This is a genomic window from Sphingomonas sp. AC435 (assembly GCF_979253005.1).
Window position 1 is genome coordinate 1 of the sequence record NZ_CEEDCJ010000005.1, and the last position, 55631, is coordinate 55631.

The 55631-nt window shown below is 65.4% G+C and carries 53 protein-coding genes and 1 tRNA gene (1 of these 54 running past the window's edge); 24 read left to right on the plus strand and 30 right to left on the minus strand.

Annotated features, from left to right (window positions below; all coding sequences use genetic code 11):
- Positions 1-518: 518 nt before the first annotated feature.
- From AC0CH8_RS11415 to AC0CH8_RS11425, 3 genes are all read left to right on the plus strand, one after another.
- A complete protein-coding gene (locus AC0CH8_RS11415; RefSeq protein WP_465239987.1) occupies positions 519-749 on the plus strand; it encodes a hypothetical protein in 231 nt (76 codons plus the stop codon).
- Positions 750-920: 171 nt separating this feature from the next.
- Positions 921-2435, plus strand: coding sequence for an ATPase domain-containing protein (locus AC0CH8_RS11420; protein WP_055844916.1), 1515 nt, complete (start codon positions 921-923; stop codon positions 2433-2435).
- A gap of 1 nt (position 2436) precedes the next feature.
- The gene (locus tag AC0CH8_RS11425; RefSeq protein ID WP_465239988.1) at positions 2437-4416 is read left to right on the plus strand and encodes an ATP-binding protein; all 1980 of its coding nucleotides are present in this window, start codon (positions 2437-2439) and stop codon (positions 4414-4416) included.
- Between the two features lie 243 nt (positions 4417-4659).
- Here AC0CH8_RS11425 and AC0CH8_RS11430 read toward each other — a convergent pair whose 3' ends face one another.
- The 3 genes from AC0CH8_RS11430 to AC0CH8_RS11440 form a co-directional block, all read right to left on the minus strand.
- Positions 4660-6153, minus strand: a complete 1494-nt coding sequence (locus AC0CH8_RS11430) for a serine hydrolase domain-containing protein (RefSeq protein ID WP_465239989.1) — start codon at positions 6151-6153, stop codon at positions 4660-4662.
- A 98-nt stretch (positions 6154-6251) separates the two neighbouring features.
- Positions 6252-6899 carry a hypothetical protein gene (locus tag AC0CH8_RS11435; protein WP_465239990.1) on the minus strand — a complete coding sequence of 216 codons (648 nt, stop codon included), beginning with the start codon at positions 6897-6899 and terminating at the stop codon, positions 6252-6254.
- Entirely contained in the window at positions 6896-7168 is a 273-nt protein-coding gene (locus tag AC0CH8_RS11440; protein WP_465239991.1) for a PadR family transcriptional regulator, read from the minus strand. Before AC0CH8_RS11440 ends, AC0CH8_RS11435 begins: the two co-directional genes overlap by 4 nt.
- 263 nt (positions 7169-7431) lie before the next feature.
- Here AC0CH8_RS11440 and AC0CH8_RS11445 point away from each other — a divergent pair, with 263 nt between their 5' ends.
- Positions 7432-7692, plus strand: coding sequence for a DksA/TraR family C4-type zinc finger protein (locus tag AC0CH8_RS11445; RefSeq protein ID WP_082474538.1), 261 nt, complete (start codon positions 7432-7434; stop codon positions 7690-7692).
- Positions 7693-8003: 311 nt separating this feature from the next.
- Here the strand turns inward: AC0CH8_RS11445 and AC0CH8_RS11450 are convergent, their stop codons facing one another.
- The gene (locus AC0CH8_RS11450; protein WP_465239992.1) at positions 8004-8933 is read right to left on the minus strand and encodes a LysR family transcriptional regulator; all 930 of its coding nucleotides are present in this window, start codon (positions 8931-8933) and stop codon (positions 8004-8006) included.
- Positions 8934-9101: 168 nt separating this feature from the next.
- On the opposite strand from AC0CH8_RS11450, the gene AC0CH8_RS11455 reads away from it, so the two are divergent.
- Positions 9102-10223, plus strand: coding sequence for an MFS transporter (locus AC0CH8_RS11455; protein ID WP_465240162.1), 1122 nt, complete (start codon positions 9102-9104; stop codon positions 10221-10223).
- 3 nt (positions 10224-10226) lie between these two features.
- Positions 10227-11327: an FAD binding domain-containing protein gene (locus AC0CH8_RS11460; RefSeq protein ID WP_465239993.1), complete on the plus strand. Its 1101-nt coding sequence runs from the start codon at positions 10227-10229 to the stop codon at positions 11325-11327.
- A gap of 16 nt (positions 11328-11343) precedes the next feature.
- On the opposite strand, the gene AC0CH8_RS11465 is transcribed toward AC0CH8_RS11460, so the two are convergent.
- On the minus strand, positions 11344-12051 hold the full coding sequence (locus tag AC0CH8_RS11465) for an FABP family protein (RefSeq protein WP_465239994.1): 708 nt from the start codon (positions 12049-12051) through the stop codon (positions 11344-11346).
- Positions 12052-12243: 192 nt separating this feature from the next.
- On the opposite strand from AC0CH8_RS11465, the gene AC0CH8_RS11470 reads away from it, so the two are divergent.
- Both AC0CH8_RS11470 and AC0CH8_RS11475 read left to right on the plus strand, forming a co-directional pair.
- Positions 12244-12606: a hypothetical protein gene (locus AC0CH8_RS11470; protein WP_465239995.1), complete on the plus strand. Its 363-nt coding sequence runs from the start codon at positions 12244-12246 to the stop codon at positions 12604-12606.
- On the plus strand, positions 12603-13139 hold the full coding sequence (locus AC0CH8_RS11475; protein ID WP_465239996.1) for a DUF6438 domain-containing protein: 537 nt from the start codon (positions 12603-12605) through the stop codon (positions 13137-13139). Before AC0CH8_RS11470 ends, AC0CH8_RS11475 begins: the two co-directional genes overlap by 4 nt.
- 19 nt (positions 13140-13158) lie before the next feature.
- On the opposite strand, the gene AC0CH8_RS11480 is transcribed toward AC0CH8_RS11475, so the two are convergent.
- The 4 genes from AC0CH8_RS11480 to AC0CH8_RS11495 all read right to left on the minus strand — a co-directional run bounded on the left by AC0CH8_RS11480 (position 13159) and on the right by AC0CH8_RS11495 (position 16516).
- The gene (locus AC0CH8_RS11480; RefSeq protein WP_465239997.1) at positions 13159-13506 is read right to left on the minus strand and encodes a response regulator transcription factor; all 348 of its coding nucleotides are present in this window, start codon (positions 13504-13506) and stop codon (positions 13159-13161) included.
- A gap of 94 nt (positions 13507-13600) precedes the next feature.
- Complete coding sequence (locus tag AC0CH8_RS11485; protein WP_465239998.1) at positions 13601-14215, minus strand: response regulator transcription factor; 615 nt, start codon at positions 14213-14215, stop codon at positions 13601-13603.
- A 41-nt stretch (positions 14216-14256) separates the two neighbouring features.
- Complete coding sequence (locus tag AC0CH8_RS11490; protein WP_465239999.1) at positions 14257-15729, minus strand: sensor histidine kinase; 1473 nt, start codon at positions 15727-15729, stop codon at positions 14257-14259.
- Positions 15730-15874: 145 nt separating this feature from the next.
- The gene (locus AC0CH8_RS11495) at positions 15875-16516 is read right to left on the minus strand and encodes a sensor histidine kinase (RefSeq protein ID WP_465240000.1); all 642 of its coding nucleotides are present in this window, start codon (positions 16514-16516) and stop codon (positions 15875-15877) included.
- Positions 16517-16710: 194 nt separating this feature from the next.
- Here AC0CH8_RS11495 and AC0CH8_RS11500 point away from each other — a divergent pair, with 194 nt between their 5' ends.
- Both AC0CH8_RS11500 and AC0CH8_RS11505 read left to right on the plus strand, forming a co-directional pair.
- Entirely contained in the window at positions 16711-18354 is a 1644-nt protein-coding gene (locus AC0CH8_RS11500) for an FAD-dependent oxidoreductase (RefSeq protein ID WP_465240001.1), read from the plus strand.
- 14 nt (positions 18355-18368) lie between these two features.
- Positions 18369-18653, plus strand: coding sequence for a UBP-type zinc finger domain-containing protein (locus tag AC0CH8_RS11505; RefSeq protein ID WP_465240163.1), 285 nt, complete (start codon positions 18369-18371; stop codon positions 18651-18653).
- Between the two features lie 86 nt (positions 18654-18739).
- Here AC0CH8_RS11505 and AC0CH8_RS11510 read toward each other — a convergent pair whose 3' ends face one another.
- Together AC0CH8_RS11510 and AC0CH8_RS11515 are read right to left on the minus strand one after the other, a co-directional pair.
- Positions 18740-19576, minus strand: coding sequence for an alpha/beta fold hydrolase (locus AC0CH8_RS11510; protein ID WP_465240002.1), 837 nt, complete (start codon positions 19574-19576; stop codon positions 18740-18742).
- Between the two features lie 503 nt (positions 19577-20079).
- Positions 20080-21261, minus strand: coding sequence for a sensor histidine kinase (locus AC0CH8_RS11515; RefSeq protein ID WP_465240003.1), 1182 nt, complete (start codon positions 21259-21261; stop codon positions 20080-20082).
- 183 nt (positions 21262-21444) lie between these two features.
- Between AC0CH8_RS11515 and AC0CH8_RS11520 the strand changes: the two genes are divergently transcribed.
- Positions 21445-21825 carry a response regulator gene (locus AC0CH8_RS11520; RefSeq protein ID WP_465240004.1) on the plus strand — a complete coding sequence of 127 codons (381 nt, stop codon included), beginning with the start codon at positions 21445-21447 and terminating at the stop codon, positions 21823-21825.
- Positions 21826-21951: 126 nt separating this feature from the next.
- Here AC0CH8_RS11520 and AC0CH8_RS11525 read toward each other — a convergent pair whose 3' ends face one another.
- Complete coding sequence (locus AC0CH8_RS11525; protein ID WP_465240005.1) at positions 21952-22158, minus strand: cold-shock protein; 207 nt, start codon at positions 22156-22158, stop codon at positions 21952-21954.
- 342 nt (positions 22159-22500) lie between these two features.
- On the opposite strand from AC0CH8_RS11525, the gene AC0CH8_RS11530 reads away from it, so the two are divergent.
- The 5 genes from AC0CH8_RS11530 to arsC all read left to right on the plus strand — a co-directional run bounded on the left by AC0CH8_RS11530 (position 22501) and on the right by arsC (position 26310).
- Positions 22501-22899, plus strand: a complete 399-nt coding sequence (locus AC0CH8_RS11530) for a DoxX family protein (RefSeq protein WP_465240006.1) — start codon at positions 22501-22503, stop codon at positions 22897-22899.
- Between the two features lie 271 nt (positions 22900-23170).
- Entirely contained in the window at positions 23171-23998 is an 828-nt protein-coding gene (xth, locus tag AC0CH8_RS11535) for an exodeoxyribonuclease III (protein ID WP_465240007.1), read from the plus strand.
- Complete coding sequence (locus tag AC0CH8_RS11540) at positions 23995-25281, plus strand: glycoside hydrolase family 130 protein (RefSeq protein ID WP_465240008.1); 1287 nt, start codon at positions 23995-23997, stop codon at positions 25279-25281. The genes xth and AC0CH8_RS11540 overlap by 4 nt, the downstream gene beginning before the upstream one ends.
- 254 nt (positions 25282-25535) lie before the next feature.
- A complete protein-coding gene (locus tag AC0CH8_RS11545) occupies positions 25536-25868 on the plus strand; it encodes an ArsR/SmtB family transcription factor (protein WP_465240009.1) in 333 nt (110 codons plus the stop codon).
- Between the two features lie 13 nt (positions 25869-25881).
- Positions 25882-26310 (plus strand): arsenate reductase (glutaredoxin), encoded by a 429-nt coding sequence (gene arsC, locus AC0CH8_RS11550; protein ID WP_465240010.1) that lies wholly within the window; start codon positions 25882-25884, stop codon positions 26308-26310.
- A gap of 103 nt (positions 26311-26413) precedes the next feature.
- Here arsC and AC0CH8_RS11555 read toward each other — a convergent pair whose 3' ends face one another.
- Positions 26414-26917, minus strand: a complete 504-nt coding sequence (locus AC0CH8_RS11555; RefSeq protein WP_465240011.1) for a hypothetical protein — start codon at positions 26915-26917, stop codon at positions 26414-26416.
- 357 nt (positions 26918-27274) lie between these two features.
- Between AC0CH8_RS11555 and AC0CH8_RS11560 the strand changes: the two genes are divergently transcribed.
- Complete coding sequence (locus AC0CH8_RS11560) at positions 27275-27988, plus strand: hypothetical protein (RefSeq protein ID WP_465240012.1); 714 nt, start codon at positions 27275-27277, stop codon at positions 27986-27988.
- A gap of 393 nt (positions 27989-28381) precedes the next feature.
- Here AC0CH8_RS11560 and AC0CH8_RS11565 read toward each other — a convergent pair whose 3' ends face one another.
- Positions 28382-29098 (minus strand): hypothetical protein, encoded by a 717-nt coding sequence (locus tag AC0CH8_RS11565; RefSeq protein WP_465240013.1) that lies wholly within the window; start codon positions 29096-29098, stop codon positions 28382-28384.
- A 26-nt stretch (positions 29099-29124) separates the two neighbouring features.
- Positions 29125-29568: a hypothetical protein gene (locus AC0CH8_RS11570; RefSeq protein ID WP_465240014.1), complete on the minus strand. Its 444-nt coding sequence runs from the start codon at positions 29566-29568 to the stop codon at positions 29125-29127.
- Between AC0CH8_RS11570 and AC0CH8_RS11575 the strand changes: the two genes are divergently transcribed.
- Positions 29567-32698 carry a CHAT domain-containing protein gene (locus tag AC0CH8_RS11575; RefSeq protein WP_465240164.1) on the plus strand — a complete coding sequence of 1044 codons (3132 nt, stop codon included), beginning with the start codon at positions 29567-29569 and terminating at the stop codon, positions 32696-32698. The two genes, AC0CH8_RS11570 and AC0CH8_RS11575, sit on opposite strands and share 2 nt — an antisense overlap.
- A 457-nt stretch (positions 32699-33155) precedes the next feature.
- Positions 33156-34457, plus strand: coding sequence for an FUSC family protein (locus tag AC0CH8_RS11580; RefSeq protein WP_465240015.1), 1302 nt, complete (start codon positions 33156-33158; stop codon positions 34455-34457).
- Between the two features lie 109 nt (positions 34458-34566).
- Here the strand turns inward: AC0CH8_RS11580 and AC0CH8_RS11585 are convergent, their stop codons facing one another.
- From AC0CH8_RS11585 to AC0CH8_RS11610, 6 genes are all read right to left on the minus strand, one after another.
- On the minus strand, positions 34567-34740 hold the full coding sequence (locus AC0CH8_RS11585; RefSeq protein ID WP_204199816.1) for a DUF6771 family protein: 174 nt from the start codon (positions 34738-34740) through the stop codon (positions 34567-34569).
- Between the two features lie 79 nt (positions 34741-34819).
- Positions 34820-35011 (minus strand): hypothetical protein, encoded by a 192-nt coding sequence (locus tag AC0CH8_RS11590; RefSeq protein WP_465240016.1) that lies wholly within the window; start codon positions 35009-35011, stop codon positions 34820-34822.
- Between the two features lie 80 nt (positions 35012-35091).
- The gene (gene terL, locus AC0CH8_RS11595; RefSeq protein ID WP_465240017.1) at positions 35092-36324 is read right to left on the minus strand and encodes a phage terminase large subunit; all 1233 of its coding nucleotides are present in this window, start codon (positions 36322-36324) and stop codon (positions 35092-35094) included.
- 206 nt (positions 36325-36530) lie between these two features.
- A complete protein-coding gene (locus tag AC0CH8_RS11600) occupies positions 36531-37004 on the minus strand; it encodes a DUF5681 domain-containing protein (RefSeq protein ID WP_465240018.1) in 474 nt (157 codons plus the stop codon).
- Between the two features lie 100 nt (positions 37005-37104).
- Positions 37105-38478, minus strand: a complete 1374-nt coding sequence (locus AC0CH8_RS11605; protein WP_465240019.1) for a site-specific DNA-methyltransferase — start codon at positions 38476-38478, stop codon at positions 37105-37107.
- A gap of 691 nt (positions 38479-39169) precedes the next feature.
- Positions 39170-39260 (minus strand) — tRNA-Ser (locus tag AC0CH8_RS11610).
- A gap of 86 nt (positions 39261-39346) precedes the next feature.
- Here AC0CH8_RS11610 and AC0CH8_RS11615 point away from each other — a divergent pair.
- A complete protein-coding gene (locus tag AC0CH8_RS11615; RefSeq protein WP_465240020.1) occupies positions 39347-40264 on the plus strand; it encodes a peptidylprolyl isomerase in 918 nt (305 codons plus the stop codon).
- Here AC0CH8_RS11615 and AC0CH8_RS11620 read toward each other — a convergent pair.
- The 5 genes from AC0CH8_RS11620 to AC0CH8_RS11640 form a co-directional block, all read right to left on the minus strand.
- Positions 40242-40430 (minus strand): hypothetical protein, encoded by a 189-nt coding sequence (locus tag AC0CH8_RS11620; RefSeq protein ID WP_465240021.1) that lies wholly within the window; start codon positions 40428-40430, stop codon positions 40242-40244. The two genes, AC0CH8_RS11615 and AC0CH8_RS11620, sit on opposite strands and share 23 nt — an antisense overlap.
- A gap of 78 nt (positions 40431-40508) precedes the next feature.
- Positions 40509-41792 (minus strand): OmpW/AlkL family protein, encoded by a 1284-nt coding sequence (locus tag AC0CH8_RS11625; protein ID WP_465240022.1) that lies wholly within the window; start codon positions 41790-41792, stop codon positions 40509-40511.
- A gap of 62 nt (positions 41793-41854) precedes the next feature.
- Positions 41855-43279, minus strand: a complete 1425-nt coding sequence (locus tag AC0CH8_RS11630; protein ID WP_465240023.1) for an aminotransferase class I/II-fold pyridoxal phosphate-dependent enzyme — start codon at positions 43277-43279, stop codon at positions 41855-41857.
- A 113-nt stretch (positions 43280-43392) separates the two neighbouring features.
- On the minus strand, positions 43393-43770 hold the full coding sequence (locus tag AC0CH8_RS11635; RefSeq protein ID WP_465240024.1) for a response regulator: 378 nt from the start codon (positions 43768-43770) through the stop codon (positions 43393-43395).
- 15 nt (positions 43771-43785) lie between these two features.
- Complete coding sequence (locus AC0CH8_RS11640) at positions 43786-45201, minus strand: sensor histidine kinase (protein ID WP_204199984.1); 1416 nt, start codon at positions 45199-45201, stop codon at positions 43786-43788.
- A gap of 131 nt (positions 45202-45332) precedes the next feature.
- Between AC0CH8_RS11640 and AC0CH8_RS11645 the strand changes: the two genes are divergently transcribed.
- The 4 genes from AC0CH8_RS11645 to AC0CH8_RS11660 all read left to right on the plus strand — a co-directional run bounded on the left by AC0CH8_RS11645 (position 45333) and on the right by AC0CH8_RS11660 (position 50822).
- Positions 45333-46739, plus strand: coding sequence for a sensor histidine kinase (locus tag AC0CH8_RS11645; protein ID WP_465240025.1), 1407 nt, complete (start codon positions 45333-45335; stop codon positions 46737-46739).
- The gene (locus AC0CH8_RS11650) at positions 46736-48754 is read left to right on the plus strand and encodes a response regulator (RefSeq protein ID WP_465240026.1); all 2019 of its coding nucleotides are present in this window, start codon (positions 46736-46738) and stop codon (positions 48752-48754) included. The genes AC0CH8_RS11645 and AC0CH8_RS11650 overlap by 4 nt, the downstream gene beginning before the upstream one ends.
- Positions 48751-49275: a response regulator transcription factor gene (locus AC0CH8_RS11655; protein WP_204199987.1), complete on the plus strand. Its 525-nt coding sequence runs from the start codon at positions 48751-48753 to the stop codon at positions 49273-49275. Before AC0CH8_RS11650 ends, AC0CH8_RS11655 begins: the two co-directional genes overlap by 4 nt.
- 62 nt (positions 49276-49337) lie before the next feature.
- Positions 49338-50822 carry a putative bifunctional diguanylate cyclase/phosphodiesterase gene (locus tag AC0CH8_RS11660; protein WP_465240027.1) on the plus strand — a complete coding sequence of 495 codons (1485 nt, stop codon included), beginning with the start codon at positions 49338-49340 and terminating at the stop codon, positions 50820-50822.
- Positions 50823-50882: 60 nt separating this feature from the next.
- Here AC0CH8_RS11660 and AC0CH8_RS11665 read toward each other — a convergent pair whose 3' ends face one another.
- The 4 genes in view from AC0CH8_RS11665 to AC0CH8_RS11680 are tightly spaced (each overlapping or abutting the next) and all read right to left on the minus strand, a layout consistent with a single transcriptional unit that may run on beyond the window.
- The gene (locus tag AC0CH8_RS11665; RefSeq protein WP_465240028.1) at positions 50883-52280 is read right to left on the minus strand and encodes an efflux transporter outer membrane subunit; all 1398 of its coding nucleotides are present in this window, start codon (positions 52278-52280) and stop codon (positions 50883-50885) included.
- The gene (locus tag AC0CH8_RS11670) at positions 52277-53455 is read right to left on the minus strand and encodes an HlyD family secretion protein (RefSeq protein WP_204199990.1); all 1179 of its coding nucleotides are present in this window, start codon (positions 53453-53455) and stop codon (positions 52277-52279) included. Before AC0CH8_RS11670 ends, AC0CH8_RS11665 begins: the two co-directional genes overlap by 4 nt.
- Positions 53452-55110 (minus strand): MFS transporter, encoded by a 1659-nt coding sequence (locus AC0CH8_RS11675; protein ID WP_465240029.1) that lies wholly within the window; start codon positions 55108-55110, stop codon positions 53452-53454. Before AC0CH8_RS11675 ends, AC0CH8_RS11670 begins: the two co-directional genes overlap by 4 nt.
- Positions 55107-55631 carry the 3' portion of a TrmH family RNA methyltransferase gene (locus tag AC0CH8_RS11680; protein ID WP_465240030.1) on the minus strand. 300 nt of this gene lie beyond the right edge of the window, so 525 of the gene's 825 nt are visible here — the last part of the coding sequence; the start codon falls outside the window, past its right edge; it ends in the stop codon at positions 55107-55109. The genes AC0CH8_RS11675 and AC0CH8_RS11680 overlap by 4 nt, the downstream gene beginning before the upstream one ends.

Genomic DNA, 55631 nt, shown 5'->3' on the forward strand with positions numbered 1-55631 from the left:
AAACAGGTCGCTCATTCCAGTCTCCTCTCAGAGCCTGAATCAGATCGCGCCTCTCACATCAATGGGTCCTGACCCTAACCTAATCGCCTAGCCACGACTTGACCTCCCGTCAGTGACATGGCTTGCGTTACGATATGCAAACTATGTTAGCGCCTGGTTTCCAACACGAGGAATTTGTTGGAAACTTGTCCACGGGACAATAGTCCGGCATCGTAAGTTCTGCAGTGCGACCATATGCGCTTAGGCGCGATTTGGATTACACAAACAGAGGTCCACGATCATGCTATGGCCTGCTTCGGCTATATATCTCCGAATCAAGGCCGAGGACAACGTATGGCGCATTACCGGTTGTACTTCCTTGGCGCGGATGATCGTGTGTCGCGAGCGTTAAACCTCCATTGCCCGGATGACGATGCAGCGATCATGATTGTCAGGCAGCACACCCACCTTCACGCCATGGAGCTGTGGTCAGGCAGCAGAAAGGTCCTCTACTTTCCCGTTGAAGGGTCATCCAGCAGATGAACATCGTAGGTGGCGAGCGGCGTGCGCGAAGCCAGGAGCTCGATGAGCTTGCCAGGAGTATTCGCGCCTTGATCACGGATCGTACCGCCGCAGACGCCGTTTCCGCCTATGAAGGCGTCGCCAGTGACATCGATCGCGAGCGGGATATCGCCTTCTGCCGCGAGCATGGACAAAGCGAGACAGAGGCAAAACCCCTGACGTCAACAGCTTCGATTTTTGGCGTTTGACCTGGTGCAGATCAAGCGCCTGATCGAAGCTCATGTTGTGTCAGGCTTGGCCATGTTCCGCGTGACGCCCCTCAGGCGAAGACATCTCTGCTTTGCATATTCTCATCAACGCGTTAGCCGACCATATCGTGGGACGCCTGGTGGCTACCGACTTATTGGACGCGGGAGACGATGGTGTCGGCGACGCAAGCACTGCCCGACCGGGCCCTGACCGGCATCGCCGGGCTCGACGACATCCTGAATGGCGGCCTGACCCCACACCGCATGTATCTGGTCGAGGGCACGCCGGGCACCGGCAAGACTACTCTTGGCCTTGGCTTCCTGTTGGCGGGTGCCGCGATCGGAGAGACCGGGCTCTACATCACTCTAGCGGAGACTGAGGTTGAGCTGCGCGCCGTGGCCGCGACGCATGGCTGGACGCTCGATCCCGTCGAGTTGTTCGAGATGGTGCCTGCCGACGGACTGGGCGAGGATCAGGAACAGACGTTGCTCCATCCCAGCGAGGTCGAGCTGGGTGAGACGGTGCGCGACGTGATGGCGAAGGTGGACGAGAGTCGGCCGAGCCGGATCGTGCTCGACAGCCTGTCGGAGCTTCGGCTGCTCGCGCAGAGCCCGATCCGCTATCGCCGCCAGATCCTGGCGCTCAAGCACTTCTTCTCGACCCGTCGCTGTACCGTGCTGTTCCTCGACGACAAGAGCGGTGCGGGCAGCGACCTTCAGCTGCACAGCATCGCCCACGGTGTCGTCTCGCTGGAGCAGACCCTGTCCGGGTTTGGCGCGCAGCGTCGTCGCCTTCACGTCGTGAAGATGCGCGGACTGCAGTATCGCGGCGGCTATCACGATTTTGAGATCGAGCGCGGCGGCCTGCGCGTCTACCCCCGGCTGGTGGCGTCCGACCATGACACCAGTGAGGCCGGCGCGCCAATCTCGACGGGATCGACCGAGCTCGATGACCTGCTCGGCGGCGGGCTCGTACCCGGCACCGCTACGCTGCTCACCGGCCCTGCCGGCGTCGGCAAGACGACCGCCTCGGTGCAATGCATGGTCGCGGCACTCCGCCGCGGCGAGAAAGCGGCATATTTCCTGTTCGACGAACGGCTGCCGACGCTGCTCGCGCGCAGCGCGGCGCTCGGCATGGACCTCCAGCCCTATATCGATGACGGCCGGCTGGACCTGCGCTCGATCGACCCGGCCGAAATGTCACCCGGCGAGTTCGCCGGCTCGATCCGCGCTGCGGTCGAGGAGCAGGGCGCGAGCTTCGTCATCATCGACAGCCTCAATGCCTATCTCCAGTCGATGCCGAACGAGCAGTTCCTGGTGTTGCAGATGCACGAGATGCTGACTTATCTAGGGCAGAAGGGCGTGGTCAGCCTGCTGATCCTGGGGCTGCACGGCGTAATGGGCGACATCCGCTCCGACGTTGATCTCAGCTACTTGTCCGACACCGTCGTTCAACTGCGCTATTTTGAAGCGTATGGCGAGGTCCGCCAGGCGATCTCGGTCATCAAGACCCGTACGGCACGGCACGAGCGCACGATCCGTGAGTTCCAGATTGGCGGCAACGGGCTGCAAGTCGGCGGACCGCTGCGCGAGTTCCAGGGGGTACTCACCGGCGTGCCGACCTTCTCAGGCGAAGGAAAGACGCTGATGGCCAGTCAGATGGGCACTTTGGACCAGCACGGCTGATATGCCCGAACGGGTTCTGATCCTGGCACCGCGCGGGCGGGACGCGGCGATTGCTGCGGAGTTGCTAGGTCGGCACGACATTCGCACCATCATCTGTGCAAATCAGGCGGCGCTCCTCGATCATTTGAACACCGGCGCCGGCGCCGTAATGCTGACCGAAGAGGCACTGCTGGCGGGCGACACGGGTGACCTCGCAACATGGGTCGCCGCTCAGCCGGCCTGGGCCGACATCCCCTTCGTTGTGCTGGCCAACGGCGTCCGCGCGCCGCGAAGCGCCGCCGCGACCCGTCGCCTCGGCGAGCTCGGCAACGTGGTGCTCCTCGAACGCCCGCTGCACGCTGAGGCGATGTTGGGCGCGGTTCGCTCGGCGTTGAAGGCTCGGTCCCGGCAATATGAGGTGCGCGACGCGGCCGGCAAGCTGGAGCGCGCGGTCGTTGATCGCACCCGTGAACTGGAGGCGGCGCGCGAGAGCCTTGAGATCGCACTGGACGCGGCCGGAATGGGCAGCTGGGACATCGACCTGCTGACCGGAGTGGCTGGGAGGACGCTGCGCCATGATCAAATCTTCGGCTATGCGCAGGCGCTGCCCGACTGGAATGTCGACGCGTTTCTCAGGCACGTCGAGCCCGCGCAGCGCGACATTGTGTCGGAGGCTTTCGCTGCGGCTCCGACGACCGGATTGCTCGACATCGAGTGCGGCATCGTCGCCGCCGACGGCAGCCGCCGCTGGATCGTCGCCAAAGGCCGGGTCCGCTACGACGAGAGCGGCGTTCCCGTGCGGATCACGGGCGTTGTCTCCGACGTGACCGATCTCAAGGACGCCGATGCGCAGCTCGCCCAGGCGCAGAAGATGGACGCGATCGGTCAGCTGACCGGCGGGGTGGCGCACGACTTCAACAACCTGCTGACGCCGATCGTCGGCAGCCTCGACCTCCTGCGCCGCCGCCACAAGGACGACGAGCGCACCCAGCGGATGATCGGGGGCGCGCTCCAGGCCGCCGAACGCGCGGCAACGCTGACCCAGCGGCTGCTGTCGTTTGCCCGCCGCCAGGCGTTGCAGCCCCGCGCGGTCGACGTCGGCGCCCTGATCGACGGCATCGTCGACCTGATCCGGCGCTCGCTGGGGCCGTCGATCGCCGTCGTGCTCGAGGTGCCGCGGCATCTATCGTCGGCACGCGTCGACCCCAACCAGCTCGAGCTGGCGCTGCTCAACCTTGCGATCAACGCACGCGACGCGATGCCGGGCGGCGGTCGACTGACGCTGACGGTCGCGGATGTCGTGGTCGACCAGCGCAACGCGATCGGGCTCGAGGCCGGCGGCTATGTAAGGCTACTCGCCGTCGACACTGGCACCGGGATGGACCGTACGACGCTCGCCCGGGCGACGGAGCCGTTCTTCTCGACCAAGGGGGTCGGCAAGGGCACTGGCCTTGGCCTGTCGATGGTCTACGGGCTCGCCGCGCAGTCAGGCGGCACACTCAGGCTGTCAAGCGAGCCGGGATCGGGCACCACGGTCGAGCTGTGGCTGCCGGCGACTGACGAGCCGGTGAGCGACGGGGGCGAGCAGCGAGCCGAGCCAATCGCCGCCCGGCGCGCCGCGACCGTGCTGCTGGTTGATGACGAGGATCTCGTGCGCGCCGCCACCGCCGACATGCTGCGCGACCTGGGCTACACCGTAGTCGAAATGAGCTCGGCGTCGCAGGTGCTGGCAGCGGTCCGGGCCGGACTGGAAGTCGACATCCTGGTGAGCGATTACCTGATGCCGGCCATGACCGGCGGTCAACTTATCAGCGAACTGCGAAACTCCGGCGTGCGGCTGCCGACCTTGCTAGTGACTGGTTATGCGGCAGCGGGCAATGACGTGCCTCCCGATGTTCCGCGCTTGGCAAAGCCATTTCGACAGGTCGATCTCGCCGCTCGGGTGGATGACCTGCTGCGCCCTACTCCCGACTCCGCAGCACATCTGCGCGTTGTGATATAAGTCTCTCGCGCAGGATCAGGGCTGCAATTGGACGGGAAAGACGGGGCGGCTGACCAAAGTTTGAACGACCGATAGGACGATAATCTCGTGGGAAGTGCGCCGTCCTGTGCGGATCGCGCCCCAAAAGTCGTGATGACCCAGATCCGGCCATTCAGCTGCACAATCACCAGCTCCACAACCGGCCACTCGTTCATCTTTGGGCACCAGGGCTTCGAGCCGAGCTCGATGCAGCTGTCATAAAGTTTATGGTTTTCTCGCCGGCGCTGCGTTCACGCGAATCAGTCGAACGGGGGGGCCGCCTTCAACAATCTCGAAGCTTGAAAAGTCCTTCGCAAACTCGACAACGAGTCCCATCGTCTCGGAGCGGTAGCGATCGGGGGATAGTGCAAGGAGACGTTCCGAATCGGAACCGCCGGTGTTCGCGTACAGGCCGTCGCGACGGGCTTCCAGATCGACAGCAAGTCCGCCACCCTCGAACCGTCCCATCGCTTTGGCCAGTTCGGCCTTCGAAAGCCTCTTCTCCTGGGCCGCGGGTGCTGCGATTTCGGGCCAGTGATAGTCTGTCGCGACGGCGCGGACGATCTCATCCATCAGCCGTCGCCCCTGCCCGCCATTGGTCAGCACGGCGATGCCCTCTCCTTTGCCGACATAGGCCACCATGAACGACTGAAAGCCCTCGTTCAAACCATCGTGACCAAACCTCGCCGGACCGTTGGTGTAGAGGGCTGGCCCCATCCCCCAATTCGCCGTTATCGGCATCAGCATCTGACGAGTCATTGCCGGCGAAAGACGATGGCCCGGCTGACCGGCGGCGGAGGCCTGCAGATCGATCAGCAAACGCGCAAGGTCGCCGGCGCTCGCCCACAGCCCGGCCGGACCGAGTTCGGGATAGACATGATAATTGCCGCGGATCGGTCTGCCGTTGATATGTCCAAAGGCCATATTGGACTGGATCGCGGGCGATGGCGGCTGGGCATAGGCGCTGCGGCTCATGCCCAGCGGACGTAGCATCTCACGCTCCGCCAAGTCGGGGAACGGCACCCCGACCACGTCCGAGAGCGCAAGCTGCGTCAGGACATAGCCGCCACCTGAGTAGGTCCACTGGACGCCCGCCGGCAGCACACTACGAACAGCACCGCTGTTGCTGGGCGGAGTGCCGTTAAGGATCTGAATGGGTGTCGGTAGCGGCGCATCGGGCAGATAACCTGGAAAGCCGTGAACGCCCAGTCCGGCCGTGTGGCTCAGCAGCTGGCGCAGCGTCACGCCGTTCGGCGCAAGCTTTGGATCGCGTGGCAGCTGCCAGGAATGAAGAGCAGCGTTGATGTCCCCGTCGAGCTTGAGCTTACCCTGTTCGACCAGCCGCAGCGCCAGTACGGCCGTGGCCAACTTGCTGATCGAGGCTGACTGAAACGCGGTATCGGAATTAACGGGCGCGCAGCTGACCGTGTCGCGCACTCCCCACCCCCGCGCCCAGGCGACCTTGCCGCGGTGGATTACGGCTACACTCACACCGGGCACATCATAGTGACGCATCCGCTCGCTCAGAACGAACGGTTTGGCACCAGGTTTGATGACGGCAGGGTTCAGGTTCGCTTCGACGTAGCGGGAGTGCGGATTGCTTGGGCCACCCGCCGAACTGGCGGGGGTGACACACTGCACGCGCTCAGGTTCTGCGACGGCGGGATTACCGATTGCCGAGGCGCCCAATAGCCAGGTCAGGTATGTCGACGGGATCATACGACATGTCTCCTCTTGCTTACGGCATTCGACAGGCAACCGCCCCCTCCTCGACGCGGTTGCAATCGGAGGGACATCGATTGAATCGGCGGCGAAGGTTAGCGCGTGGTCAGTTGCTCCGTGGGTGGCGCCGGCAGATGTTCGTGCCAGTTTGCGAGAACGAGCACCGCCGCCATTTCAACTACCAGCATTCCGATCTGCAAGACGGCTTGCGTTGCGTCCAGGAACAGCGCGGCCATGACTGTGGCGAGCGTCACCGAAGCCGCCAGGATGCGCATGGCCGAGGCGGTCACCCGCGGCCAATCCCGCTCCAGCATCACCCAAGCCATCCGGACCTGCCACACACCGAGCAGCAGCAGTACGACGGTGAGCGCCGGCACCGCAGCTTGGTACGTCCCGCCAAGGAGGGCGGCCTGAACGCTGCCCGGAGCGGCGATAGCCTGAAGTCCCGCGCCACGAGCAAACATATAGGGTAGGTCAAAGACGGCGCAGCCGATCTGAAGCGCTGCAATCGGCAAGATCAAACCCAAAGCAAGCGCGTAGCTAGCGATCACAAACCGCCCTTCTTCTTGCGCCGGCATCTCTCGCAGGGCGGCAAGCAGGCATCCCACGGCAAAGGTCAGAGCGTGGCCGTCGTCAAGCGCGGATCCGAACTCCGCACGCATCGCGAGCGCCCAATCCTGACGTTGCCTGCCAAGGCAGCGTTCCGCCGCCACCATGAGAACCTTCGCGACGAGATCGTTCATGTGAGCGAGACCTTCCACGATGAGACCTTACCCGCACCGGCAGCCGCACGCGCGAGTTCCGCACCGGTGGCCGTCAGCCGGTACGCATGCCGGGCGGGGCGCCCGGGTCGCAACGGCTCGCGCCATTCGGCTTCGAGCAAACCCTGATCGGTCATGCGCATCAAGAGCGGGTACAGCGTTCCGGACAGCAGACCCGTGGCCTTCATCAGGTCGTACCCATGTCGCCATTCCTGCGGCCGCATCGACAGGGCGTCCAGCAGGGCGATCATCTGCTTCGATGGGCCTCGGCTTCGGGTCATACCTTCAACTTACATATGTAGACTTAAAGGTCAACCTGCTTACGTTCGCCGAGCAGGACGCTGCTTATGAACGAAGCTTCTCCCCAACGACTGCGGAGGCTGAGGAGCTATGAACCCAGAGTTAGCGGCAACAGGTCTCAGTCGGTGTTGCCATACGGCCTAGTCGCCCGTTCGGGCACTCGCTTTGAATCATCGCGCTCGCCCTCCCATATGGGGCAACTAGGGAGACGCAGATGGCCGGCGGATGGACGCGCGATGGCGCAGTTCAGGATCAGATTGACGACTCTGTGGCTGACGCAGTGCTAGCTGCGCGGGCGAGCATGCCAAGTGGAACGGGTGAGCCTTTCTGCGCAATCTGCGGCGACGACATTCCGGAAGGCCGACGCCGCGCGGTTCCCGGAGTGCGTACCTGCGTGACGTGTCAAAGCGGCCGCGACAGGCCCCTCGCTACGACGTTCAATCGCCGGGGCAGCAAGGACAGTCAGCTGCGGTAGCGCCCCCCCCCCCCGCGCGTCGGCGATGCGCGCCGTCTCAATTGACCCACTTCCGGCCATTCAGAGCCTGTTCGCCGCTGCCCAGAACCCGCCATTCGTTCATCGAAGTTGCGCCAGCCATTATGGGTTCCTGCGAGAGCCCGCATTACTTCGAAGAGGAAAGGGTTGACGAGGGCGCCAAGCGCATAAGGCGAAACTCAGCAGTTCGCGACATGCTGCTCCACATGCCGTTCCTGGGCAGGGGACACCGCGAAGGGCCAACCTCGGCCGTCGTCGCCAATGCGAACCGCGCGCGGGTGCGTGACATGCCGTTACCCCCCGCCTGCCTGCAGGCGGCGGTCGACATCACCGGTTGAATGAGAAGGTGCGGAGAGATGGTCAGAGAGCGCGTCGAGGAACAGGTGGACCTTTCGCGGCACGTACCGCCGTGTCGGCAACACCGCCCAGATGCCTTGGTCGGGCACGGCACCGTCGGCAAGCCTGATCTCCATAAGCCGTCCGGCCGCCACGTCATCGTGCACGTTCCACTCCGAAAGCTGCACGATGCCCAAACCCCGCATCGCCGCTTCGTGCAGCGCCTCCATGCTGTCCGCGGCGAAGCGGCCCGCTACCGTCTGACGGACGGCGCGACCCTTGTGCTCAAATGTCCACTGCCGCGCGGCCGGAATGCCGAGGCAATTATGCTGTCGCAGTTCGACGACACGCCTCGGGGCAGGATGCCTCGCCAGGTAGGCAGGCGACGCGTAGAGGCCACGCGCATTGTTCGCTAACCGGCGCGCGACAAGAGTGCTATCCCTCAACTCGCCGAAGCGAACCGCGACGTCGATGCCCTGTGCGGCAAGGTCGGCGACAGCGTCGCTCAGCAGCAGTTCCACCTTCAGCCGGTGATGTCCGCCAAGGAATTTGACGAGCATCGGCGTCAGGATCTTGCGGCCGAACGGGACCGATGCAGCAACCCGCAGCAGGCCACGCGCTTCCTCCTCGCCGCCTGCGACCGCCGCGCGACCTTCTTCGGCATGCGCAAGGATGGCCTCGGCATGGGGCAGAAACGCCTCGCCCTCCGGTGTGAGCGAGAGCGACCGCGTGGTTCGGTGAATCAGCCTGGCGCCCACCTCCGCCTCCAGCGCAGCCAGCCGTCGCGACGCTGCAACCGGGGTCAGGCCGAGGCGACGACCGGCCGCTGACAGGCTGCCCTGCTGCACGGCTTCGATCAGGACGGCGAGGTCTGCGAGATCCAGCATATCTTCGTATGATAAGCCGACGTGTCCGAATGCGCTACTTATGCTTCGAGGCGACAAGGTCCAGATGGGGTCGGATTGCTGAACGCCCAGGAGGCCCGTATGACGACCATAGCACCTGCCGCCGACGCGGGGTCGAGCCGCCGGCTCGGCTCCGCGCTCAACTTCGCAATGGCGGCAGCGGCCGGCGTTGCGGTCGCCAACATCTACTACAACCAGCCGATGCTCGGCATCATGGAGCGGGATCTCCCCGGCTCCATCAGCAGCCTCGTACCCACGGCGACGCAGCTGGGTTATGCCGCAGGCCTATTCCTTTTGGTCCCGCTGGGCGATCTAATCGAGCGCAAGCGCCTGATCGTCCTCCAGTTCGCCGGCCTCGCCGTCGCGCTGGCCATTGTGGCGGTCGCACCGGGCGCGACCATGGTGATCCTCGCCTCGCTGCTCGTCGGGGTCCTCTCGACGGTCGCACAGCAGATCGTGCCGCTCGCCGCGCACCTGTCGACCCCGGAACGGCGGGGAGCCACCGTGGGGACGATCATGGCCGGCCTCCTCTGTGGCATCCTTCTCAGCCGCACGCTCGCCGGCTTCGTCGCGACCCATGCCGGCTGGCGCGAGATGTTCTGGCTTGGAGTACCGATGGCGGTCGGTGCTGGCGCGCTCATGGCGGCGATGCTACCGAAGAGCACTCCCGACACGACCCATACCTACGGCTCGTTGATCCGCTCTCTCGGCGGGCTCTGGTCCGAGTTCAGCGCTCTGCGCAAGGCGGCGATCACGCAGGCACTGCTGTTCGCCGGCTTCAGCGCGTTCTGGACGATCCTCGCGCTTCGCCTGCAGGAGCCGCGCTTCGCGCTGGGCGCCGATGTCGCCGGCCTGTTCGGGATTGTCGGTGCCGTTGGCATCCTCGCGGCACCCGTCGCCGGCCGCATCGCCGACCGTCGAGGTCCGCATCTGGTTATCCTGCTCGGTGCCGTTCTTACGCTGGCGGCATGGGCAGTATTCGGCGCTTTCGGCACCATCGCGGGCCTCAGCATTGGCGTCATCCTGCTCGACTTCGGAGTGCAGAGCGCCCTCGTCTCGAACCAGCACGTCGTCTACGCCCTGCGGCCCGAGGCCCGCGCGCGCCTGAACACCATTTTCATGGGCGCCATGTTCCTTGGCGGTGCGGCCGGGTCCGCCAGCGCCACCTTAGCCTGGAACGCCGGCGGCTGGACGGCGGTCGTCCTGCTTGGAGTCGTCTTCTCCGTCATCGGCGTGCTGATCCAGCTCGCTGCCCTGAAGCGGAAGGGCTGAGCCATGCGGATCGCAATCGCTGGCGGGTCGATGGCAGGCCTGTTCGCTGCCGCCCTGCTGCGCCGAGGCGGACATGACGTTCACGTCTACGAGCGTTCGATCAGCGGACTCGAGGGGCGCGGCGCGGGCCTGGTCGCCCAGCGGGAGGTGTTCGACCTCCTCCGGATCATCGGCCGCGACGAGGCCGCTCGGCTTGGCGTCGTGGCGCGCGAACGCATCACGTTCAACCGGGACGGCACTGTGGCCTCGGTCGACGCGACACCGCAGATGCAGGTCTCCTGGGACCATCTCTACATCGCTGTCCGAATGCAGATTTCGGACGACGCCTACCACCTGGGGCGCAGCACCGTGGCGGCGGGGCAGGAGTGCAACGATGCCTGGCTCGAGCTAGAGGACGGAACCCGTGTCCATGCGGATCTCGTCATCGGCGCCGATGGCATCGGGTCGGCCGTCCGCCGCTCGATGCTCCCGCAGGACGGCAGCCCAAGTTATGCGGGCTACGTCGCCTGGCGGGCGCTCGTGCCAGAGGGTCTGTTGTCGGCGACGGCTGCGGACATGCTCTCGGACCGTTTCGCGTTCTATCACATGCCCGGTGGCCAGGCGCTCGGCTATACGGTCGCCGGCGCCCAAGGCGAACTTACGCCCGGCGAGCGCCGCTACAACGCAGTCTGGTACCGCACGACGCCGGACCTGCCGGCCACGCTCACCGACCGGGCCGGACGCGTGCACCCCTATTCCCTGCCGCCCGGCGGCGTTCGGCCCCAGGCTGTACACGAACTACTGGCGGCAGCGCACGACCTGCTCCCGCCACCATTCGCGGATGCGTTCGCCGCAGAGCCGCAACCATTTGTCCAGGCGATCTTCGACATGGAGACACTGCGCATGGTCGATCGTCGGGTGGCGCTGATCGGCGATGCCGCCTTCGTGGCACGTCCGCACACCGCGATGGGTGTCGCCAAGGCGGCGGGGGACGCGATTGCGCTGGCCCGCGCGGTAGCGCTCGGTTGGACGCCGGACGCAAGAAGCGCGTTCGAGCGGGAGCGCCTAAATGCCGGAGCAGCGATCGTGGCCTATGGCCGCCGACTGGGCGCCTCGCTGAGGTAGGAGGCGCCGATCCGCATCAGCCCGTCTTTCGCCTGGCCAGGATGGCCGCCCATGGGTTCGGGCGTGCCGCGCCGACGCGGTGCAGCGTATTGCGATCCTGATGCGCGAATGGCGGTTCGTGTCCTTCGACCAGCAGCTCTGTATCGGTGACATAGCTCCACGATCCATCGGGGTTGAAGGTGATGGTTATCCGATAGCTGTCGGTCCGGAACGACTGTTCCAGGAACGCCGTCGAGCAGATTCCATATTCCGTCTCGCCGCGCGTCGCCGAAACGACGATCTCGTCGGCATCGTGCCGGGCATTGCCGGACGCGAGCGCCACCTGACCACGCGGGATCGCAAGCGTCTGGAGCACGAGCCCAGTGGCCGGTTCCCATAGCCAGAAGCCGACCTGCTCGTGAAAGGTGATGTCTTCCTCCTCCGTAGTTATGTGGAGGTGGTAGCGCAGTCCGTAGAAGAGTTGCGGGCCGTTGGCCTGAGGGTCGATGGCTTGGAAGTCGATGTTCTCGATAAACACCCGCCGTTCTGGCCCTTCCGGCTTTGGTGCGAGATCCACACCCTTGCGGGCACGCCAACGGCCCGCGAGGCGGCGCAACGGTCCGAGGTTCGCGAGCGTATCGGGATCAACGTCAGTCGGCTCGGTAAATATGTCGTGCGGCGCTGGAGTCATGACCGGTGTCCTGCTGGAGCTGTCGGACGCAACGCCCTGATCGGCGTCGCCCACCCTTTGGATACTGGAGGCGTCACGGCGGATGCAGCCATACAAAGGTTTCAGGCGCGTGGTGACGTCTTCCGTTCAGCTTGCCTTGACTAGCTACGACCGGAACCAGTGGACCAGGAACCCCGACCTATGCACCTGCCAAGAACCGTTACCGTTTTCGCCGTACTTGCGACCGCCGCGGCCGCAACAGCAAGCGTGGACACTTCTTCCAAGCCGGGCGGGATCTATCGACTGAAGCCGGGTATCTACGTCCGCGAGGATGTCGCCTGCGGCTCGGCACCCAACGCCGCCATACGGCAGTATGACGGGCGCGGCATCAGCGGCGCGCATAGCCGGGCCTGCCGCGCGCGCATCCTATCGCGGCGCGGCACCCGCTTCGGCGTCAGCCAGTCCTGCATCGACGCTGGCGCGGGCCCCGCGCCGCGCCGGACCGAACGCCAGACTGTCACCGTTTCCGATGCACTAACCTTCTCGCTGCGGACGCGCGGGGCCGCCTCGACCTATCGCTACTGTCCGTCCTCCATGCTGCCCGCCGGCCTGAGCGGGGCGGCACGATGAGCGGCTCGCCGGCCTGTTTCGCGCCACTCGCCGCCATGCTGGTGCTCACGGCCTGCGCGACCGCACCCGGGATCGGCACCCACACCGGGCCGATCGGGGCAGCGCCCGCGCCGCAGGAGACGATCACCGTGGCCCTTGGTCCGTGTTTCGGCTTCTGCCCGGTCTACGAGGCGAGCATCGCGCCAGAAGGCGGCGTTCGCTTCGAGGGGCAGCGGCACACCGCGGTGCTGGGCGAACGGACCCGCAACGTTGGAGCAGCCGTCTACGACGGCCTAAAACGCGACCTCGCGGCGTTCCGTCCAGCCGCTGGCACTCAGGCGACGGTAGACTGCACTGCCGCAGTGTCCGATACCTCTCCCTATACCGTGACATGGACCGATCGAGCGGGTCGGCAGACTATCGCGACGGTTCAGGGCGGCTGTCCTGGCGGGCCGGGCCAGGCGCTCGTCCAGCTGCTACGCGGCGTGCCCGAACGTCTCGGCATCGCCGAATGGGCAAGGCAGACGACCCGCCCCGGGACGTCCCGGGGCTGAACGACCCGATCGCGGACGCCTAGCCGATGGCGTCCGCGATTGCCTCGAGCAGCGTGTCGGGATCGACCGGCTTGGTCAGGAAGGCGCGCGCGCCGCACGCCAGCATCTGCTCTCGCACGGGCGAGGTCGGGAACGCCGTCATCACGATGAGCGGGTGGGCACACCCCCGCCGGTTCAGTTCCTCCTGCAGTTCGCGGCCATCCACTCCGTCCATGTGCACGTCCGTGACGATGCAGGAGAAGCCTTCAAGCTGGGGACTTGCCAGCAACGCGCCGCCTTCGTTGAACTGTACGCCCGTCAACCCGGCCGACCGCAGCAGGCTGACGATGCTGCCGCGAACCCCGGGGTCGTCATCGACGATCGCCACGAGCTGTGATGGGGGCAAGACCTGACTCCGAACTAGGGCGGACATGCCCGAACTCAACGGAAGTGGCGCGGTCGGGCCGGTAATGCCATCATACTCAGATATTATACCGGTGGATGGTCTCGTCCCGGACTCCAAGCTGCTCGGCCATCCGCACAAGGTCGGCCAGCGACTGCGCTTCCATCTTGCGCATCACGTTGCCCCGGTGGATCTTGACGGTGATCTCGCTGAGATCGAGCTTCGCGGCCACCTGCTTGTTCATCAGTCCCGTGACCACCAGCCCCATTACGTCCCGCTCCCGCGGGGTAAGGCGCGCATACAGGGCCTTCAGCCCGGCCGCATCGGCGGATTGCGCGCGTCGCGCCCGATCGACGTTCAGCGCCGTTGCCACGGCTCCCAGAAGTTGTTCGTCGTCGAACGGCTTGGGCAGGAAATCGATCGCGCCCGCCCGCATGCCGCGCACCGTCATCGGAATGTCGCCATGCCCGGTGATTAGCACCACCGGCAGGTCGATACCCTGAGCGGCCAGTCCCTCCTGGAAGTCGAGTCCACTTTCGCCCGAGAGGCGAATGTCCAGCACCAGACACGCCGCGGTCTCGTGTCTGTCGGCGTCCAAAAAGGCGGCCGGACTGTCGTAGAGGCGCACCTCATATCCGCTGGAGCGCAGCAGACTGCCGATCGAGCCACGAACCTCGGCATCGTCGTCGATCACGCATACGCAGTCCGCCGCCGCTGCTCCGACCGTGACCGAGCTCACGCCGCCATCCTCTTGCCGTCGGCGACCACCGGCAGGCGGAAGCTGAACGTCGCACCGCCATCCGGGTTGGTCGCTCCGCCCAGCGTGCCGCCATGCTGCTCCACGATCGATCGGCAGATTGAGAGGCCCATCCCCATGCCGTCCAGCTTGGTAGTGAAGAAGGGTCGGAACAGACCTTCCGGATCCATGTCTGCGAACCCGGCGCCGCAGTCGCTCACCTCGATGACGACGGACGACGCGCCGAGCCTACCATCGACGCACAGTCGGCGCCGATCTTCAGGTGTCGCGGCCATTGCCTGCTTAGCGTTGAGCAGCAGGTTCATCAGGACCTGCTGCAGCTGCACCCGATCGCCGATCACGTCGGGCAGACCATCCTCCACCACCGAACGAACCTCGACGCCGCTGGCGCTCATGTCACGTTCAAGGATAGCGATTGTATCCGCAATGAGCGCGCCGACCTTTACGACCTCCTGCTGCGGATCCGCATTGCGTGCGAGGTCGCGGATCCGGGCGATGATATCCGCCGCACGCCGGCCATTCGACGCGACGTGATCAAGGCAGTCGGCCACCTCTGGCGCATCCGGCGCCTCACGGGCAAGCCAGCGCCGGCCAGACTTGGCGTAGGTGATGATCGCCGAAAGCGGCTGATTGACCTCGTGCGCGATAGACGCTGCAAGCTGCCCGAGTGTGGTCACGCGCGCCATGTGCGTCAGCTCGGCCTGAGCTTCCAGCAGCCGTGCCTGCGCCCGGTTTCGCTGCGTCACGTCGAGCGCGGTGACCAGCACGTGGTTCCACCCGTTGTGGTCGGGCGGGAGTGTGACGCGCAGCACCACCTCGATCACGTCGCCGGACTTGGTGAGGAACTGCACCTCTTCCTCGATCGGTATCTCGCCGCGTAGCAGCCGCTCGAAGATCCGAACCTGCGCAGTCCGTGTCATAGCGGTGTGATGCTCGATGATGTTGCCGCCGATCAGCTCCGATCGATCGGCGTAGCCGAACAGCCGCGCCACCTCCTGGTTGGCGCTTCGGATGTAGGTCCGCGCTGCCGCGCGTTGCACGAGGTCCTCACTGGGCGCCTCGCCGCAACTGAGCAGGTCATACGCGGCCGACCAGTCCGACTCCCAAATCGGGAAGCCGCTGGCGTCGAAGATCATGCCGTAACGCTCATCCGCCCGGCGCCGTTCAGCGGACGCCGTGATCTGACGAGCGCACAACAGGGCGGTGGTGGCGATGGCGACCAGGCTCACTCCAAGCCGCATCGCGGGCGAGCCGAATCCTTCCGCGCCGTGGCTGATAAAATATGCGAGGAACGCCAGGATCGCGCAGAGAATACCCGCCGCGTGGACCAGTGCGCGACGCTGCACACGGGCGATGACGAGCACCACCGCGGTATAGAGCACCGCCACCGCGCCCTGCAGCGGACTGAGCACGTCGAGGGCGAGGATACCGAGCGCGAGTGGCGCCGCCATCCAAATTCGCGCTGCTGCGGGCCATCGAACCGCTTCACCGCCACTCCTCATCGCCATCTCCCACATCGATCCGCAGGATCGCCCGCCAGGAGGCAGGCTGGCCCAGCCCCTCGCGAAGTGCAACCGCCGCCGGAGTCGACAGAAGTTAGAAGCGGACATCCATGCGGAACCGAGTCCCTGGCTTCGCATCCTCCCACGCCGCCGTCGCGTCGAGCTTCGCGACGGTCGCATGGATCAGGCGACTGCCCAGACCCGCCTGGCGACCCGGCGTCCCGCCGCCGCCGCCCCGGTCCTCCACAGTGAACCGATAGGCCCCGTTGGGACGACGGCGGAGTAGCACGAAAATGTCGCCCGGCTCGTCCACTCCATAGGCGTGCTTGCACGCGTTTGTGATCAGTTCGGTCGCGAGGATGCCGAACGCAGTCGCGACATCGGCCGTCACCGGCACGGTATCGGCGTCGATCCCGACCTGTCGCTGTGGGCCGCAGGTGCGCGAAAGCTGCTCTCCCAGATCCTGGAGGTACTCGCCGAGGTCCACCTCCGATTGGCTCCCGACATAGAGTTGCCGATGGACGGCTCCGACAGCGATGATGCGCTGACGCGTGCGCTCGAGCACACCGAGCGTCCCCGCATCGACGACGGTCCGCGCCTCCGCCGATATCAGCGCGCCGATAAGCTGAAGCTGGTTTGCCACTCGGTGGTTTACCTCGTCGGACGCGCTGGGCATCCGGTTGGTCCGGGTGGTCGGCTCATGCGAGGTCATCTCGCCTTCCATCGTCATGTGCATCGGGACGAACCTCGCTCTGGTTGATGCCGTCACCTGACCTGAAGAATAGGACTCCCGGTATCATACGGACGTTTGCATCGGTGCGGGCTGACCCAAACCTGAGTATGATGGATCACGCCACCCGATGGGGCGATCGTTGGACATGTCATGGATGACACAGGTCGTAGCGGCGCACCGCCACCACGGAGATCAGGATGAGACCCATCGACACGCGCGAGCACCAGCGGTTCCCCGTCCTCTCACAATCGCAAATCGAAACGGCGCGCCGCTTCGCCAGCGGTTCCGAGACGCGCTTCGCCCCCGGCGAGGTGCTTTACGGCATCGGCGATCACGGCACGCCGGCCTGGCTGGTGCTTGACGGGGCGATCGAGGTCATGCGCCGCGACGGTCTGTCGCAGGAGGCGGCGATCACAACGCATCATGCCGGCCAGTTCTCCGGCGAGGTCAACCAGCTGGCGGGTCGTCCGTCAATCGCGGCCGGGCGCGCAGGTCCGGAGGGGTGCCTCGCGCTCCCCTTCGATCCTGCGCATCTGCGGGCGCTGATGATCGGGTCGGCGGACGTGGGTGAGATCGTCATGCGCGCTCTCATCCTGCGGCGGGTCAGCTTGATCGAGGAAGGCGGGGCCGGCGCGATCCTCATCGGCATGCCCGGTAGTCCGGACATAATGCGGCTGCAGGATTTTCTTGGCCGCAGCGGCTTGCCGAACCTCGTCCTCGATGTCCGCTCCGACGAAGAGGGCCGCGCGCTGGTGGAACGCACCGGTGTGCTGCCGGAGGAACTGCCGCTCGTGGTCTGTCCGACCGGGCCGGTGTTGAAGCGCCCGAGCGTCGAGGAGTTGGCGGCGTGCCTAGGGGTCGTGCCCGCGATCGATGCCGAGCGGATGTTCGACGTCGCCGTTGTCGGAGCCGGACCGGCCGGTCTGGCAACTGCGGTATATGCGGCGTCCGAGGGGCTGTCCGTCATCGTTATGGACGGACGCGCGATGGGTGGGCAGGCGGGCGCGTCGGCACGGATCGAGAATTATCTAGGATTTCCGACCGGCATTTCGGGTCAGGCACTGGCGGGTCGGGCATTCAACCAGGCGCTGAAGTTCGGCGCGGAGGTCGCGATCCCGATTGCGGTCGAGCACCTCGACTGCGACGGCTCCGAACTCGGTCTTCTCTGCGCCGACGATCGACGCGTGAAGGCGAGATCGGTGGTGATCGCATCGGGCGCGCGCTATCGTCGGCCGGACGTACCCAACCTCACCGAGTTCGAAGGCGCGGGCATCTCCTACTGGGTCTCCGCGATCGAGGCGCGGCTATGTGCGGGCGAAGAGGTCGTGCTGGTCGGCGGGGGCAACTCCGCGGGACAGGCGGTCGTGTTCCTGGCACCTCAGGTTAAGAAGCTGCACCTTGTCGTCCGACGCGAACTGGCGGCGACGATGTCCCGCTACCTGATCGATCGAATTGCCGCGCTGCCCAATGTGGAGATGCATGTCGGCAGCGAAGTCGCGGGGCTCGAGGGCGACCGTGCCACCGGGCTTTCCGCGGCGACGTTCCGCGACCGGCGCGACGGCACGCTGACTCGGCGCGAGGTGCGACATATGTTCCTGTTTATTGGCGCCGATCCCAACGCCGACTGGGCGCACGAGTGCGTCGAGACCGATGGCAAGGGCTTCATCATAACCGGCAACGGTGCGCTGCCGCTGGAAACCAGCCAGCCCGGCGTGTTCGCGATCGGCGACGTTCGCGCTGGCTCGACTAAGCGGGTCGCCGCCGCGGTCGGCGAGGGTGCCGCCGTCGTCGCCCAGATCCACGGCATGCTCGCCGAACAATCGAAGAAGGAGACGCACTGATGCCCTGCACGCACATGAGCACCATTCACGAGGTGACCCCCAGCGCCAGGGGGTGCGAGGACTGTCTGAGGATCGGCAGCGAGTGGGTGCATCTGCGGCTATGCCGCGAATGCGGTCATGTTGGCTGTTGCGACCAGTCACCCCACCGGCACGCCCGCGCGCACTTCCACGCAACGGCCCACCCTATCATCGAAGGCTACGACCCACCCGAAGGCTGGGGATGGTGCTACATCGACGACGTCGAAGTAGAGCTGCCCGACCAGACGCCGCAGGACGGGCCAATTCCGCGATACTTTTGATCCGCCGCTTGGCAGCTTTCGAATGATGCGCGAAAAGAGCAGAGCGGATTTGGTCCGCTCCGCTCGCATCAACCGACCCGACGGCTTCAGCTGCGCACGAACGCGAGCAGGTCCGGGTTGATGACGTCGGCATGGGTGGTCAGCATGCCGTGCGGAAAGCCCGCGTAGACCTTGAGCGTGGCGTTCTGAAGGAGCTTCGCCTGGAGCAGCGACGCATCCTTGTAGGGCACGATCTGATCGTCGTCGCCCTGCAGGACCAGCGTCGGCACGGTGATCGCCTTGAGGTCCGCGGTTTGGTCGGTCTCGGAGAACGCCTTGATCCCCTCGTAATGGGCATTGGCGCCGCCCATCATGCCCTGACGCCACCAGTTGCGGATTACGCCCTCGGATGCCGTCGCATCCTCGCGGTTGAATCCGTAGAACGGCCCGGAGGCGACATCGAGGAAGAACTGCTCACGGTTGGTGGCCAGCGCTGCGCGGAATCCGTCGAACACCTCGATCGGCGTCCCGTCGGGGTTCGCCTCTGTCTTCACCATCAGGGGCGGTACGGCGCTGACCAGGACTGCCTTGGCCACCCGGCCCTGCGGCTGGCCGAACTTCGCAACGTAGCGGGCGACCTCTCCGCCACCGGTCGAGTGGCCGATGTGGACGGCATCGGTGAGGTCCAGATGCTCGACCACGGCCGAGGCGTCTGCGGCATAATGGTCCATGTCATGTCCCGTGCCGACCTGCGACGAACGGCCATGACCACGCCGGTCGCTCGCGACGACGCGGTAACCGTTGGCGAGGAAGAACAGCATCTGCGCGTCCCAGTCGTCCGATGACAGCGGCCAGCCATGATGGAAGACGATCGGCTGGGCGTCCCTGGGGCCCCAGTCCTTGTAGAAGATCTCGACGCCGTCGGCGGTGGTAACGTATGCCATGCTGTCCTCCATCAAAGCAGACGGAGCACCAGCCCGTCCGACGTCAGGTCTGTCGGGCATTCCTCGCTAGCGCGGTATTATACTGAGGTTTCGGGTGCCTCGGTTCCGACCGCAGGCACCCGAACCGCACGGCGCGCCACCTGCAGGGAGCCGCACTTGCCGGCTTACAGGAACGGTGTGCCTCTTCAGAACCAACTTGCCACGGATAAGGTAGGCCGGCTCATGCGCGAGGTGACGAATGATCGATTTCGGTACAGCGGTTTGGCTGGCGCTTGCTGGCATTCACCTCGCAATCATCGTTCGACAAGGCTTTTCAAGACGGGCGGCTGGCCAGCGCAGACGTTACGATCGGCGAGGATCGATGCCCGCACCGCGGCCACAACGCCCCGATGCTGAGACACGCCTGGCTGCGCGGCTTTCGCGAGGGACGGGCAGCTTGAGGAGGCGAATACGCGGAGAACTTTCGCGGCAGCGGCTGACGTCGTGGTCGTTTGCGGGACAGTTTATGAGGCAGCGCCCGCCGGTGTGTTGAGCGTCGCCCTTTTCTGATGCGGAAACCTTATCGTCACGGTCAACCCGTTGACGCTGCGCACGTCGAGCGTTCCGCCAATCTGGCGTACGAGCGAGCGAATGATGCCATAGCCCAGAGACCCTTCACGGGCCTCCGCCATGCCAATGCCATCGTCGCAGATGACGACCTCTATACGATCTCCGTCTGTCCGACGAAGCTCCGCCAGCAGCCGTCCGGAGCGCGGTTCAGGAAAAGCATACTTCAGCGCGTTGGTGATGAGTTCTGTCAGTACAATCCCCAGCGGTACAGCGGTGTCCGGGTTCACCATGATCCCGCTCTCAAGATCCGTCTCGATCTCGATACGCCCTCCGCTTTCCGCGATTGGACGATGCGCCTCGCACAGGTCCCGCATGTAGATCGACACATCGATCCGCTGCATCGTCTCAGACCTGGAGAGCAGGTCATGGACGCGAGCCATGGCCGTCAACCGCTCCTGCGTTTCGTAGAATAGAGCCTGTACGTTCCCATCGACCTGTCTGCGCGCCTGCAGGCTGATCAGCGATGCAGCGATGGAAAGGCTGTTCTTGGCCCGGTGGTTGACCTCGGCCACCAGCATCTCGCGCTCGTCCACGAGTAGCGCCAGCGCCTTGTTTGCGGCCTCGAGCTCACGAGTCCTGTCGGAGACCCTGGACTCCAGCTGCTCCGTCATCAGGCGAAGCCCTTCCTCCGCATCGTACCTTCGTGAAATGTCCAGGTACGACAGGAAGTGGTTGGTAATGCTGCCCTGGCCGTCCCCGAGAGCCGTTGCGAACAGCATGGCGCGAAACGGCGTGCCGTCCTTTTGGTATTGCACGAGTTCAAGCGTCGCGTCTTCGCCGTCCCGCATCGATTGCTGGTAGCTGGCTATCGCCTCGGCATCGGTCCCGTCACCGTTCATGAAATGCGGGTGTTGGCCGAGAAGCTCCTCGACCGAATACCCCGACAGGCCAGTGAAAGCCTCATTGGCAAAAATGATGGGATTCCCCTCAAGCGTCGCATCGGTGACGATCATCGGCATGCGGGTGACCCGCACCGCCTCCACGAACATGCCGCCTTGAAGTCGGACACCTTCCAGATGGCGTTCCGCACGCGACCGGTCCGGCGTGTCCGCCATGTCATGCTCGTAGTTATTCATGGAAGAAATGCACCTTGCGCCCGAGCGCTCATAAATCCGGATGCCGCGACAGGCGTCTCTAATCAGAAGATTGTCAAATCAATATCTAGCTTGAGCGTGATGTGGGAGTGTTTCGCTCCTGGCGCACGGATCGATAGCACGACCCCGAAGGTTATAGCTTAAACTTGCTATTGAGAATTATTTATGTGCCACGTTCTGGTGATTGAAGATGAGTATCTGATATCCGACCATATCACGAGCCTGGCGACAGAGGCTGGCGCCACATCGGTGACGCAGGTCGACACGGAGGAAGACGCGGTTAGCGCCGCCCGCGTTCGCCGACCCGACATGATCATGTCGGATGTGAAGCTGGCCTGCGGCAGCGGGCCCTTGGCGGTCCAGACGATTCTTGCGGAGCACGGGCCGATACCGGTGATCTTCATCACTGGGTCTCCAGAAGCGTGCAGTCCCTGTGATCTGCCTGCCGTGATCCTGGGAAAGCCGATCCTCGAGAGAGCGGTTATCCAGGCCTTTCGGCAGCTATCCGGACAAGACAACTGCCACGTTCCTATCATCTCGGCCTAGACCGCCCATGCGGTTCTCGCCGGTCGTTGCGGCCGAACCGCAGCGTGACATCAGACCACGCTGGATCGCTAATGCACCGTCCACGAACGGTACTCTGGCGGCGCACAGGCCGCCAGAGTCTGTCGATCATGCAGCTTGAAGGTTGACGGCCGAAGTCTTGCCGCGACGGTCCTGCTCCAGCTCGTAAGTGACGCGCTGATCCTTCTCGAGCGTCTGCATGCCTGCACGCTCAACGGCAGAGATGTGAACGAAGGCGTCGCCTCCTCCGGTCTCAGGTGCGATAAAGCCAAATCCCTTGGCGGCATCGAAGAATTTCACGGTTCCGGTGATCATGATGGGTATCCTTGTCCCATGTATGACGGGCACGCGCCAACAGCGGCGCGTCCCGGCTTCGGTGAGGCTAGATAGGGACAAAGGGAGGAGCCAAGGCGGCCCGATATCCGTCGCACGCGACGTCAGCACCTCCTGCATAGCTCAAGCCGCAGCTGCAGGGAACGGCCAAGATGACCCCTGATGCGTCGCATCAAACTCGCAAATGCCACATGCTGAGGCTAGCTGCCGGCCATCTACAAACGTCATCGCAGTCTGCGTCACCGATAAGTTCGACGACTAAGGGACTAGCGCCAATATACGATCTACCTCATGTTTCGCGCGATCGAAGCAGGGGGACGGAAGATGAACAAGGACACAGTTCGGCACCAATCCGGCGTTGCGGTGAGTGGATTGGTCGCTCTGCTGATGATTGCCGACGGGCTCGCCGGATTATTGCAGCCGCAACTAATTGCATCTGACATGGCATCGGATGGCTGGGGCGCGGCAACACTGTTTCCGGTGGCAATGCTCGCGCTCGTGAGTGGCGTCACTTACGCCTTCCCGCGAACAGCAGTTTTAGGCGCTATCCTCATAACGGGGTTCGTTGGCGGCGCACTCGCCGCGCATCTGCGTGTTACCCAGGTCGTGATTTTCCCTGAAGTCATCAACGTGGCGCTGGGCGTCGGGGCTTGGGGAGGGCTGTGGCTGCGTGACCCTCGCCTGCGCGTGCTGCTTCCGCTGCGTCGACCGAGCAGCAGGTAAGCTCGGCTGGCCATGTGTTCGGATTAACCGGCGAGCGGCTTCGTGGCTCAGCGAGGTCTGTGCTATCGCGTTCCTGCCGCTGGTGGTGACTATGTGCTGCAGGGCGGGTCTGCAGACATTTACGCCTATGGAGCCGCCTCTCCGCTTGGTACGTTCACCCAGATCTGACCGAAAAGGCTGAGAGACGTTCATCCCTGATGACGCTGATACCCGGCTAGCTTGAACCGACCTTCTTGGGCTGGTGAGCAGCGTTGCATTAGCTGGAGCGCGCATGAAGATCGCGACCTACAACGTGAACGGCGTCAACGGCCGCCTGCCCGTGCTGCTGCGCTGGCTGGAGGAGGAGCAGCCCGATATCGTCTGCCTGCAGGAGTTGAAGGCACCGCAAGAGAAGTTTCCGGCGACCGCGATCCGCGACCTCGGCTACGACTCGATCTGGCATGGCCAGAAGAGCTGGAACGGCGTTGCCATCCTCAGCCGTGTCGGCGAGATCCACGAGACGAGGCGCGGACTGCCGGACGATCCCGATCCTGCGCAGAGCCGCTACATCGAAGCCGCAGTGAACGGCATTATTATCGGCGGGCTCTACCTGCCAAACGGCAATCCGCGGCCCGGTCCCAAGTTCGACTACAAGCTCGCTTGGTTCGAAAAGCTCATCGCTCACGCGGGGACACTGCTGGAGAGCGGCCTGCCGGTGGTGCTCGCCGGCGACTTCAACGTCATGCCGACGGAAGCCGACGTCTACAAACCGGAACGCTGGACCAAGGACGCCCTGTTCGCGCCAGAGGTTCGAGCGCTCTACGCGCGGCTCATCGATCAAGGCTGGACGGACTCGCTCCGCATGCTTCACCCGGACGAGACCATCTACACCTTCTGGGACTATTTCCGGAACGCCTACGGGCGAGACGCGGGTCTCCGTATCGATCATCTGCTGCTCAGCCCCTCGCTTGCCGATCGCTTGGAGGACGCGCAGGTGGACAGACAGGTGCGCGGCTGGGAGAAGACCAGCGATCATGCGCCGACGTGGATACGGCTTGCGGCCGAGAAGCCGATCAACAAGCCGCCCCGATCGCCGCGGCGGAACAAGGAACACGAATGACAGAGCGCGCCCATGTGGACTTCTACGATGTCGTTCTGAAACCCGATCCCTCCCGCACCGTCGTGCGCCCCTTCGAACCAGGCTATCCCAAGGGGTTCGACGGCGGCCGCACGCGTACGGACGAAACAGTCGAGCTGATCCTGAGCCTCGACGACGAGGAACTGCAGCGCCAGCTCGAGGGCGTCACCGCCTCTCTCGACGAGAACCACCGCAACGTGGATGCGACGCTGCTGCGTCGCTTTGGCGAATTGGTCGACCGCATCCCCGGCGCAGCCAGCCTGTCCCCCGAACAGCAGCGTCTGATCGGCGCCTACTTCAGCCAGGAATACGCCTACGAGGCCGCGGCGCTCTTCAATCCCAGCGCCGTCCCCCACCCCGATCAGTCGGGACTCGCCGACGGCGCGGTGCGCTTCGTCCTCTCGCTGCGCGGCGTCGGCGAAGGCCACGTGTCGTCGGTCACCTTCCGCACGGGCGTGTGGACGCCGGGTGGCGACCTCACGATCGACGATCCGGGATCGACGTCGGTGCCGCCGATCATCGTCCCGCGCGACGAAGACGATGGTGCCGTCCATCTCGACTGCGGCGGATCCCGCAGCATCTCCGAGACCGTGCTCTTCCCGACGCTGCCCAGCCAGCGCCAGGGCATCGAGGACATGCGCCTGGTGCGCTTCGTGGAAGACGACGGGCAGGTCACCTACCACGGCACCTACACCGCCTTCAGCGGCGCTGAGGCCCGCTCGGAACTGCTCACGACGAGGGACTTCAAGGCGTTCGAGATGCGGACCCTCACCGGGGATGTCGCCAGCGCCAAGGGTATGGCGCTCTTCCCACGCCGGCTCGACGGCCGCTACGTGACGCTCGGTCGGCAGGACAACAGGACCATCTGGCTGAACGCGTCCGACGACCTCCTCCATTGGAACAGCGGCTCCAAGCTGATCGAGCCACGCTACCCCTGGGAGTTCGTGCAGATGGGCAACTGCGGCTCACCGCTTGAGATCGACGAGGGTTGGCTGGTGCTGACCCATGGCGTCGGCACAGTCCGCAACTACTGCATTGGCGCTTGCCTCCTCGACAAGGATGACCCAGCGAAGCTCCTGGCGCGGACGCCTCGGCCGGTGCTCGCGCCCAGCCCGCATGAGCGCGACGGTTACGTTCCGAACGTCGTCTATAGCTGCGGCGCCTTGCTCAGCGGACGCAGAATGCTGCTGCCCTATGCCGTCGCCGACAGCTTCTCAGCGTTCGGTTCGCTATCCGTCAACAACCTACTCAAGTGCATGGAGTAGAAGGCGGCGCGCCTGCCGAGGCGGCTCAGCCCCGCGTAAAGAAGACCCACAGTCGGACGTTTACGCCCTCTTTTCCTCTCCCATCATCGGACGCCTGTTCATCGGCTCGATGTGACACGTTTCCGCACGTGTTTTATTTGCGATTTTGTCGATCTGGTGGACAGCGTACTGACGGCTTCGAAAGCCGGCAGCACTGCAAGACGTGCGTCCAATGACCCAGTGGCTAACCTCATTATCTCCGCTATGCTGGATGCATGGATAACGGTTTGGCCATCTCAGCTCTTGGCGCGCTCGCGCAAGGCACCCGCCTCGACGTGTTCCGCCTACTGGTGCGGCAAGAGCTGACTGGCATGGCGGCAGGCGAGATCGCCCGCCAGCTCGACGTGCCGCAGAACACCATGTCGGCGCATTTCGGCATCCTGGCCCGTGCCGGCATCGTCCGATCCGAGCGACACAGCCGGTCCATTATCTACCGCGCCGACCTCGACGGCCTACGGGCGCTGACGCTGTTCCTGGTCAAGGACTGCTGCGCCGGCTCGCCCGAGCTGTGTGCGCCGCTCCTCGCCGAACTCGCCCCCTGCTGCTGAAAGGACGCCCAAGATGACCAAGGATGCGGCCGTCGACATCGTGATCTACCACAATCCTGCCTGCGGCACATCGCGCAACACGCTGGCGATGATCCGTAACGCCGGAATCGAGCCGCACATCGTGGAGTATCTGAAGACCCCACCCTCCCGCGCCCTGCTGATCGAGATGATCGACCGCGCCGGCATCACACCCCGCGATCTACTGCGCGAGAAGGGCACGCCCTACGCTGAGCTCGGTCTCGCCGATGCCTCGCTGACCAATGACGCGCTGCTCGACGCCATGATCGCGCACCCGGTCCTCATCAACCGACCGCTGGTCGTCTCGCCGCTCGGCGTGCGGCTGTGCCGTCCGTCCGAGGCCGTCCTCGATCTGCTGCCGGAGCCGCAGCGCGGCGCGTTCGCCAAGGAAGACGGCGAACAGGTCGTGGATGCCTCGCTGTAATGTGGATCGTTTCGAAGCGTCCTGATAGGGCAATGGATTGTGCGCCGACGGACGCTTCATCCGACGATCGTAAAATGGTCCATCACATCGGTAAGCAGGCGCCTTACGACCTGCTAAGCATATGAATAACATGCGGGCGGAAGTTGAGGCAGCTTCCGGCCAACGCATTAGTGAGAAGGAATGCAACCGGCATCCCCGGCTCGACGCCAACCACGACATCCGCCGAGAACCCACGCGACCGCAGGATGCTGGCCCCGTGGCGGGCAGCGGCGGTGGGATCATCTGCGACCAGCCCGATGCAGGCCGTCGCGCCGCCGACCTTGCTTACAATTGCCGGGGGCGAGTGATTGATGATCGTACCATCCATCATGATCGAAAGGCTTACGCCTCCGGAATCGGCCTGAAGGCGCTCACCTAGCCCTTGCTCCACCAGCAGAGCGACCACGGCGCTCTTCGCCTCGACCGATGTGGCTGCGAAGATACGCGAGCCGGGATCGGGAAAGGGGAACGGATTGCGGGAGGTCGCCAATAGAAAAGACCATGCCGAAATCGCTACGAGCAGAACCCCATTTAGGACGATCAACCATTTGGGGATAAACATTTCCATTCCCTCAGCCGTAGCTATGCTGATCGGATGAAGCCTAGATTGTCACGGCTTGCAAGCATTAGAGGCGTTGAGGCACCGATGGGTCGATCACCGCACGCGGTCTCTCCAGCATGCTGAAGGCCGTGACCCAAAGAGCGGTGGACATGCGCATAGCTTCGTAGGCTGTTAAGAGCCACATGCGGTCATTCAGGACAGCTAGGAATTCTTCTGACACCTGCCGTTCGTGCACCTCGACATCGGAGCTACCTTCGAGCATTTCCTCAGGAGACTGAGTGGCAAGACCGGATGGAACGGACACTCCCGTGCCACGACTGCGACCCGCTATGCAGCTCCGACCCGACACGTGAGTGTGTGATAATGATCCGACCTGCTTACATCGTCGCCGCGCTACTCCTTGGCCAGGTTACGCCCTTGTGCGCGCAAGATGCTCCTCCGTCTTACGACTTTCGCGAACGGACCCGCGCACTTGCATTCGACCCGACCCGCTTCTTCCCCGAACGGTCCGAGCGAGCGATGTCGGTCCGCTACCTTGGGGACGATTACGGCTATCCCGTTTACGCGATCGCGGTTCGCAGAGGCTGCACCGATGCCGACCAGGGCGAGGCACGCCGAACCTGCGGCGAACGTCTGATCGCTCGAATGGTCCGCTCTCCCTTCGAGGGCGCACCGCCGAGGCCGCGGGCTCGAGGGCAGCGACTTTTCGGTATGATAGCGCGCTCAAAGCCGCAGAACGAGGACGCCCTGCTCCGAACGCTCGACGAAGCAGGCCTGGAGTGGCTCGAAGCCGACATCCGTGCATGCCCCACTGCAACGGACCATCTCGCAACCGTTCGGGACCTCAAATTCTCGTCGGCAGTCGATCTGACCGGCCGACCGGTCGAGATCGTGCTGCACGCCGATAAGATCTCGCTCGAGATCGGCGACTACCTAGTGCGCTCGCGATACGAGGGCTGGGCGAAGCCGGGCAGCCCGGGCGCTTGGGCGGCCGAGTTCGCGGCGAGCTTGGAGGCATGCTGGAAACCTTCGACGGCACCAGTGCCCTGGCGGTTTGTTGATCCTCGAGCGAGATAACTCGCCGGCCAGAGTGGCCGTGGCGGTCACGAAGTAAGGGGGCTATCAGCTCGCGGCATTGAGGCGGAGGTGAACCCGGGCTCAGCCTGCTGAGCGACAGCATCGCCTTCGAGCCGCTGGTCAGACCCAGGAGACGACGTTTAGGTGCAACCGACCGCTTCCCAGAAGCCGACGTCAGTTTATCGTCCTCCAAAGTCGGCTACCTCACGGAGCATCGTATGCTGAATGTATGGTGATGGTGGGAAGCAGACAGCAGGAGACTGCCGCCGACGTCCAGGCGAATACCCCGGTCGATGCGAGCCCGAGCGCGCTTCTGACGTCGCGGAGCTCGCCCAATGCGACCAGAACGGAGCGGCTATCAGCGCCTGCATCTGCCAACGCAATCACTTGTTATCAGAGCCGTTGAATGCCCAGAACGATGGCTCCAAGCGCCGTGGCAATCGTACCGACTGAGCCAACCGCCTTGCTCAGCCGATCGATCGTCTGAGGCGACGACACCGCCACGAAGCGCCGGATGGACAGGCTGATGCTCTGCTGAGCCGCCCGTACGCTCCGATGGTTCGGATCATACGTCCTAGTCCAGAGCAAGGATGCGAAAAGCGCCGTCCCGTAGCTGAGCCAGATGCTAAGGGCGAACTCCACCGTGTCCACCCACTCTGTCCGGCTGGTCGGCATGATCGTGGTCGCCTCGCCGAAGGCAGCGCTGGTGACGACGCTCATTGTCACGACGGTGATTATGGAGCTCAGGAGATAGAGCACCAGCCAACGGACGATCCCGCCCTCGCCGCAGCGAAACGCGCCAACGCCGAACGGAAGCGGAATGATCACTGTCGCCATCAGCAGCCATCCTGGCCTGAGGTCCAGCCTGATCACCAGAACGTAGTGCGCGAGCACGAGGAGTAGGAAGGGCGCAAGCAGGTAGATTACGGCCATCGGCATCCAGAGGGGCGGACTGCTCTGCTCGGCTGCCCCGATCGGGTCCGGTGCCTCGGTCTTGCCGCTGCGGAGCTCGTCGATTGCCTGTTGCAGTTCGTCAACGCGGCGCAAAAGGTAGAGATGGCCCGACACGTCGCGGCCGCAGTGCCGACAGGCGAGCGCCTGAAGGTTCAAGTCCGCGAGGCAGAAGGGGCAGGCACTCACCGCGCGACGAGGAGCGTCACGGTCATCGCTCCAAGCCGGCCGTCGCTATCCGCCGCAAGCACCTGCAAGCTGTGGCGGCCGGGCGGCAGCGCGACGTTCGGTGCGTCGACGCCAGCCGTGGAGATCGACGCACTCAGGCGCGGCGTCAGATCCACCAACGGGCTCCGCAGATAGTTGATTCGGATGTTCGCCGGACGGACGGTTGCGCCATTATGGGGCGTAATGCGCACGCGTAAGCGGAAGGGTGTCGTGAGCGCTGACCCGAGCTCTGCCGGCGTAGGCGATTCTAGGGTGATCTTTGGGCCGGGGAACAGCCCTCGGGTGCGCATTGGCGCCTCCGGCCGCGCCGCTTCTTCCGGCGTCACCAACATGGTCGCTCCGGGGTCAGCGGCACTCGCGGCGCTCGCCGCGAGTGCAAGACAGAAGAACTTGATCGTCATGCTCGACTCACCGGACTGGAGTTCATCCATCTTGCTTGCGCCGGTCGGGCGTGGTGTCAAGTTAGCCAGCCAGATCGATCGATTGACCTTCGACGGTTTTCGCCGGCACAGATGCGGAGCCACATGCCCGCATCAGAAAAGTGAAGAGCAATCTATGCGCCTGATTCTTTGCTCGATGACCACCAACTGGCGGAGGGCCAAGTGCTGGCAAATCGGTCGCTTACATATCCTGCTTGTTCTTGCCAGCGTGGCGCTGGCAAGCCCATTGCTATCACAGGAGCAGCCTTCCGGCCCAGGCACACTGACCCAAGCCCCTTCAAGCGACACTCCCGCTCAAGTGCAGGCCCGCGAGCGGGCCGCCGAACTTTTGGAAAAGGCGCAAGATGAACGAAATATGGGGGATTGGGAACTTCAACTGCCGCTACTAGATGAGGCGGAGAACCTACTACTCGTCAACAACGTTCCTGAGTCCGCTCTTCTGGCCGGCATACTGGAGGTGAGGGGGAGCGCACTGTCTATCGCGCACCGCACCGTCGAGGCCGCGGGACCATTGGAGCGCGCCTATTTAGTTCGACGACGGGTACAAGGGGCCACGGCGGAAGACACTTTCCAAGCGCTAACGCAATACACACAATCAAAGCTAGAGCTTGCCACCCTGGCATATGAACGCAACGATGCGGTTTCCGCTCGCCGGTATCAGGATGAAGTAAAAGAGCTTTACTGGAGTGGTTATCTTGATAGCCGCAGTACGAGCGATCGAGATCGCACATTCCGTTTTCTCGACCTGTACTCGATGATGCTCGACGATAAAGATGAAAATGCGCTCAGCGTGTCGCGCGAGCTGGCGGAGCTTTCTATCCGATTGAACGGTCAATCGGCGGCTCCAAACATCATGTACACGGGCTTGTACGCCCGAAGGTTGATGCGCCTGGGCCGTGCTCAAGATGCCATCGTGATCTGGGCGCCTCTTCTAAAGCGCATAACGGCGCAGAATGGAGACGAGGCTCTTACGACGATCAATACTCTTGGCGAGTACGCCATGCTTCTAGTGGCAGTCGGCCGAGAGCAAGAGGCGCTACCGCTATTTGCGAAGGTGAAGAGAACATATCTGACAAGATTTAAGGTAAACACGCGGCGAGAGCGGAGCTCAACAAGCAGTAGCGAAAACACCTTAAATAAATTCGCTCAATATATTAATTTCATCAGCCAGCATTCTTCTGGGTCACGAGATCACGGCCGATACCGTGCTGCGGAAGTAATTGATCAACAAGGACTTGCCTTCGAACTGGCATTGGGCGCAGGTTCGAACGAGTACTACGTACGCGCCTTGGCACTTGTTCGAGACAGGCTCAGCCAGCCCGGGAAGGCGGCACCTGCGCTCGCGGCCGCCCGCCTCGCCGTGCAGTACGCGACCGCGGTCGAACGGCGCCCCGGCGGCGTAGGCATGCTCAGAACCCTCGAAGGTGGTGACACGTGGTTGCGTGAAGCGCATGGTATGCGCGCCGAGGCTGCATGGCAGGTAAGCGTCGTCGACCCTGGCCGACGACTTGATTTGCAACGTGAAGCCTTCCAGATGGCGCAGGACGCCAGCGCCGGGATCACGTCACGATCGGTCGCTGACGCAGCGGCACGTCGTTACGCGGTAGATCACGGATTAGCCGACGCACTGGCGAGGCGAGAGGCCGCGCTGCGGCGCTGGCGAGCGCTCACCGATGACTGGCGCGCGGACTCCGGCGTAGGCCGGATTGGCGGGATGGCGCGCCTTGATAGCAGAGTCGAGCAGCTGGGCATCGCAGACCGGCTTGATGCCGAGGATAGGCTACTTCGCCGCCGCGCACCCGCCCTCTTCAGGCTCCTTGAGCAGTCAGGCCTACCCGCCCTGCATTATCAATCGCTGCTTGGTCCTGACGAAGCATTGCTTCTGGTCGTCCCGACTGCCTATGGCACGCAGATCTTTGCGATCGACAAGCATCGAGTGACATGGGCTCGGTCGGCCCTGACTTCGGAGCAGATCGCATCGATGGTGACGCGGCTCCGCGCCGATCTTGATCCCGCCGCGATCCTAGCACGGAGCCTTACCAGTACGGCGCGCCCTGGCTACGACGCGCAGACGGCGTACGCGCTGTACCAGGCGGTCGTTGCACCCGTGGCCACCCTCCTTCATGGCAAGCGGGTTCTCTACGTGGCAGCGGCCGGCCCTTTGTCGACCATGCCCTTCCACGTGCTGCTGACCGGTAGCCCACCGGCCGGTGCGGATTTGAGCCACCCCGCGACGTTGCGCGCACTGCCGTGGTTCGGCAACCAACTGGCGCTTGTCCAACTGCCGTCGCTCCAAGCGCTCGCTTTGATCCGGCGTTATGGCATCCGCCGGAGCGACGCCTCAAAGCTGGCGAGCGGCTATTCGGGCTGGGGCGACCCGACGCTTCAGGGCGCCACCGACACGCCGGCCGCCGCCCCGACACCGGCAGCGACTTCTACCCAGCGAGGCGCACGGGTAAACGGCCGGCTGATCGCGCGATCGGTCCTTCAGGAGCTGCCTGCACTGCCGGAGACCCACCGTGAACTCGAGGCCGTCGGCGGCGCCTTTCCGAAGTCGCAACAGTGGCTCCACATCGCCGAGCAGATGACGGAAGGGGCTCTGCGAACCGCGTCCTTTGCCCGCGTGGGTGTTCTTCACCTAGCGACGCACGCCCTAACCGAGGAGGAGAGCGGCGACCTGCGCGAGCCGGGGCTGGTCTTCACGCCTCCGGTGACGCCCAGCGAGCGAGATGACGGCTACCTGTCCGCGTCGGAAGTCACCGAGCTGCACTTGGAAGGCACGCGGTGGGTCATCCTGTCGGCGTGCAATTCTGCCGGTGCGGGGGGCGACCAGCAGTCCTCACGCCTGTCGAACCTCGCTTCCGCCTTCTTCTACGCGGGCGCGACCTCGCTGCTCGTAAGCCACTGGCAGGTGTACGATAATGTCGCCGCTGCGCTAATTGTCGAAACCCTGAGGCTGACCCGCGCGGCCGGGTTGCCGAGAGCCCGCGCGCTTCAATCCGCCATACAGCGCATTCGCAACGATCCTCGTTTGGATGCCGCGCATCCGTCCGCCTGGGCGCCGTTCACGATCATGGGGGAAGGGCAATAAGGCGCTAAAGGCGTGGGTCGCCTTAGCGTGCTGAGCGGTTCCCCCGCAACGCGTCGGCTTGGGAACCCGCAGATCGCCGCCGGCGCCATGCTGCGTAGCGTGATACGCGCCCGCAATGGGGAAAGGCCCGGTGAGCTGCCTTCCAGCTCGACGGGCGTCAGCGATCGAGGGCGGTGGCAGGGCCTTTGACCAGCCCCTAGTGCACGTCGACGCCCCCCGGACCCATCGCCTGGTCTGGCGTCACCAGAACGGAACGGCCGGACTTGCAGCGGCCGCCGCGCTCTCCACGAGCGCAAGGAAGAGGTGTTTCGATCATCATGTTTGACTCGCTGGTGAGTTTCCCAGCCCAGCTTCGTGTCCGCTGATGGACCTCGTCTGTCCATCGTTCTTACCCAGCCTCGGTCTTTCGCCGCCGTTAAATTACGCGCGTGAAGATACCTTAGTTTGTTGGACCGGCGTGACCGAAACGTACGGCGCCACGTTTAGGGAGATCAGCCCCCTGCTACGTCTCCTGAACGAACGGCTGCTTATGTCCGGTCGGCGCCCGGGAGCGGACTGGCGGCTTCCCACCAGAAACGCCCACGAGCGGACGGTCTGCCGCTTCTCAGAAACACGTGCTGCCGCACCCCAGCCTTCGGAACGCCCGGGTTGCGGCGACGCATACATGACGGCAGCCGTTGAAAACGGTACCTGCGATCAGGTGACGCTCTCCTTCCAGTCTTTCGTCAGTACGTCCGCGCTCAAGCAGGCCTTCCGGGTCGCCGCGGCCTGCGCGGTCGCTTACGCGGCATACAGGCTGCTAGATCTGAAGCAGGGTTACTGGGCGGTGTTCACGGTGCTCATCGTGATGCAGGGCTCCATCGGCGGGACGCTTGGCGCAGCGTTCGATCGGCTGCTCGGCACGCTGGTCGGGGCAGCGCTCGGCGCGCTGGGTGCCTGGGCGCACAATGGCGGCGTGATCAGCACGGGTGTTGCGCTGGTCGCCGTAGCAGCCCTTGGCAGCTATCTGGCCGTGCTCCGCCCTCAGCTGAAAGTTGCGCCGGTCACGGCCTCGATCATGATGCTGACGGTGCCGCCGGCCAGCCCCATCGCAGACTTCGTCATCGACCGTGTCGCCGAAATCATGCTTGGCGGGGCGATCGGCGTCGCAGCGATGGCGCTGATCCTGCCGGCGCGGTCGGGGGCACTCGTCGCCCGCCGCATTGCCGCGGTGCTCGACACCATGCACGTAACGCTCGGCGACATGGCAGATGCCATCGCAAGTGGCGCGACGCTGTCGCTGGGTTCATCGCTGGTGGCGCTGCGTCCCGCGCTCGCCGGTGTCGAACAGGCGCTGAAGGATGCTGACCGCGAACATGCCGCGCGATTGTGGCGGCACGCCATCTCGCCTGCGGTGCCGCGAACCTTGTGGCGCATCCGCTCGGACCTCGTGCTTGTCGCCCGCGCGCTCAACCCGAGCTTCCCGGACCCGGTTCGCGCTGCGCTGGGAGCGCAAGCCGCGGCACTGGTTCGCCAGCTCGGCGCCGAGATCCTCGCATGCGCAACGGCGCTGCGAACCAGACAGACCGTCGCACGTGGTGACCTCACGACGGCGCGACAGGCATTCTCCAGCGCCCTTGCTGCATTTCGCACCAGCGCCGAGGGGAACGCACTGGATCTCGACATGGCGGGACACGTCTTCGGCTTCTCGTTTGCGCTGGACGAACTCGCACGCGACCTTCGGGATCTCGCCGACCGGATCGACGAGATCAACGCGTAAAGCTGTGTTGATCGTGAGCAGTCATTGATGATCTAGTCCACATTGCCTTTTGAGAAGCACCTCATGCTGACCGGAAGGCCGCCTGCCGCCTCGCTGAGCGCGCCAGAGATTAGCTGCTCTCAGCGTCGCCGGTGCTGCTGATGGCGCTTGCGATCATCGCAGCCAGCGTCTCCTCTGCGCGCTGCCGCTGCAGCGGATCGCGGGCGGCAAGGTCCACCCTCACCCACTCCGGCGCGCGGGCGAGCACCTTCTCAACGAGATCGACGAGGCTGGCAGATGGCATGATGATGGGCTGTCTCACGGGCCACTGGCCGTCACAAGACGCTTGGGCGACGCGCTGTTCCATTCCGAGCCAGCATCGCTCAGCGACGATGCGGCTGCGCTTCGCGAGCGGCGTCGACGACATCGGCAATCGTCTGCAGTTCGCGAGCGACGTCCCGCAGCTCCTGGGCCCGCGTTGCAGCCAGAGGATCCAGCAGCGCCTTTGTGGCCATGTCCTCCATGATCATGCCCGCTGCGGTCATGTAGGTGCGGATAAGTTCGTCCGGTGTCATGCTCAGCCTCCTGAGCATGACCACAGCCCTGCGTGGTGGCAGAAGTCGATATGCAGCTTTCGAGCGTTGCCACGCACCCCTCATCGCCGTCGCGGCGGATCCTCCCGGCCGGTCCGCGGATCCACGCGAGTGAGCATCCACATGCGGTGGTTCTTCTGGTGGCGAACGAAATGGCTGAAGCTGTCCACCTGGTCGTCGTGCCGTCCGTTGGGAAAGGCCCGCAGTTCCCGGCGGAACTCGTCCAGCCACGGTGCGGCCGTGGGCAGCAGGATGTTGCCGGCCTCGACTTCCCCGAAGGTCCCGGTGAAGCGCGATATCTTGTCCACGTCGGTCTTGCTCATGAACGGCCGAAACTTGTTCCTCAGCCTGATATCCTGCGCCACCGATTTGCCAGCGCCGGCGTCCTCGATGATCACCCGGTCGGCCTTCCACTGGTCATGAAGCCGCTCCACCGCCCGCCGGAGTTCAGGATAGTCGAGCCGCTGGCGGAAGACGTCCAGCAGGTACCATTTGTCTCCGCAGAAACCCCATGTCGTGCAGACCGAGAAGTCGCTGGTCGGTGCTGCACTCATGCCCGTGTCCCAGCTTTGCACGACCCTGGTGAAGTTCCGGCGCGCTGGCGGCTCGTCATAAGTCTGGAACCACTCCATCCGGATCGAATTGCCTTCCGGCGCCACCGGGTTCTGTTGATACTGCGCCGAGAACACGACGGGCCCGAGTTCGATGCGCATGCGATCCAGCAGCGCGCGGTCCTCGCGATCCGGGTTGAGCAGGTCGCCGACGACGCGCCGGTGAACCTTGCCGGGGCCAATCGGCACGTCCTCGACCTGCTCGGCGATGGCGGGCAGATTGAGGTGGCGATAGCCACGCTCCAGCAGCATCGCGGGCAGATCATCCTCGTGGAGGCGCTGCTGGATCGAGATGATCCGACCGGTCTGCTTGTCATTGAGGCGCGTGAGGAGCGTATTGGCAAACCAGTTCTTCACCTCCTCGCGCAGCGTGACGCTCTTCACATCGTCAGCCTTCATGCAATCATCGACGATGATGAGATCAGCGCCGAAACCGGTCACCGTCCCGCCGACCGACACGCCCTTTCTCACCCCGCCCTGCGTAGTGATGATCTCGAGTGCCCGGTTGCCGCCATCGGCAATCCGGGTCTTCGGGAACAGGCTCTGGTACCAGTCGGACTCGATCAGCGTCCGGCACTGGCTGGCGTGCAGGCGCGACAGATCCTGGCTGTAGCTGGCGACCATGATCTTCATCGTCGGATCACGCCCGAGCGCCCAGGCGACGAACGCCACCGAGGCGGTCACTGACTTCAGGTGGCGCGGCGGCACCGTAACGACCAGCCGTCGCTCATCACCCGCCTCGACCCTCTCGAGCCAATGGCACATCGCATCGAGGTACCATGCGTGCGCCAGTGGTTTCTCCCCCGGGTGCAGCGTCTCGAACGCCTTGATGAGAAAGAAGGACAGGCGCTGGCGGCGTACTGCCGCCAGCGCATTTACATGCAAAGGGGTCATGCCGTGCCCCCGTTTCCGGTCGCCAGACCAGCCATGATCTCAGCCGTCAGCTGTTCGTGCAGCAACTGCAGGCTGAGCGCGTCCGCCTCGGTCAGGTCGGGTTGCGCGTCGCCGGTACCCGATGCCGCGTCTGCCCGTGCGGTCTGGATGCCTTGTGCCTGTCCGTACTGGCGCAGGACCTGGTCGATAGCACGCGGGTTGCCCTTCACAGCCAGTTCCAACTGCTTGCGCAGGAGGACCTCGATGCGCGGAACCCGCTTTGGGCCTGCCGGCGAGTTGACGGCGATGCGCTCGTCGCAGATCGCAAGCACCATCGTGTCGAGGTTCTCCGAGCCTTTCTTGCGACCCTTCGGGTTTCCCGACTGCCCACGCTGAAAGCGCGTGTGCAGCGGTGGCTTGCGGTAGCCGACCTCATAGCTTCCAGGCGGCGGCGGCTCGGCCGCCGTCGGCGATGCGGCAGGTGCCGTCATTACCGGAACCGCCGCTGGTGAAGCCGCAGCAACTGATGTTGGCGCGGCGATGCCCCCAGACGCTATGGGTCGCGTGCGCTTGCGAGCGGGTGGAAGATTGTCAGGCAGCAACATGGCACGCCTCCCCCTGCTCAATATCATCGGCACCGCTGGCGTCGTCACGTCGCGAAAGGCGCTCCGCCGCGACCCCTTCCCAGCTTTGGCCGGTGTCCGCGAGCACGGCCATGCCGCCCGTCAGCTCCTGCCAGCGTCGGATCGCAACATCGACAAAGCGCGGCTCGATCTCGGTGCCATAACCCAGCCGGCCGGCGCGATCCGCCGCGAGCAGCGTCGTGCCCGAACCCATGAACGGGTCCAGGACGATGTCTCCCTTGCACGTGACATCGCGGATTGCATCGGCAACGAGGGCGAGAGGCTTGACGGTGGGATGGTCCGCCAGGTCCTGCATACGACCTGCACCAAAGCTGTTGACGCCGGCATAGTCCCACACGTTCGTGCGATACCGACCGTGTTTGCCGAGTTCGACGTTATTGATGTGCGGTGCCGTACCCACTTTGGTGACGGCAACGATCTCGTGTTTGGAGCGGTACAGGCTGCCCATGCCGCCGTTGGTCTTGTTCCAGATGCATATGTTCAGAAGCGACAGCTGATTATCATCGATGGCTGCGTGCAACTCGCGCAGGTGACGCCAGTCCATGCATATGTCGATCACCGCGCCGTCGCGTAGATGACGCTTGATGGCGGCCAGGTAGGCTGAGAGAAAGTCGGTGAACTCTCCCTGGCTCATCTCTCCCGACGCCATCGCAAACTCGGCATGTTTGACCTTGCCCAGACCACTGACATGGCCACCGACCTTCACGTTGAAGGGCGGGTCGCCGAACGACATGGCGGCCATTTTGCCGTCCAGCAGGCGGTGCCAGGAGGCATCATCAAGCGCTGATCCACACAGCAGCCGGTGCTGGCCGAGCAGCCAGAGGTCACCGGGTCGCGCCACCGGTTGCAGCGGCGGCTCGATCTGCGTGTCGGCAGGGTCGCTTTCTCCTGCATCGTTGATGGGTGCGATCAGCAGCACGTCGAGTTCGGCGGTTGACCAGCCGATGCTCTCGACCTCGATCTCGTCGAGCGAGATGATCTCCTCGATCTCGATGGCGAGCGCCTTCATGTCCCACAATCCGAGTTCAGCCACGCGATTGTCGGCCAGTCGGTAGGCCTTCACCTGCGCAGGTGACAGGTGCGTGGCCGAGATCGTCGGCACCTCAGGAAGCCCGAGCCGCTTCGCTGCCTGCAGTCGCGCATCACCGGCGATGATCTGGCTGTCTCCATCGACCAGTATCGGCATGTTGAAGCCGAACTCAGAGATGGACGCCATCAGCGCGACGATCTGGCGTTCGGGATGTTTGCGCGGATTGCGCGCATAGGCGATCAGTTCGTCTGGCCGGCGATAGCTGATGGGTCCAAGCCGTGCGAACAGCATGTTGCTGCTCCTGGCCTTCGCCTTTCGTGGACGCGATGTGGTCATGGTTCGTCTCCAGTGAACGGGCACCGGGCACAGACGCGTGTTTCCGATCCGCGAAATTGCGGTCGCGCGTAGAACATCATTCCCGCAAGGCGTGGGGCATGCTGCTGGATGTGCCGACAGCCGGTGGATCTAAAGACCCGCACTGGCCCGGTAAGGCCGATTGGCCTGCGCGCTATTTTGGATGCGCGACTCCGGAGCACAAGAGCGCCCAAGTCATCAATTCGGTTAAGTCAAGATTTACTTTTGAGAGCGAGCGAATGTCTAGGTCTGTTCGAGCTATGCGGCTCCCTGCAGCATGCCCGCAATCTCCCTGCTCCAGTGCGACCCTTCGCTGCAATTTCCCTGCTCACTGCAGCAGGGAAATTAGCTGCGAAACCCGCGCAAATGCTTCGTTCCTGACCCACTCCGGCGCATCGGCGGACGGCGAAACGGCTCTAATTCCCTGCAGATTCGCGTGTTATGGGAAATCAAAGCGGCACATCTGCAAACCGTACTGGCGGCCAGAGGCGCAGAGAATCAGGGCAATCTGGAGCCGCATCTCTCCTCCCGTGACGCTCTCCGCAGTAGCGTTTGCAGACGGGAATGCCGCAGAACTGCGCCGCTTTCGCGGGCATTCTCTGATCAGGTTTTGCACTGAACGACTGGGTGGCGGAGCGGGAGGGATTCGAACCCTCGATACGCTTTTGGCGTATACTCACTTTCCAGGCGAGCGCCTTCGACCACTCGGCCACCGCTCCGCATGTCCTGGAAGGGGGCCGATAGGACGGGTGGCGCGCGGGTGCAAGCGGTTGCTTGCGTCGCGATGCTCGGGCAGGCTGACGATATGCTGCCAATCCTCATCTTTGCCGCCGTGCAGGCCGCTTCCGCCACCCCGCTCGCCACACCCGCCACACCCGCCACACCCGCGGCCTCGGATGCGCTGCCGGCGGATTGGGTCGCCATTCCGGACGATCAGATCCTGGTGATGACGCTGGCCGGCGGCGGCACCGTCGTCATCCGGTTGGCGGCGGCGCAGACGCCCCGGCACGTCGCGAACATCCGCAAGCTCGCAAAGGCGAAATGGTGGGACACCGGCGGCAGCGTCTACCGCGTACAGGACAATTACGTCGCGCAATGGGGCGACGTGACCGAGAAGAAGCCGCTGCCCGCGGATGTCGAGGCGAACCCGCCCGCCGAGTATGAGTGGCAGGGCGCGGCCCCCGTCGCAAAGCTCACGCGGCGTGATCCCTATGCCGAATGGGGCGGCTACACGCGCGACGGCTGGCCATTGGCGGGCAGCGGCACGTTTCAATGGCTGCCGCATTGCTATGGCATGGTCGGCGTCGCGCGCGACCTGGCGCCGAGCACGGGCAGCGGCGGCGATCTGTACGCGGTGATCGGCCACGGCCCCCGCGCGCTCGACCGCAACATCGCCATCGTCGGCCGCGTCGTGGAGGGGATCGAGCGGCTGTCCGCCCTGCCGCGCGGCACCGGTGATCTGGGTTTCTACAAGGCGCCCGCGGAGACGCCCGTCGCAATCATGTCCGTGCGGCTGGTGAGCGACCTGCCCGCCGCGGAACGTCCGCATTTCCAGTACCGGGCGACGGACAATTTCCGCTTCGCCGCCTGGATCAGGGCGCGCGAGAACCGGCAGCCGCCGTTCTTCGTCGTCCCCGCGGGCGGCGCCGACATCTGCAACGCGCTGCCGCCGGTGCGCCGCGCGCCGGCGGCGTCCGGCGTTACTTCAGGCGCCGCACACTGACGAGACGCATCGGCGCGGCGAGCGTCTGCTCGCTGGTCGCGCCCATGCCGCCGATGGCGGAGCGACGCGCGTCCCAGATCCGGCGAACCGCGTTGATGCCGTCCACCACGCGGCCGAACACAGAGTAGCCGCTATCGTCGCCGGGCTTCGCAGCATCGGCGTCCAACTACGCCGGCACAGGCCGATATCGGACGCAACCGCTGCCGGATCGACGATCCCCCGACCCGCGTTGCGCCCGTTTGGATCAGAAGTGGAAGGCCGCGCCGCCGGAGAACGCCCAGGGGTCCAGCCGGGTACGGCCGACCACCGGCGCGCCGCCGAAGCTGCCATAGGCGTTCGGCCGCAGCAGCGCCTTTTTCACGTCGGCGAAGATGCCCCAGTTCTGGCTGACCATGATGTCGGTGCCCGCTTCGAACGCCCAGCCCAGATCGTTGTCGACCTTCAGGTTCCGGAACGCGCCGTCCTTGGTGTCGAACACGATCATGTAGCTGGCGCCAATGCCGACATAGGGGCGGATGCGGCCGCTGCGCGTCGGGTGATACTGCACCGTCAGCATCGTCGGGCCGTAGGTCACCTCGCCCAGCTTCGGCAGCGCGCCGATGCTGCCCGCACCACGGATGTCGATCGTCGGCGGAAAGCCCAATGTCGCGTTCACCGCGATGTTCTGTGTCAGGTAACGGCCGATCTGGATCGACGGCGTCTGATGCTCGTACGTCGACAAGCCAGCACCCGGATAGACCGCTCCCCCTACCGACAGGGCGACCTTGTCCGCCAGCGTCAGGCTGGTGAGGCCGCCGCGCAGCACCCACTTGGTGGTGTCGGTCTCGATTCGGGTGTCGCTCTCCGCCGCTGCGCCGCGACCGAAGCGCGCGACCACGCCGAGCTGGATCGTCAGCGGATCGAGTTCCGCCTTCGCATCGACGCTGGCGAACTGCGTATAGGTCGCATCCAGCGGCAGCAGGCCGGTGGCGTTGGTGTGGTAGAACGCCTTGCGCACGTCAGCGAACAGCCCCCAAGTCCGCGACATCGCGACGTCGACGCCGGCATGGACATAGGGCCCGTAGGCGTTGGGGATGTTCAGCCCGACGCCGAGCCCGTCCCGCTCCTGCGTGGTGAAGTGGCGGATGATACCGCCGCCGACATAGGGTTGGAACTTGCCGCGAAAGGGATGCAGGCTGACGCCCAGCGTCGCCATCGTGAACTCGTCGTCGCCCAGGTTCGGCGTGCCCAGCAGCGATCCCGCCGGCAGATTGTCGGTGGTCGCGGGGGTGGAGATCGATGCCTCCACCGCGATGGAGTTGGCGATGTAATAGCCGCCCGTGACGACGCCGTGGAACGTCTCGCGCGTGGAGTAGCCGGCGGCGGGATCGAGCACGCCGTTGGTCTTCACGTCGCCCTTGTCGACCAGCTTGGTCCGCGCGGCGGCGACGCGGACATAGGCGTCACCGGCCTCCTGCGCGACGACCGGAGACGCGGCGATCATGCCCAACAGGCTGGCCGACATCAACGCGGCGATGTTCATCTTCATGGCAGGGAGGTTCCTTTCGCGGGCTAACCTGTAGCAACCCGCAGTAAACACGACGTAAACCCTCAGGCGGCGAGCGCACCGCGCCCACCGCCCCGTCTGGTCCGGGCACACGGCGCCTCCGGCGCCACCACCGTCCGGCGGACGACGGGCCGATCCCGTTCCAGCGTCTCGATCGTCGCCGCCCCGGTTTCCAGCGCGTTCATATCGTCGGTGGCATCGGCGACCGCGGTCGACAGGCGGTGCACCGCGTCGATGATGTCGTGCTGGCTGTGGCGCGCCATCACCTGCAACCGGAACCGTGCCTGCCCCTTGGGCACCGCCGGGAACTCGACCAGGTTGGCGAGCATCCCGAGCGACGGCAGGCGACGGCTGACGAGCCGCGCCAGCGCCTCGCTGCCCATCTTCACGCACACGATCGCGGACGGATCGCCATAGACCTCCAGCCCGCATCCCTGCAGCAGGCTGCGCAGCATCAGGATGTTGTCCATCAACTTGCGCCGCAGCACCGCGCCCTCTTCCGACGCGACGATATCGAACGCTTTGCCGACGATCGCCGCGTTGGCGGGCGACATCGCGTTGGAGAAGGTGTTGGGCGAGCTGTAATAGCGCATATACTCCTTCACGCCGCGGCCCCGCGCGGCGACGAAGCCGCCGTTCGACGCGAAGGTCTTGGAGAAGCTGCCCATCACCACGTCGACCTTGCCGAGCATGCCCTGCGCCTCGATGAAGCCACGCCCGGTGGGGCCGAGATTGCCCAGGTCGTGCGCGACATCGACGACCAACGTCGCGCCGTATTCGTGCGCCAGTGCCTGCAACGCGCGAATGTCTGGCGTATCCGAGTCCATCGAGAACAGGCTCTCGGTCACCAGCAGGATACCGTTTTCCGTATCGGTGCTGCGAATTTTCGCCAGCTTGGCGCGCGCCGCCTCGACCTGATTGTGGCGGAACAGGTGGATGTTGCGCGTCGCCGCCTGTGCGCCTTCCTGAAGACAGGCATGGCTCAGCGCGTCCATGACGATATGATCGTTCGGCCGCACCAGCCCCTTGATGACGCCGAAGCCCGCGGCCCAGCCGGTCGGGAACAGCGCGACATGGTCGTAGCCGAGGAAGTCGCCGATCTTGCGTTCCAGCGCGATCGACAGCGACGTGTTGCCGACCAGGGCGGGCGATCCGGCGCTGTGCACGCCGAACGCGCGCATCGTTGCGATCGCGGTTTCCAACACCCCGTCGTGCGAGTTCAGGCTGAGATAGTCCTGGCTCGCGAAATTGACGCCGTCGAACAGCTCGCCCTCGTCGGTGCGCGCGGTGCAGCGGCTGAACGCACCCTGCTCCGTCGAGCGCCCAAGCGGCCAGACACCCGCCGCCCGGCGCGTCTCCTGCCACTGGTAGAAAGCATCGACGCGGGCCAGCAGGTCGGCACCGGGCAGGTAGCGAAAATCGCGCATGCTGCCAGCGAGGGCGCCGAACTGCGGCGTATCCGTGGTCATGATGGGCCTCGTATGGGATCGGGTCGGGAACTGATCCGGGATAGTTTCGCAACCCATAAGCATCGGCGAGCGGACCTGGTTAAAGATCCGGTAACTCGACGATTTGCGAACATTTACGCGGCGTTGCGCACGGTGGCATGCTGCTCGATCTTGGCGATCAGGTCGGGCAGCGACACCGGCTTGGTCTCGAAATCGACGCAGCCCGCTTCGATGCTGCGCAGCCGGTCGCTCTCCAGCGCGTGCGCGGTCAGGGCGATCACCGGGATCGTGGCACTGCGCGGATCGGCGTGGATCGCCATCGTCGCCTCCCACCCGTCCATATCGCCGAGTGCGACGTCCATCAGGATGATGTCGGGCCGGCTCGTCGTCGCCATCGCGATCCCCTGCGGCCCATCGACCGCACACGACACCGCATAGCCTTTCCGCTCCAGCCGGCGTTGCAGCATGTCGCGGTTCAATTCATTGTCTTCGACGATCAGGATGTGGGTCATATCGGAAATCCGGTGTCAGGCGGCGAAGGGGAGCGCGGGCGCGGCGGAGGTCAGTTCGGGCAGGGTCAGCACCGTGGCCGGCCGGCCGTCGGCCAGATGCACCGTACCGATCGATCCGCCGAGCAGCTGCGCCAGCTTGTACGCCAGCGCGATCTCGATCCCGGTGCCCCCGTATTTGGTCGGCGAGGCATCGTCGCCATGTTCGAACATCTCGTGGATGATCGGCACCGCGCGCGCGCGACCGTTCGGGGCGGTGTCGATGAAGGTGAAGGACAGGCCGCCACCCTCCAGCGTCCGGCAGTCGATCGTCAGGGCGCCCGCGCCGTGCTGCACGGCGATACCGGTGACGAGGTGGCGGACGGCGGAACCCGTCGCGGTCCAGTCCATCGACCATTCCGTCGCCAGCGCCCCGCTCGGCAACACCTCCACGGTATAGCCGCGGACGCGATCGCCCAGGTCGCGCAGCCAGATCGGCATGCGCGCGCCGACCGAGCCGATCGCCGGGTTGACGGGCATCTTGCCCGCCTCAATGCGGGAATAGGCCAGGATGTCGTCGATCAGTCGCAGCAGGTCGGACCCGGCCCGGTGGACATGGCCGAGATCGGCGACGGTATCGTCGTCGTCCTCGTCCTCCGCCTCTTCGAGCAGCAACTGGCTGTACCCGATGATCGCGTTCAGCGGCGTGCGCAGCTCGTGGCTCATCCCCGCGACGAAATCGGCTTTCGCCGTGCTCGCCTGATTGGCGGCGGCGGTCAGGTTGCGCAGGTTGTCGGAGGTCGAGACCAGCGAGTTCAGCTCACGCGTGAACTCCCGCTGCTCGTGGAACATCTTGGCGAAATACAGCGACATCATCGCGAAATAGAGCGCGACGCTGGCCATCGATATCATGCCGATGACCTGGAAATCGGACAGTTCCACCGCCGGCAGCGGTGTGCCGTCGTAACAGCGCGCGAGGAAGAAGGCGACGTTGCCGAAGATCTGGATCAGCAGCACGTTGCGCACCCATCCGACCGGCGGCAGGTACAGGAACGCCAACAGGGGAAAGATCAGGATCCACGGCAGGAACGGCGAACTGACGCCGCCGAAGGAATAACACGCCCACAACGCGCAGAAGATCAGGTTCTGCACCGACAGGAACGCCAGCAACTGGTACCGCCCCGTCGCGCGCAGCACGAACGGATAGATCCAGAACGCCAGGATCGACAGGAAGAAGACGGTCGCACGATAATCGCGGCAGATGCCCGCCACCACCAGGTACAGCGGGATCGCATTTCCCAGGATCGGGCCGAACACGTGGCTGAGCATGAACATGCGCGCGCGGCGATGCGATTCCGCGTGCACCTGCATCTCGGCGGGGATGAAATGGTCGAGCAGCGCTGCGAGGGAGAAGCCGGGATTGATGCTGCGGGGCAAGGCGCGCGCCGTCTGCATTGCGGGTACATCCTCCGGGAAAGCGGCCGTCGATGCAGCCCGCTTAGCGGGCGACCCCTTAAACCCGGTTAAACCTGACCTTCATCAATCTTTAGGGGTGGTTGGCTATCACCAACGTCGATCCCGGGGGCATGATGCACAAGCAGTTCTACCGCGCCATTGACTGGTTCATCCCGGCCGCGATGCTGCAAGGCGACTCCGACCGGCTAATGGCGCGCACCTTCGTGATGCTGCATCTGGCGGGTCCGTTGATGGGCCACAGCGTCACCTTCTTTCTGGCGCGGACCCCGGCGGGGGAGACGTGGCAGTTCTGGGTGACGGAGGCGATGGTCGCCGGCTTCCTCGCCATCCCCGTGTTGCTGAAGGCGAGCGGGAGCATGCGCCTGCCCGCGATGACCAGCGTGCAGATGCTGGTCGGCCTGTCCCTGTTCGGCTCCTTTTACTTCGGCGGCATCAGCTCGCCCCTGCTGCCGTGGTTCCTGATCGCGATGGTGCTGGGGTTCTTCTACCTGTCGGAATCCATCAAACTCGTGCTGACCGGCATCGCCATGCAGTTGGCCGCGTTCTTCGTCATGCGTCTCGCCTACGGGCAGTTTCCGACGCTGATCGACGCGCGCGACCTGCATCTCGCCAATACCTTCTCGATCCTCGCGGCGCTGGCGTACATGACGATCCTGTCGCTGTTCTACGAGACGGTGCTGCGCATCAGCTTGAGTCTGGAACAGGAGACGATCGACCAGCGCAGCAAGCTGACGCTGGTGCGCGCGGCGATGGAGGCGGCAGAGCTCGCCAGCAAGCGCAAGTCCATCTTCCTTGCGAAGATGAGCCACGAACTGCGCACGCCGCTGAACGCCGTCATCGGCTATGCCGAGATGCTGCGCGAGAATTTCGAGGATCGCGCCGACGCCAGCCGCAAGATGCAGGATCTGGATCGCATCCATGCCGCGGGTCGCCACCTGCTGGCGCTCGTCAACACCGTGCTCGACCTGTCGTCGATCGAATCGAACCGGCTGGAATTGTCGACGGAGGCGGTGGACGTCGCGTCCCTCGTCACCGAGGTCACCGCCACCGCATCGCCACTGATCGCGAAGCGCGACAACCGCCTGATCGTCAACATCCCGCAACCGCTCGGCACGATGGAGCTCGATCCGCTGAAGGTGCGCCAGTCGCTCCTGAACCTGCTCAGCAACGCCGCCAAGTTCACCACCAAGGGTACGATCATGCTGACCGTCCTGTCGCGCACGACCGACCGCGGCGAGTGGATGACGCTGGAGGTGACGGACAACGGCATCGGCATGAGTCCGGAGGGGCTGCGCCGTATCTTCGAGGATTTCAGCCAGGCGGAGAACGACACCGCCAGCAAGTTCGGCGGCACTGGCCTCGGCCTCGCCCTCACCCGCCGCTTCTGCCGGATGATGGGCGGCACGATCGACGTGCGCTCCGAACGCGGGGTCGGCACCAGCTTCACGATCGAGATCCCGATCGTGCGCGTGCAGGCTCCCGCCGCTGCCGACCTGCCGCTGGATATCGCGGCATGAAGCCCGTCATGTTCGACGACGATGGCCACCGGCCCCTCCTGTATCAGGCGGCGCGGCGATCGCTCCACCTGCCGCTGACGGCCGCGCTGCTCGCGGTCGTGGCGACGGCGGTGATCGCCGGTGCGGCCGCAGGTCTGCTCACGGAGCCGATGACGCCGTTGTGGCCGGTCGCCGCGGCGCTGATGGCGCTCGCAACCGGTGGCGGCGCGGCCGTCATCGCCGCGCGGCTGCTCGCGAGGTCGATCGTGCGCGCCACGATCGCGCCGCTGGAACTGCTCGTCGGCCAGCTCGAGCCGGAAGACCTCGCCGCCTTTCACTGGCAGCGGGGCGACGCCCTGTCGCGCAGCGAAATCACCGCCGACACCAAGCTGCTCAAGCGCCGCATCCGCGAGATCGCGCGTCGCGCCCGGGAAACGATGGGCGCCCTCGAACAGGCGCGCGAACAGGCGAACCAGCAGAATATCGCCAAGTCGCAATTCCTCGCGACGATGAGCCATGAACTGCGCACGCCGCTGAACGCGATCCTCGGATATGCGATGCTGCTGCACGAGGATGCCGCCGACGTCGGCAATGCCGCAACGATGGCGGACCTCGACCGGATCCAGCATGCCGGCCGCACGCTGCTGGCGCTGATCAACGACATTCTCGACCTGTCGAAGATCGAGGCGGGACGCACCACCGTCAGCCGTGTCGTCATCGACGTGAAGGCGCTCGTCGCCGCCGTAGTGGCGACCGCGGGCACGGAAGCGCCACCGAACGGCAATCGCTTCACGATGACGGTCGACGACGGCGTCGGCATCATGATCGGCGATGTCGACAAGGTGCGTCAGTGCCTGTCCAACCTCATCAGCAACGCGTTCAAGTTTACGCGCAGCGGCGAGGTCGAGCTGACCGTTGCGGCGCATGAGCGCGATCACCAGCCGTGGATTGCGTTTACCGTGCGCGATACCGGCATCGGCATTCCCCCGGAGCATGTCGAGCGTCTGTTCGAGGCGTTCCAGCAACTCGACGGCAGTTCGACGCGCCAGTTCGGCGGCACCGGACTCGGCCTCGCGATCGTCCGCCGGCTGGCGCGGATCATGGGCGGCGACTGCACCGTCGACAGCGTGGCGGGCGTCGGCTCCACCTTCCGGCTGGTGCTGCCGATGGGCGACGCGGTGATGCGCCGCGACCTGCTGGACGTGCCGGCGGCCGGCGTGGAGGACACCCGCTTCCTCGAAACGCCGAGTGCGGAGCATACCGCGCTGGTCGTCGACGACGATCCCGCCGCGATCGACCTGACGCAGCGCTGGCTGTCGCGCATGGGCTACAGCGTCCTGTCCACCACCAGTGCGGACGCGGCACTGGATCTGGCGCGGCTGCACATGCCCGATTTCATCCTGCTCGATGCCCTGCTGCCGGGGCGGACGGGTTATGACGTGCTGGAGGAATTGCGCCGCGATCCGCGCATCGGCCACATTCCGACCATCCTCGTCACGATCGACGACGACCGTGCCCGCGGCCTGCGTGCCGGCGCGACCGACTATCTGCGCAAACCGGTGACGGAGGCGCAGTTGCGCGACGTGCTCGACGTCTATCGCCTGCGCGCATCGGGCGAGGTATTGGTGATCGACGACGACGACGATGCCGCCGACCTGCTGACCCGCTGCGTCGCACAGGTCGGTTTCTCCACCCGGCGGGCGATCAACGGCGTTCAGGGATTGGCGATGGCCGCGGATATCCGCCCCGACGCGATCGTGCTCGATCTGGCGATGCCCGCGATGAACGGGTTCGAGGTGATGCAGCGACTGGCCAAGGACGACGACTTGCGCGACGTGCCCCTGATCGTCGTGTCCGGCTGCGACATCACGCTGGACGAACATCGCCGCCTCGCCGCGGCGGGCCATCGCTTCTTCCCGAAAGCCGCCTCCACCCCCCGCGAGATCGCCCAGTCGCTGAAGGAGTTGGCCGTCAAGGCCCGCGATGTGAAGACCCTCAGCTACACAGACATGGCCCATAAGGAACTGGCCGCATGACCGCGCCGCTGCCGACCTCCATCCGCGCCCAGAAGCAGGTCCTGATCGTCGACGATGTCGAGGACAACCGCATCCTGCTCGACCGCGCGCTGCGTTCCGGGAACTATGGCACGCTGCACGCCGACAGCGGCCGGGCGGCGCTGTCGATCATCTCTGCGCGATGCCCGGACATCGTCCTGCTCGACTGGATGATGCCCGGCTTTTCCGGGCTGGAAACGCTCCGCGCGATCCGCGAGCTTCACCCGAAGACGCGCCTGCCCGTCATCATGTGCACCGCCGTCGACGAGGAGATGTCGGTGGTGACCGCGATGTCCGAAGGTGCCAACGACTATATGCTGAAACCGATCAGCCTCGCCATCCTGCGCGCTCGCATGTCGAGCCACCTCGACCAGCGCGACGCGCTCGCCAGCGTCACCACCGAAAAGCAGCAGGCCGAACGCCGGCTGGGCGAACAGGCGCGTCAGATGTTCACCGCGATGGGCCGCGACCGGCCGGCGGTCGGTGGCCGTTACACCCGGTGAGACTCGGCTCTGCGTACGGACGGTTGCGATCGGTGCCCTGGCGGTCATCGCTGGGGTGGTCGATGGCGGCTGCGTCCGGTGCCGGCTCGCTCGGCCTGCTGCTGCTCGGCGGTGCGGGCGCCTGCACCGTGGCGGGGCTGACGGCGACGATCGTCGCGCTCGGCTGCGAAACCGTCCGCCACAGGTCCCTCGCTCATGCCCTGCTCGTCGGCAACACCGAACTCCGCGCGCTGCTCAACGTCGATCACCTGACCGGCCTGATGAACCGCAAGGCGTTTCATGCCGCGCTGGAGGATCGCGCGCTGCTCGATCACGAAATGCTGATCGTGCTGTTCTTCGACCTCGACCGGTTCAAGGACGTGAACGACACGCTCGGGCACAAGGCCGGCGACGACCTGTTGCGCAAGGTCGCGGAGCGCGTCCGCCGCACCATCCCCTCACCCGTCGCGCTGGCGCGTCTCGGCGGTGACGAGTTCGCGGCGATCCTGGCGTGGCGGCCCGACGTGTCGGCGGAGGATCATGCCGAGGCGATCGTCGCCGTCGTCGCCGAACCCTTTGATCTCGGTGGGAGCCAGGTCGAGGTCGGCGCATCCGTCGGCCTCGCGATCGGCGATCCGACACGGCTCGACGGCACCGAGTTGCTCCGTCGCGCCGATCTCGCCATGTACGCCGCCAAGGCCGCGTCCAAGGGCTGCTACCGCGTGTTCGACGACGCGATGGACCGGCGCGAGATGCGCGAAAGCTCGGTGCGGGTCGAACTCGGGCGCGCGATGATCGAGAACCAGTTCTCGCTCCATTACCAACCGCTGGTCGACGCCCGCTCCGGCGCATTCGAAAGCGCGGAGGCCCTGCTCCGCTCGCAATCGGCGGCGCTGCGCGACGTCAGCCCCTTCGCGCTGATTGCGACGGCGGAGGCGAGCGGCCAGATCGTCGCGCTGACCGACTGGACGATCGAGACCGCGCTTGCCGCCGCCGCCCGGCTGGAGAACGCGCCGGTCGCGGTCAACATCTCACCCGTCTATTTCCGCCACCCCGATTTCGTGTCGCGCATCGTCGACCAGTTGCTGGCCGCGCGCGTCTCGCCCGAACTGCTGAAGGTGGAGATCACCGAGGGCGTCCTGATCGACAATCTCGACAGCGCCCGCCAGTCGGTCGACCGCCTCCGCGAACTCGGCGTGCAGGTGTACCTCGACGATTTCGGCACCGGCTATTCGTCGCTCAGCTATCTCCAGCATTTCGAACTCGACGGGCTGAAGCTCGACAAGTCGTTCCTGCGATCGGTCGGCGATCGCCGCAAGACCAACCAGATCATCCGCTCGATGATCGACTTCGGCCACAGCCTCGACATGCGTGTCGTGGTCGAGGGCGTCGAGAGCGACTGGCAGGCACGGCTGCTCCAGATGCTCGGCTGCGACCTGTTGCAGGGCTATGAGATCGGGATGCCGATGCCGCTCGACGACCTGATAATCTGGCGCGCCGGACATGACGCGACCCAGTGGCAGAACCCGCAACCGGCGACGCGCGACGCGGGGGCCGTGGCGGCTTAGACTAGAGGGCGCGCCTCTGCCCTCCCCTTGGGAGCAGCAAGGGGTAGAAGGACCAAAGCCTCACCGATCTACCGCAGCCACATCCTCCCGCGCCCAGCCACCACCAAACGTCTGGTACAACGACACATACGCCGCCAGCCGATCGGCCCGCGCCTGGATCAGCGCCAATTCGGCGGTCAAAAGCGCCCGCTGCGCATCGAGTTGCTCGATGTAAGCCGAATACCCCGCCCGGTAGCGATTGGAGGCGATCCTGAGCGCCCCCGCCGCCGCCGCGCGCTGCCCCGCCAGCGCCGTGGCCTGCTGTCCCGACCGCAGCACCGACGCCAGACTGTCGTCCACCTCCCGAAACGCGATCAGCGCCGCGCGTTGATAGCTCCACGCCGCCTGATCGCGCCGCGCCGCCGCCGCGTCGGCCTGCGCCCGCAGCCGACCGCCGTCGAACAACGGCGACAGCACGCTGCCACCGATCGAGAACACGCCGATCGGGTTCGCTAAAGCCGTCGACAGCACCACGCCCGCACTGCCGGTCAGCGCCACGTTCGGCATCATCGCCGCCCGTGCGCTGTCGAGGCTGCGGTCCGCTGCGACCAGTGCCTGTTCCGCCTGGAAGAGGTCCGGGCGCCGCCGCAGCAGGTCGGCGGGCAATCCGTCCGGCACCGCCGGCGCGAGCAGCCGGTCGAGCGACAGGCCGCGCGGAATCGGCCCCGGCGACGTGCCCAGCAACAGGCTCAGCGCATTCTCCTGCCGCGCCACCAGCAACTGCGCCTGCGGCACGAGCTGCTCGGTCGCACGATACTCACCCTCCGCCTGCCGCAGTTCCAGATTGGACGTATAGCCCGTCTCGGCCCGCCGCCGGGCGATGCGCAGCGCTTCGGATCGCGCCGCCAGCGTCTCCCGCGCGACCGCCAACCGCAGGTCGAGCGCGCGCAACTGGATGTACCCGGACGCCACAGAGCCGACGATCGCGAGCCGCACCGTATCCCGCGCGCCCTCGCTCGCCAGCGCCTGCGCCCGTGCCGCCGCACTCGCCTGACGCAAGCGGCCGAACAGGTCGAGGTCGTAGCTGGCGGTGATCGACGGCTGCGCCCCGAACGCCGTCGATGGCGTGCCGAACGGACTGACGGTCTGCCCCTCCGTCGTCGGCAGGCCGGCGTTCAGCGTCGGCGTGCGCTGTGCGCCTGCCAGCCTTTCGGCCGCGCGCGCCTCCTCGACGCGCGCCGCCGCCACGCCCAGATCGGGGTTCGCCGCCAATGCCCGCGCGACGAGATCGACCAGCACCGGATCGCCGAACGCCGTCCACCAGTCCGCCCGGATCGGCGCGCCCGGCCCGTCCAGCACCGTCCGCCACGCCGGCGGGGGCACTACCGACGCGCCTTGCGGCGGCGCGGGTCGGGGCCCGGCGCACGCCGCCAACGTCTGGGCCAGCGCCAGCCCCAGCAGCAGCGCGCCCCGCTTCATCGGATCGCCGGACCGCCCGACGTATCCACCCGCGCCTGCACCGACATCCCCGGCCGCAACCTTTGCGCCAGCGGCTGACCCGGATCGACACGGATGCGGACCGCGATCCGTTGCGGCACCTTCGTGAAATTGCCGGTCGCGTTGTCCGCCTTCAGCACCGCGAACTCCGATCCGGCGGCGGGCGACACCCGCTCGACACGCCCGGTCAGCCGCGCATCCCCCAGCGCGTCGACGGTGAACGACGCCGGCTGACCGACCGCCATCCGCGCGATCTGCGCTTCCTTGAAGTTCGCAATTACCCACGTCTCCGGGGGTACGAGGAACATCAACTGCGTGCCCGCCGTCACATATTGGCCGACGCGCACCCCGATCTCGCTCAATCGCCCGCTTTCGGGCGCACGCACGATCGTGTTGGACAGGTCGATCTGCGCCAGTTCGCGCGCCGCCTGCGCACCGGACACGCCCGCGCGCTGGCCGCCGCGCCCCACCTCGACGGTACGGATATCCTGCCGCGCGATCTCTCGTGCCGCGCGCGCCTGCCGCACGCCGGCCTGCGCCTGCCGCAGCGCCGCCAGCGTCTGGTCGCGTTCGCGCAGCGACACCGATCCGTCGGTGACGAGGTCATTGACGCGCGCCATGTCCGCTTGCGCGCGCATCAACTGCGCCTCCGCATTGGCCACGGCGGCGTCCTGCGCGGTGAAGCTGGCGGCGCGGCTGCGTTCGGATTGCAGCGCGTTGGCGAGGGTCGCCTGCTGCGCCGCGACCTGCGCCTCCGCCTGCTCGACGCGCTGGCGATAGATGCGGTCGTCGATCGCCACCAGCGCGTCGCCCTGCTTCACATCGGCGAAATCCCGCGCCAGCACCCGCGTGACATATCCCGACACCTGCGGCGCGATCACCGTCGTCCGCCCGCGCACATAGGCATTGTCGGTCGACTCATAGTCGCTGGTGAAGGGCGGCAGCCGCCACGCCGCCAGCACCGCGAGCACGCCCGCGATCGCCACCAGCGCCAGCACGATCACCACGCGGCGGCTGTTGGCCGGCGGTCGCCAGCCCGACCCGACGGGCGGTGCGGCCGGCGTCGCGCCGATCTCTGCCGCCCGCTCCTCGGTCACCGGTCCGGGCGCAACGGGTCCGGTCGCCGCCGGCGGCACGGGATCACGAATGTCGGTCATGCCGTCATCTCCGACCGCGCCGCCCGCCGCGCGCGCCAGCTCCGCCGCCCGAGCAGGAACGCCAGATAGCCGGACGTCGCCGCCGCCAGTACGCCGATCAGGCGGAACACGTCGTCATAGGCCAGCACGTTTGCCTCCCGCGTGGTCGTCTGCGACAGGATCGCCGCACCCTCCGCCGATCGCAGCGTCGGATCGCCAACGACGCGACCCACCGCTGCGCCGCCCGCCTGGATGCGCTGCGTCACGATCGGGTCCGTGGGCTGCATCTGCTGCACCAGCGCCGCACTGTTCGCCTTCTCCCGTATCTGCTGATAGCTGCCGAGCAGCGCCGTCCCCGCCAATCCGCCGATCGAATTCACGATACCGAACAACGCGATGAAGCTGATGATGTGTCCCGTCCCCGCCTGCAGCGCGCGAGTCATCCCGAACAGCAGCGATGGCCCGAGGAAGAACGTCGCCGCGAACGCGATCAGAGCCTGCGTCCAGTAAAGCTGCGGTCCGCGCGTCAGGCTGGTCGACTGAGCATCGAAGAACGCCGCCACCGCGACCAGCCCGATCGCCAGCATCACCGGATGCGCCAGCCGGTTGACGTCCAGCACCACCGCGCTGGCGACGACGCCGACCACCGACGCCGCGAACACGATCAGGAAGAACGTGCCGAGCTGGTCGTTGTTCTGGCCCAGCACGGTCAGCAATCCGACCGCGGCATAGGTCTGTTCGGACAGGACGATGCGCGCCATGATCGTCACGATCGTAAAGCGCAGGATGTCCGCGCTCCCCAGCCAGCGCGTATTGAGCAGCGGATTGGCGCGATTATGCTCGATCATCAGCGCCGCCGCCAGCATCGGGATCGCCGCGATCAGTGCCCAGCCGATCCAAGGCGCATTCGTCCACCACACGATCCGGCCCAGCCCCAGCACCGCCGAGAACAGCGCCATCGCCCCCGCGAACAGCACGAATGTCAGGAAATCGAGCGGCTCGAACGCCTTCTGCCGCGTCGTCGGCGGCAGGCGCAGCCACGCCACCGCCGCCAGACTGAGCAACGCCAGCCCCAGTTCGAACAGGTACAGCGTCCGCCACTGCGACATCGCCAGCAGGTCGGGAGAGAACAGCCGCGCCAGCGGCGTCGCGCATTGCGGCACGCCAATACCCAGCACCACCGCCTTCAACCGCCACTTCGCGGGCAACGCCTGCATCATGTAATAGAGCGCCAGGCTCGACACCGCCGCACCCGCCATGCCGCTGGCGGCCCGCACCGCGATCGCCGACGCGAAACCGTGCACGAACAGATGCGCCAGCGTCAGCGCGGCATAGACCGTCAGGAAGATGATCGCGAACGGGCGCAAGCCGAACTGCTGCCGGAACTTGATCATGATCAGGTTGATCGACACGTTGGTCATCACATACACGGTCGGCAACCACGCGATCTGCGCCGGATCGAGGCCGAGCGCACCCTGCAACGTGTACGTGTTCGCGGAAATCAGCGCGTTGCCGAACCCCGCCGTCAGCCCGAGCAACACCGAGATCGATCCATAGGCGAAGCGGCGCGGATGCGGATGCTCCGGCGATCCGGGGGAGCCGGGCATCACCGGCGCCTCATGCGCGGCGAAGGCCCAATCCTCCTCGCGCAGGAAATGTCGCATCCGCTGGATCATGACGACGATGTAGACCGGTGCCGGCCCGCGGCAAGGTGATGCAGCACGATGCCCCCGGTCGTTGCGACGTTCAGGCTGTCGAAGCCCGCCGCCATGTCGATCCGCACCCCCCGTGCCCGTGCGATCAGGTCCGCCGCCAGCCCCGGCCCCTCCGCGCCGAGCAGCACCGCATTGCGCCGTCCGGGCACCACCTCCGCCAGCGTCGTCGCTCCGCCGGGCGTCAGCGCCAGCGACGCGAAGCCGTGCCGCTCCAGCAGCGCAACCGGATCGTCACCGCGGGCCAGCGTCGCGTAGGGCGTTTTCAGCACCCCGCCGACCGATACCCGGATCGCCTTGCGATACAGCGGGTCGCAGCATTCGGCGTCCAGCAGCACCGCACCGACGCCGAACGCCGCGGCGTTGCGGAACAGCCCGCCCATATTGTCGTGATTGGCGATCCCGCTCAGCACCAGCACGTCCACGTCGTCCGGAAGGTTCGCGAGCAGCGCATCGGGCGACGGCGGATCGACCCGCCGTCCGAT

Excerpts from the sequence above, each read along its gene's own strand:
- AC0CH8_RS11660 (WP_465240027.1), top strand. The coding sequence starts at position 49,338 with ATGGCGGCTGCGTCCGGTGCCGGCTCGCTCGGCCTGCTGCTGCTCGGC.
- AC0CH8_RS11655 (WP_204199987.1), top strand. The coding sequence starts at position 48,751 with ATGACCGCGCCGCTGCCGACCTCCATCCGCGCCCAGAAGCAGGTCCTG.
- AC0CH8_RS11520 (WP_465240004.1), top strand. The coding sequence starts at position 21,445 with ATGTGCCACGTTCTGGTGATTGAAGATGAGTATCTGATATCCGACCAT.
- AC0CH8_RS11490 (WP_465239999.1), bottom strand. The coding sequence starts at position 15,729 with ATGGCGGCGCCACTCGCGCTCGGTATCCTCGCCCTCGACGTGCTCAGT.
- AC0CH8_RS11650 (WP_465240026.1), top strand. The coding sequence starts at position 46,736 with ATGAAGCCCGTCATGTTCGACGACGATGGCCACCGGCCCCTCCTGTAT.
- AC0CH8_RS11525 (WP_465240005.1), bottom strand. The coding sequence starts at position 22,158 with ATGATCACCGGAACCGTGAAATTCTTCGATGCCGCCAAGGGATTTGGC.
- AC0CH8_RS11510 (WP_465240002.1), bottom strand. The coding sequence starts at position 19,576 with ATGGCATACGTTACCACCGCCGACGGCGTCGAGATCTTCTACAAGGAC.
- AC0CH8_RS11475 (WP_465239996.1), top strand. The coding sequence starts at position 12,603 with ATGAGCGGCTCGCCGGCCTGTTTCGCGCCACTCGCCGCCATGCTGGTG.
- AC0CH8_RS11560 (WP_465240012.1), top strand. The coding sequence starts at position 27,275 with ATGATCCGACCTGCTTACATCGTCGCCGCGCTACTCCTTGGCCAGGTT.
- AC0CH8_RS11670 (WP_204199990.1), bottom strand. The coding sequence starts at position 53,455 with ATGACCGACATTCGTGATCCCGTGCCGCCGGCGGCGACCGGACCCGTT.
- AC0CH8_RS11575 (WP_465240164.1), top strand. The coding sequence starts at position 29,567 with ATGCTCGACTCACCGGACTGGAGTTCATCCATCTTGCTTGCGCCGGTC.
- AC0CH8_RS11460 (WP_465239993.1), top strand. The coding sequence starts at position 10,227 with ATGCGGATCGCAATCGCTGGCGGGTCGATGGCAGGCCTGTTCGCTGCC.
- AC0CH8_RS11675 (WP_465240029.1), bottom strand. The coding sequence starts at position 55,110 with ATGATCCAGCGGATGCGACATTTCCTGCGCGAGGAGGATTGGGCCTTC.
- AC0CH8_RS11600 (WP_465240018.1), bottom strand. The coding sequence starts at position 37,004 with ATGACGGCACCTGCCGCATCGCCGACGGCGGCCGAGCCGCCGCCGCCT.
- AC0CH8_RS11450 (WP_465239992.1), bottom strand. The coding sequence starts at position 8,933 with ATGCTGGATCTCGCAGACCTCGCCGTCCTGATCGAAGCCGTGCAGCAG.
- xth (WP_465240007.1), top strand. The coding sequence starts at position 23,171 with ATGAAGATCGCGACCTACAACGTGAACGGCGTCAACGGCCGCCTGCCC.
- AC0CH8_RS11540 (WP_465240008.1), top strand. The coding sequence starts at position 23,995 with ATGACAGAGCGCGCCCATGTGGACTTCTACGATGTCGTTCTGAAACCC.
- AC0CH8_RS11545 (WP_465240009.1), top strand. The coding sequence starts at position 25,536 with ATGGATAACGGTTTGGCCATCTCAGCTCTTGGCGCGCTCGCGCAAGGC.
- AC0CH8_RS11625 (WP_465240022.1), bottom strand. The coding sequence starts at position 41,792 with ATGAAGATGAACATCGCCGCGTTGATGTCGGCCAGCCTGTTGGGCATG.
- AC0CH8_RS11430 (WP_465239989.1), bottom strand. The coding sequence starts at position 6,153 with ATGATCCCGTCGACATACCTGACCTGGCTATTGGGCGCCTCGGCAATC.
- AC0CH8_RS11590 (WP_465240016.1), bottom strand. The coding sequence starts at position 35,011 with ATGACACCGGACGAACTTATCCGCACCTACATGACCGCAGCGGGCATG.
- AC0CH8_RS11665 (WP_465240028.1), bottom strand. The coding sequence starts at position 52,280 with ATGAAGCGGGGCGCGCTGCTGCTGGGGCTGGCGCTGGCCCAGACGTTG.
- AC0CH8_RS11555 (WP_465240011.1), bottom strand. The coding sequence starts at position 26,917 with ATGGAAATGTTTATCCCCAAATGGTTGATCGTCCTAAATGGGGTTCTG.
- AC0CH8_RS11455 (WP_465240162.1), top strand. The coding sequence starts at position 9,102 with ATGGCGGCAGCGGCCGGCGTTGCGGTCGCCAACATCTACTACAACCAG.
- AC0CH8_RS11425 (WP_465239988.1), top strand. The coding sequence starts at position 2,437 with ATGCCCGAACGGGTTCTGATCCTGGCACCGCGCGGGCGGGACGCGGCG.
- AC0CH8_RS11640 (WP_204199984.1), bottom strand. The coding sequence starts at position 45,201 with ATGCAGACGGCGCGCGCCTTGCCCCGCAGCATCAATCCCGGCTTCTCC.
- AC0CH8_RS11645 (WP_465240025.1), top strand. The coding sequence starts at position 45,333 with ATGATGCACAAGCAGTTCTACCGCGCCATTGACTGGTTCATCCCGGCC.
- AC0CH8_RS11635 (WP_465240024.1), bottom strand. The coding sequence starts at position 43,770 with ATGACCCACATCCTGATCGTCGAAGACAATGAATTGAACCGCGACATG.
- AC0CH8_RS11420 (WP_055844916.1), top strand. The coding sequence starts at position 921 with ATGGTGTCGGCGACGCAAGCACTGCCCGACCGGGCCCTGACCGGCATC.
- AC0CH8_RS11435 (WP_465239990.1), bottom strand. The coding sequence starts at position 6,899 with ATGAACGATCTCGTCGCGAAGGTTCTCATGGTGGCGGCGGAACGCTGC.
- AC0CH8_RS11445 (WP_082474538.1), top strand. The coding sequence starts at position 7,432 with ATGGCCGGCGGATGGACGCGCGATGGCGCAGTTCAGGATCAGATTGAC.
- AC0CH8_RS11605 (WP_465240019.1), bottom strand. The coding sequence starts at position 38,478 with ATGCTGTTCGCACGGCTTGGACCCATCAGCTATCGCCGGCCAGACGAA.
- AC0CH8_RS11630 (WP_465240023.1), bottom strand. The coding sequence starts at position 43,279 with ATGACCACGGATACGCCGCAGTTCGGCGCCCTCGCTGGCAGCATGCGC.
- AC0CH8_RS11500 (WP_465240001.1), top strand. The coding sequence starts at position 16,711 with ATGAGACCCATCGACACGCGCGAGCACCAGCGGTTCCCCGTCCTCTCA.
- AC0CH8_RS11440 (WP_465239991.1), bottom strand. The coding sequence starts at position 7,168 with ATGATCGCCCTGCTGGACGCCCTGTCGATGCGGCCGCAGGAATGGCGA.
- AC0CH8_RS11585 (WP_204199816.1), bottom strand. The coding sequence starts at position 34,740 with ATGCCATCTGCCAGCCTCGTCGATCTCGTTGAGAAGGTGCTCGCCCGC.
- AC0CH8_RS11495 (WP_465240000.1), bottom strand. The coding sequence starts at position 16,516 with ATGCACATGACGATGGAAGGCGAGATGACCTCGCATGAGCCGACCACC.
- AC0CH8_RS11570 (WP_465240014.1), bottom strand. The coding sequence starts at position 29,568 with ATGACGATCAAGTTCTTCTGTCTTGCACTCGCGGCGAGCGCCGCGAGT.
- arsC (WP_465240010.1), top strand. The coding sequence starts at position 25,882 with ATGACCAAGGATGCGGCCGTCGACATCGTGATCTACCACAATCCTGCC.
- AC0CH8_RS11530 (WP_465240006.1), top strand. The coding sequence starts at position 22,501 with ATGAACAAGGACACAGTTCGGCACCAATCCGGCGTTGCGGTGAGTGGA.
- AC0CH8_RS11615 (WP_465240020.1), top strand. The coding sequence starts at position 39,347 with ATGCTGCCAATCCTCATCTTTGCCGCCGTGCAGGCCGCTTCCGCCACC.
- AC0CH8_RS11505 (WP_465240163.1), top strand. The coding sequence starts at position 18,369 with ATGAGCACCATTCACGAGGTGACCCCCAGCGCCAGGGGGTGCGAGGAC.
- AC0CH8_RS11415 (WP_465239987.1), top strand. The coding sequence starts at position 519 with ATGAACATCGTAGGTGGCGAGCGGCGTGCGCGAAGCCAGGAGCTCGAT.
- AC0CH8_RS11515 (WP_465240003.1), bottom strand. The coding sequence starts at position 21,261 with ATGAATAACTACGAGCATGACATGGCGGACACGCCGGACCGGTCGCGT.